Below are 57,047 nucleotides of genomic sequence, written 5' to 3'. Positions count from 1 at the left end.
CCCCGCTAACCCGGTGCAATCGATGAATTCTGAAACACGTAGGGCGGATTAGGCGGAACGCCGTAATCGGCCATGCATGCGCCGCCGGCGGAGCATGCATGGCCGATTACGCTACGCTAATCCGCCCTACGTGATTCAGATGTGTTTTAAGTTACCGGCATCAATCCGGCGCTGTAAACGACAACGGCGGACAACCTGGGTTGTCCGCCGCTGCTGAATACGACTAATTTATACCGAGAACGAGGAGCCGCAGCCGCAGGTCGACGTCGCGGTCGGGTTCTTGATGACGAATTGCGCGCCTTCCAGGTCGTCCTTGTAGTCGATCTCCGCGCCCACCAGGTACTGGTAGCTCATCGAGTCGATCAACAGCTGGACGCCGTTCTTGACCATGGTGGTGTCGTCTTCGTTGACGATTTCGTCGAACGTGAAGCCGTACTGGAAGCCGGAACAACCGCCACCTTGCACGAACACACGCAGTTTCAGGTCGGGATTACCCTCTTCCTCGATCAGTTGGGCGACCTTTTCGGCCGCGCTATCGGTGAAGATAATCGGCGACGGGATTACATCTACTAGTGATTCGGCGACAGCATTCATTTCAGACTCCTACGTGAAAACATTTAGGTCATTATAGACCGTTGGCGTTGTTTATGCTCCAGACCCCTCGAAAATGGGGGATCTTGTGCCAAATATCAACGCCTGATTGCGCCCAATGTTACGGCAGCAACGCGATCTGCGTCAGTCCGGTCGATTCTTCCAGGCCGAACATCAGGTTCATACACTGCACCGCCTGGCCGGACGCGCCCTTGACCAGGTTGTCCTGCACCACCAGCACGATGACGGTGTTGCCGTTGTCGGGACGATGCAGCGCCAGGCGCAGCACGTTGGCGCCGCGCGTCGAGCGGGTTTCCGGATGCGAACCGAACGGCATGACGTCGACGAACGGCGAGTCCTTGTATTGCTCTTCGAACAATGCCTGCAGTTCCTCGTTGCTGACGTCCTTGGTCAGGCGACCGTACAGGGTCGAATGCATGCCGCGGATCATCGGCACCAGATGCGGCGTGAACACCAGGCCGACTTTGTCGCCGGCGAACTTTTGCAGCTGAGCGACGGTTTCCGGGGTGTGGCGGTGGCCCGACACGCCGTAGGCCTTGAAGTTGTCGCTCGACTCGGAGAACAGCGTGCCGATCTCGGCTTTACGGCCGGCGCCGGAAACGCCCGACTTGCAGTCGGCGATCAGCGAACCGGCGTCGATCACGCCAGCCTTGAGCAGCGGGTAGTAACCCAGCTGCATCGTGGTCGGGTAACAACCCGGATTGGCGACCAGGCGCGCGCCCTTGATGGCGTCGCGGTTCAGTTCGGCCAGGCCATAGGCGGCTTCTTCCAGCAGATCCGGGCAGGTGTGCTCGATCTTGTACCATTTTTCAAAAACGGCCTTGTCCTTGATACGGAAATCGGCCGCCAGGTCGATGACCTTGACGCCGGCTTTCAGCAGTTCGGGCGCTTGCGCCATGGCCACGCCGTGCGGGGTCGCGAAGAACACCACGTCGCACTGCTTGAGGTCGGCCTTGTCGGGCGACGAGAAGGCGATGCCCACGCGGCCGCGCAGCGAAGGGAACATGTCGGCAACCGGCAAGCCATCTTCCTTGCGCGACGTGATGGCCGTCAGCTGCACGTCGGGGTGGACTGCCAACAGTCGCAGCAATTCCACTCCGGTGTAACCGGTGCCGCCGACGATGCCAACTTTGATCATGTTCGTTCCTTGAATAGAGTATTAAAAAAAACACGGAAACACGTAGGGCGGATTAGGCGGAACGCCGTAATCCGCCATCGATGAGCCGCCGACGGCGCATGCATGGCGGATTACGCTGCGCTAATCCGCCCTACGTGTATCCGTCGCAGCACCACCATATCTGGACGGCCATTTTATCAGGCCTGCGCTACGGGCGTATGACCGTACCCCATAGCAAAAAAGCCGCCCGGCACAAGGCCGGCGGCTTTTTCGACAGCACGCCGCAAGCGGCGCGCCATAGCGTACAAATTAACGCTTCGAGAATTGCTTTGCGCGACGTGCTTTGCGCAGACCAACTTTTTTACGTTCAACTTCGCGTGCATCGCGGGTAACGAAGCCGGCGCGTGCCAGATCGCCCTTCAGCGCTGCATCGTAGTCGATCAGGGCGCGGGTGATGCCGTGACGCACAGCACCTGCCTGGCCGGACTCGCCGCCGCCGTGCACGTTGACTTTGATGTCAAAACGCTCGACGTTGCCGGTCAGTTCCAGTGGTTGACGAATAACCATCAGGCCGGTTTCGCGGGAGAAGTACTCAGCCGCTGGCTTGCCGTTAACGATGATTTGGCCAGTGCCAACTTTGATAAACACACGAGCTACTGCACTCTTGCGACGGCCGGTGCCGTAATTGTAGTTACCGATCATGTCAGTTCCTTAGATTTCGAGTGCTTTAGGTTGCTGGGCAGCGTGCGGGTGCGAACCTTCAGCGTACACTTTCAGCTTCTTGATCATTGCGTAGCCCAGTGGGCCCTTCGGCAACATACCCTTGACTGCTTTTTCCAGAGCACGGCCTGGGAAACGCTGTTGCATTTTCAGGAAGTTGGTCTCGTAGATGCCGCCTGGGTAGCCCGAGTGACGATAGTAGGTCTTCTCGGTGGCTTTGGTGCCGGTCACGCGCAGTTTGCCTGCGTTGATGATGACGATGAAATCGCCGGTATCGACGTGAGGAGTAAATTCTGGCTTGTGTTTGCCGCGCAGTCGGAGTGCCACTTCGCTGGCAACACGTCCGAGGACTTTGTCCGTCGCGTCAATCACGAACCAATCGCGCTGGACTTCATGGCCCTTAGCGGAAAAAGTTTTCATGTTGACTTCCTAAATAGTAAAACACGCTCAAATGGTGGTTCCGCCATTGCTTCAGCGGACTCGGCCTTCTTATTTACTTTCCTGAGCGAACGGAAAGCCGACAAGTATAAGCGGGAACCACCAGCCGAGTCAAGCCGCCATTTGGTCTTCCGCCAGCTGCGGCTCACCGTAGCGGAAAACATTGACCACATTGAAAGTCGTGTCGGGCACGTACAACCGGCCCTTGGCGGCGTGGATGAAGTACGGCATCCACACCCCGCCCGCGTCCGGATACTTCTTGAACACGGAAATGCCGGTCTCGTAGGTCAGGCCGTCCTCGCCGATGCGGAACACTTTCAGCGCGCGGTTGACCAGGTCATTGACCATCAGGAGTTCACCATCGATGCAGACGCTGGCCGGCAGCATGAACTTTTCATAATCGACGTCGACGTCGTCGCAATAGCCGAGGTAGCCGTAACTCCACAAGCTCCTGCCCTCGCGGTCGAACACGCGCAGGCAGTTGTTGAACTGGTCGCAGACAAACAAGCGCTCATTGGCGTCGATGGCGATGTCGCATGGCGTGAAGTCCTCGTCCGCGTGCCAGCGGAAGTTCTTGCGGAACACCACGTAGCCGGTCGGCTGGATCTGCCACATCGAGATGCGGTTGTTGAGCGAGTCGGCGATATAGATCTCGCCCCGGCTGTTGACGGCGATGCCCTGCGGCGCCTTCAGCGTGCCGTCGCCGCCTATGCCCTCGCGGCCGAACGGCACGCCGTAGTTGATCAGGAAGCCCGACGGGCTGAACTGGTACATCGACACCGTGCACATATTGAAGTTGGTGACGAAGATGATCGGCGTGCCCGGGCAAATCTGGCCCAGCGGCGGCGTGTGCGGGTAATAGACATCCATCGCCAGGTCGCCGGGCACGAAGAAGCCGCGCATCATGTCCTGCATCTGGTGGTAGGGATCGCTGTCGGTATTAAAGGTTTTCATGCACCAGTTGCCAGAATCGATGTTCAGCGAGCCGCGCCCGATGCGTGCCAGCGGATCGATGCCCGAATGCGTGCGGAACTGGTCGTACCAATACTGGTAGACGCGCGTGGTGGCGGTGGCCCACTGGTCGAGCCAGCTACCGCCGCCGACCTCCTGCGGCGGCGCGCGGCGATCCGGATCAATGCCGAGCACGGCCGTCATGCAGTTGAACTGCGAGGTCTTGCGCAGGCGGTCCTGGTCGTCGCGCCGGTGGCCGACCGACGCGAGCAGCAACGCGTCCTCCTCGCCCTTCATGCGCGGGATGCGCACCTTGATGATGCTCGACGCGAACGGTTCGCTGACGTAATACACGTCCGGCTCGGTGGCCGCGCACACTTGATAGGGGCCGACGAAGACCACGTCCTCCAGCACTCCGTAGACCAGGTCGGACATCGAATGCGCCGGCTCCATGCGGTGGTTCCACAAGGGCTGCAGGCCGTTGACGATGGTGACCAGCTCGCCCTCGAGGTTGTAGACGGCGATGGCGTTCTCGATGTGCCCCGGCACGAACACGCGGTCGCCGATCACGCATACCGAGCGCATCACGTTGAACTTGCCGATGCCGGTCGGCTTGCCGTGCTGGTGCAGCATCACCGTCTCGTGCGGCGCCTGCACGCATTCGTCGACGACGGGCCAGTCGGTGCTGATCTTGAGCACTTCGTAGTGGCCGGTGTTGGCGAGATAAATGTTGCCTTTGGAATCGCTGGCGATGCCCTGCGGCCAGAGCAATTCGTGGCCGCCGCCATGCTCTCCTCCGGGGCAGGCGACGCGCCGGAACTGGCCGACGAACTTGCCTTCCAAGGTGAACTTGACGCAGCGGCTGGCCAGGTCGTCCTTGGTATGGAAGAACTCGTCGCAAACATAGAGGTAGTCGACGCCGTCGCGTTCGCGCACGGTGGTGATGCCGTTGGGATCGGACAGCGGCAGATAGTCGCCCTCACCCTGGCCCTCGCCGAACGCAAAGCTGAACCACACCTCGTGCTCGTCGTAGCCGAAGACGGCCACGCGGCCGTGGCCCATGTCGGTGCAATACATCAGCTTGTCCGTCGGGTGCGGACAGACATGGAACGGCATCAGCAGGCGCGGCGCCTGCGGCGTGGCCTCGCCGGGACCTTCGATCACGTGCAGCAGGGTGGACAGGTCGGGCGCGAACACCAGCAGGCGGCTGTTGCCGGTGTCGCACACCCACAGCCGGCCATAACTGTCCGCGTGCACGCCGACGGGAGAATTCAGCGTGAAGTCGTCGGCCAGTTCGCCGACGGTCGTGCTACCCGGCTTGGTCAGATCACCATATGAACAAAGGTATTCGAGGGCTTGGCTCATTAAATGCTCCTTGATTTTAGTCAAACAAAGCGCATTAAATTATCAAGCGGGTCCGGGAGATGTCCAAGCGAAAAAACTTCATGCAAGCCACTCGACACCGGACTCCTTTACAATACGGACAACGATTTTTAACGGAGAGAATGATGGAATGCAAAGTCAGCTGGAATGGCCCGTCGGGCATGAGTTTTTTGGCCCAGACCGGTTCCGGCCATCTGGTCAACATGGACGGCGCGCCTGAAGGCGGCGGTCACAACCTGGCGCCGCGTCCGATGGAAATGGTACTGCTCGGCACGGGCGGTTGCACGGCGTATGACGTGGTGCTGATTTTGAAGAAAGGCCGCGCGGATATTCGCGGCTGCGAATGCACGTTGAAGGCGGACCGCGCGGATGTCGATCCCAAGGTGTTCACCAAGATTAATTTTCACTTCGTCGTCACCGGCAAGGGCTTGAAGCCGGAGGCGGTGGAGCGGGCGATTTCGCTGTCGCACGATAAGTATTGCTCGGCCTCCATCATGCTGGGCAAGATGGCCGAGATCACGCATTCGTTCGAAATTATCGAAGTCGAATAAAGCCCCTCAAATGTAATACGCGGTGCTGGTCATGATCTTGCCCATCACCGACATCACGGCCCGCACCGGCGCCGGCGTTTGCGCGGCGCCCAGCGCTTGCGCGGCGGCGCCGTGTTCGATCTCGTCGATGCGCATCTGCTCGACGATCGCGCGCGACTTGGCGTCCTGCGGCGGCAACTTGTCCAGATGGCTGGCCAGGTGCGCCTCCACCTGGCGCTCGGTCTCGACCACAAAACCCAGGCTGCGGGCGTCGCCCAGCACCGCCGCCACCGTGCCAAGCGCGTACGCGCCGGCGTAGAACAACGGATTCAGCACGCTGGTGTGCGAGCCCAGCTCGGTCAGCCGCTGCGCGGTCCACGCCAGATGGTCTTCCTCTTCCCTGCCCGCCTGCTCGAACTGGGCGCGCATTTCCGCCGTCTTGGCGAAGCGGCCCTGCGAGTTGTACAGCGCCTGCGCGCAGACCTCGCCCACGTGGTTGACCCTCATCAGGCCGGCGCTGTGGCGCTGTTCCGCCTCGCTCAGCTGGCCGTCATCGGCATGCAGGCCCGGCGTCGGTCGCGACGCCGAGGCGACGCCGGCGATCACGCGCAGCGCCTTGTCGGCATCAGCAATAAAACGGTCCAATGGAGTGTGGTGGAAGGCGGCCATAGCGGTTCGTGGTTCGTCAAAACCACCATTATAGAGGCGCGTTTTAGTTTGCGTCCGTCTCTTCGCGCAGCTGCCGCTGCCGCTCGATGTAATCGGCCACGGGGCCGCGCACGTCGATCTTCGAGATATCCTTGGCCACGCCAAGATTCAACCCGAGCAGGAAGGGGATGTTCTCGACCGGCACATCGGTGCAATGCTCGGAAAAGGCTTTGAGGAAGCGCTTGGACTCGACCACCCGCACCACTTTCTCTCCGCTCATGTATTGCAGGATGCTGGTGATGCTGTGGCCCTTGCCGATCGTGTGGTAAATGAAACGGTTGAAATCGCGGTCCAACACCTTGAAATCCAGCGTTTCCTTGGTCATCAGGCCGGCCAGGTAATACAGCCCAAGGGCCACGCGGAAGAAACCCGTGCATTCGGTGCGGTCGACGCCGCAGTGGGTCACCGCGAGTATTTTTTCCTGCAGTTGAGCATTCATACGCGTCTCCATATCATCACTATAACAAGACATTTGCCGCCATACTTGCTTGCAAGCCAGAATTTTTACATGCTATTCTTGAAATCTTTAATAAAAGAACAGCAAAGGGCAGCGAAATGATCGAGGTAAAAGGCCTGGCCAAACGCTTCCGTTTGCCCTCGCGCACCGGCCAGGCGGTTCCCGCGCTCGATCCGCGCGATCACGACGGCTGGTTCCACGCCGTGCGCGACGTCAGCTTCAGCTGCGCGCCCGGCGAGGTACTGGGCCTGCTCGGCCCCAACGGCGCCGGCAAGACCACCACCCTGCGCCTGCTGTCGACCGCGCTCAAGCCCGACGCCGGCAGCATCCACGCCAACGGCGTCGACCTGCTGCACAATCCGCTCGTGGCGCGCCAGCACATCGGCTTCCTGTCCGGCAGCACCGGCCTGTACGGCCGCCTGACCGCGCGCGAGAACGTCGAATACTTCGGCCGTCTGCACGGCATGCGGGCCGAGCACCTGAAGCGGCGCTGCGACGAGCTGTTCGACCTGCTGCAAATGCACGAGTACGGCAACAAGCGCGCCGACCAGCTCTCCACCGGCATGAAACAGAAATGCTCGATCGCCCGCACCGTCGTGCACGAGCCGAAGATCGTCATCCTCGACGAACCGACAACCGGCCTCGACGTGATGGCCGCCAAGGTGCTGCTCGACTTTATCGCCAGCTACAAGGCGCTGCGGGTGCCGCTGATCTTTTCCACCCACCATCTGCACGAGGTGGAAAAACTGTGCGACCGGGTCTGCATCATCAATCACGGCAAGACCGCCTTCCACGGCACCGTCGACGCCTTGCGCCACCTGGGCGGCAGCGCCGATCTGTACGACGCGTTCGTCGGCGTCATCAACCGGGGAGACTGAGCCGTGTGGACCATTTATCTGAAGGAATTGCTGGAACTGGTGCGCGACCGCAAGACGTTCTTCTTCACGGTCTTCGTGCCGGTCATCGCAATGCCGCTGATTTTCACCGGCTTCGGCATGCTGTCGACCACGATGTTCAAGCAGGCCAGCCAGGCGCAAATGACCTACGCCATCTTCGGCAAGGACCACGCGCCGCAGCTGGCCGCCCGCTTCGCCGAAGAGAAAGGCTTGCGCGAGGTGGTGCTGACCGGTCCCGGCGAGATCAAGCGCGCCATCGGCGACGACCGCATCAAGTTCGCGCTGGTGATCCCGGCCGACCTGGAAAGCACCTTGGCGCGGCACCAGCAAGGCGTGATCGAACTGCATTACAACAGCGCCTCGGCGATCGACATGACGCGCAAGCGCGTGACGGCGGTGCTGGGCAGCCACAACAACGCGGTGCGCGAACTGGCGCTGCCGGCCCTCAACCTGAACAAGGATCAGCTGCGCTTCGCGCTCGACCCGATCAAGCTGGAGGACCACTCGACCGCCGACAAGCGCGAGCAGACCGGCGCCATGATCGGCGGCCTGGTGCCCTACATCCTGTTGATGGTGTGCCTGGTCTCGGCGATGTATCCGGCCATCGACACCGGCGCCGGCGAGAAGGAGCGCGGCACGTTGGAAACCCTGCTGCTGGCGCCGGTTTCGCGCACCAGCATCGTGCTGGCGAAGTTCCTGATGCTGTTCACCGTGGGCCTGACCTCGGCGCTGCTGATGATCGCCAGCCTGGGCGCACTGCTGATCTTCGGCGAGTCGCTGATGAGCGGCGACGTGGCGCAGATGGCGCGCTCGATCGGCCTGCTCGACCTGGCCATGGTGGCGCTGATGCTGGTGCCGACGGCGGCCATGTTCGCCTCGATCCTGCTGTCGATCTCGGTGTACGCGAAAAGCTACAAGGAGGCGTCCGGCCTGATCTCGCCGTTGATGATCGTCACCATCCTGCCCACCCTGGCGGCGCTGCTGCCCGGCGTGGAAATGAACTGGAAATGGGCCATGGTGCCGTTGACAAATGTTTCCTTGGCAATGAAAGAGCTGGTCAAAGGCACCATGGACTACAGCATGCTGTCGGTGATCATGCTGTCGACTACGGTCACCGCCGGCGCCCTGCTCGCGCTGTGCCGCTGGTGGTTCAACCGCGAGGCGGTGCTGTTCAGGAATTGATGCCAACAATGGTATTGAATCGGACAAGTTGTCTATTCAAGCAAGTCCGCAGGGACGGCGTTCTGGTAGGCCGTTTGAGCAGTCTGGCGCGCCGTTTCCGCCGCCCATCGCAATGGCGCCCCATGTATAGAACAATTTCAATACAATGCCATCATGTGAAAAGTGTATGGCCGTGCAGAAATGCTGGTTGTACAGCGGCAGAATCATTCAGGAGTCAGCATGGAATTACGCATCAGCAACTTGTCTAAAACCTACGGCAATGGCGTCGTGGCGTTGGACAATATTTCGCTCACCATCCCCACCGGGATGTTCGGCTTGCTCGGCCCCAACGGCGCCGGCAAGTCGACCCTGATGCGGACCTTGGCGACGTTGCAGGAATGCGATTCCGGCTCGGTGTTCCTCGACGACATCGACGTGCTCGACGAAAAAGACGAAGTGCGCCGCCTGCTCGGCTATCTGCCGCAGGACTTCGGCGTCTATCCGAAGGTGACCGCCTACGAGCTACTCGACCATTTCGCCGAGCTCAAGGGCTTGTCCAACCGCAACCGCCGGCGCGAGGTGGTCGACGGCCTGCTGCAGCAAACCAATCTGTTCGACGTGCGCCACCAGCGCCTGGGCGGCTTTTCCGGCGGCATGCGCCAGCGCTTCGGCATCGCCCAGGCGCTGCTGGGCGATCCCAAGCTGATCATCGTCGACGAGCCGACCGCCGGCCTCGACCCGCAAGAGCGGGTGCGCTTCCACAACCTGCTGTCGGACATCGGCGAGGACAAGACCGTCATCCTGTCGACCCACATCGTCAGCGACGTCGCCGACCTGTGCGCCAACATGGCGATCATCAACAAGGGCCACCTGCTGCTGTGCGGCCCGACCCAGGAACTGATCCACGAAGTCAGCGACAAGATCTGGGCCCGTTTCATCGACAAGCGCGACCTGCCATCGTTCCAGCTGCGCCACCCGGTCATCTCGTCGCGCCTGCTGTCGGGCCGCACGCTGATCCACGTCTACAGCGAGAACGACCCCGGCGACGGTTTCGAGGAGGCCATCGGCGACCTCGAGGATGTCTACTTCGCCACCATCGCCGGCCGCCACCAAGCCGCCGCCACCTGCGACTAAGGCGGCCGCATGTTCGCCATCGCCTTTTTTGAAGCGCGCCAGCGCCTCAAGCTGCTGTCGACCTGGGTCTACTTCCTCGGGTTCCTGTCGCTGTCGCTGCTGTGGATGGCCGCCGCCGGCGGCTTCTTCAAGGAAGCCCAGGTCACCTTCGGCAGCCTGGCGATCAATTCGCCGCGCTCGCTGATGTTCACCGTCAGCGCGCTCGGCTCGCTCGGCGTGGTGGTGATCGCGGCCATGATGGGCCGCTCGGTGCAGCAGGATTTCGAGTACGACATGCAGCACTTCTTCTTCAGCGCGCCGATCAAGAAGCACCAGTACATGTTCGGCCGCTTCCTCGGCGCCTATTTCACCTTGGCGGTGATCTTCACCAGCATCATCCTCGGCGCCTGGCTGGGCAGCATGCTGCCGGGCATCGACCCGGAGCGGCTGGGCTTGCCGGGTCCGCTGGGCTACCTGATCCCCTACTTCGTCGTCATCCTGCCCAACATCTTCATCTTCGGCGCCGTCTTCTTCATCCTGGCCGCGCTGACGCGGCGCATGCTGCCGGTCTACATCAGCAGCGTGGTCATGCTGATCGGCTACATCGTCGCCCCCGGCCTGGCGCGCGACCTCGACTACAAAACGCTGGCCGCGCTGATCGACCCCTTCGGCACCACCGCCGTGCTGCGCCTGACCGAATACTGGCCCATCATCGAACGCAACACGCGCATGGTGTGGCCGGAGGGCGTCTACCTGCTCAACCGCGTGCTGTGGTCGTCGTTCGCGCTGGCCGGCCTGCTGCTGGGCTACTGGCGCTTCCACTTCATCGCCACCATCGACAGCGGCGCCAGCGGCAGCGCCAACCGCGGCGAGGGCGAAGCGCCGCCGCACCTGTCGGCCGCCTCGACCAACACCCAGGAAACGCCGGACTTCAAATCGCGCAGCCTGGCCGGACTGCTCGTCAAGATGAGTTGGCTGAACCTGCGCGAAACCACCAAGAACATCTACTTCGTCGTCATCGTGCTGGCCGGCGTGCTGATGATGTTCGCCAGCGCGCTGGACATGGGCTCGATGTTCGGCACCAACACCTATCCGGCCACCTACCTGATCCTCGACTCGGTGACGGAAACGTTCGAGCTGTTCATGCTGGTGATCACCACCTTCTACGCGGGCGAGCTGGTGTGGCGCGAGCGCGAGGCGCGCATGGCGCAGATGCTCGACGCGCTGCCGATCCCGAGCTGGCTGCCGCTGATGGCCAAGCTGTTCGCGCTGATCGGCCTGCAGGCGCTGCTGATGGGTGTCGTCATGCTGTGTGGCATGACGATCCAGATCTGCAAAGGCTATTTCAATCTGGAACCGGGGCTGTATCTGCACCAGCTGTTCCTGATCCAGCTGCCTGGTTACGCGCTGGCGGCGGTGCTGGCGATTGCGCTGCAGGTGCTGATCAACCAGCGCTACCTGGCCTACTTCGCGATGATCCTGTTCTACGTCGCCACCTTGACCATGGTGTCGATGGGCGTGAGCCAGCCGCTGGTGGCCTACGGCGAAATGCCGCACTTCATTTATTCCGCTATGAACGGCTACGGCCACTTCCTGCCGCGCGAGCGCTGGTTCGAAGCCTACTGGGGCGGCGCCGCGCTGCTGCTGGTGGTCGGCTCGCTGTTGTTCTGGGCGCGCGGCACCAACGATGGCTGGCGCCAGCGCATGCAACTGGCGCGCCACGCGCTGACCAGGCCGGTGCTGACGGCGATTGCCGCCGGCGCGCTGGTCTTCGCCGGCGCCGGCGCGGTACTGCTCTACAACACGCACATCGTCAACTGCTACAAGTCGACCTATCAAAAGGATGCCGAGCGCGCGGACTACGAACGCAAGTACAAGCAATACGCCGCGTTGCCGCAGCCGCGCATCACCGACGTCAAGCTCGACGTCGCCATCACGCCGGCGCAGCGCAGCCTCAAGGTCAAGGGCCGCTACGTGCTGCAAAACAAGACCGCGCAGCCGGTCAGCGACATCATCGTCCAGCAGGACGCCGACGCCACCGGGTACCAGGCGCGCTTCAGCCAGGAAGTGCGCGCGGGCCTGCGCGACACCGACCTCGGCTTCTACACCTACAAGCTGGCCCAGCCGCTGGCGCCGGGCGCGCGGATCGCGTTCGAGTTCGAGGTCGACTACGTCCCCAAGGGCATCTTCGGCATGGGCCAGGACACGCCGGTGGTCCACAACGGCACCTTCTTCAACAACGGCGTGCTACCGCACATCGGCTACCAGCAAGAGAAGGAATTGAGCGACGCGCGCGACCGCAAGAAGCACAAGCTGGCCGCGCGCGAACGCATGTTGCCGCGCGACGACGCCCGCGGCCTGGCCAACAATTTCAGCGGCAACGACGCCGACTGGATCGGCTTCGACGCCATCGTCAGCACTAGCGCCGACCAGATCGCCATCGCGCCGGGCACGCTGGTCAAGGACTGGAGCAGCAAGGGGCGGCACTACTACCACTACAAGATGGACCAGCCCATCCTGAACTTCTACGCCTTCCAGTCGGCGCGCTACCTGGTCAAGCGCGACTGGTGGCAGGATGTCGGCATCGAGATCTACTACCACCCGGGCCACGAGTACAACCTCGAGCGCATGAACAAGGGCATCAAGGAATCGCTCGACTACTACACGCGCAACTTCGGTCCGTACCAGCACAAGCTGGTGCGCATCGTCGAATTCCCGCGCTACGCCACGTTCGCGCAATCGTTCCCGAACACCATCCCGTACGCCGAATCGCTGGGCTTCATCGCCAAGGTCGACGACGGCAATCCGAAGGACATCGACTACCCGTTCTACGTCACCGCGCACGAAATGGCGCACCAGTGGTGGGGCCACCAGCTGGTCGCCGGCAACACGCGCGGCGGCAGCGTGCTGAGCGAAACGCTGGCCGAATACTCGGCGCTGATGGTGATGAAGAAGAATTTCGGCGCCAGCAAGATGCGCCGCTTCCTGAGCTATGACCTGCACCAATACCTGCTGGGGCGCGCGCTCGAGCGCAAGAAGGAATTGCCGCTGGCCGACAACGAAAACCAGAACTACATCCAGTACCGCAAGGGCAGCCTGGCGATGTACCAGTTGCAGGACATTCTCGGCGAGGCCAGGATCAACGGCGCGCTCAAGGAGCTGCTGGCCAAACACGGGCGCAGCGGCGGCCCGTATCCGAGCGTCTCGGTGCTGGTGGACGCGCTGCGCGGCATCACGCCGCCGGAGTACGCCTACCTGATCGACGACCTCTTCAACCACATCGTGCTATATGAAAACCACGGGGTATCGGCCACGGCGCGCAAGCTCGGCGACGGCAGATACGAGGTCAGCTTCGTCGTCAGCGCGGCCAAGGTGCGCGCCAACGACCAGGGCGAGGAGCGGGACGCGGCGTTGAAGGACTACATCGACATCGGCGTCGACGACAAGGACGGCAACAGCCTGCTCCGCGAGCGCAAACTCATCGACCGCAAGGACAACAGCTACACGGTCATCGTCAGCGGCCGCCCGGCCAAGGCCGGCATCGACCCCGACAACAAGCTCATCGACCGCAAGCCCGACGACAACATGGTCAACGTCGAGCTGCAAGCGCAATAAACTCGGTTATGCAACTTTGAAGATGCTGACGATGGCCTTCAGGTCATCGGCCTGATCGTTCAGCGAGGCAGCGGCGGCGGCCGCCTGCTCCACCAGCGCGGCGTTCTGCTGCGTGACCTGGTCCATCTGGATGACCGCCTGGTTCACTTGTTCGATGCCAGCGCTCTGCTCGTGGCTGGCCGAACTGATTTCGCCCATGATGTCGGTGACGCGCTGGATGCTGTCGACCACGTCGCTCATCGTCATGCCCGCTTGCGTGACCAGGGTGCTGCCGGCGTCGACCTTCTCCAGCGAGTCGTCGATCAGCGCTTTGATTTCCTTGGCGGCCGTGGCGCTGCGCTGCGCCAGGCTGCGCACCTCGCTGGCGACGACCGCGAAACCACGGCCCTGCTCGCCCGCGCGCGCCGCTTCCACCGCCGCGTTCAAGGCCAGGATGTTGGTTTGGAAGGCGATGCCGTCGATCACGCTGATGATGTCGACGATCTTGCGCGCCGAACCGCTGATCGCTTCCATCGTGTCGACCACGTCGGCCACCACCGAGCCGCCCCGCTGCGCCACTTCCGACGCCTTGACCGCGAGCTGGTTGGCCTGGCGGGCGTTGTCCGAGTTCTGCTTGACGGTCGACGTCAACTCTTCCATCGACGCGGCCGTCTCTTCCAGGCTGGAGGCCTGTTCCTCGGTGCGGGCCGACAAGTCCATATTGCCGGCGGCGATTTCGCCCGACGCGGTCGAGATGCTCTCCGTGCCACGGCGCACGTCGTTGACGATGCCGATCAAGCCGTCGTTCATCGAGCGCAGCGCTTGCAGCAGGCGTCCGGTTTCATCGGTGGCGCCGACCTCGATGGCCGACGTCAGATCCTTGCTGGCCACGGCCACGGCGATGTCCACCGCCCGGTTCAGCGGCACCGTGATGCCGCGCGTCAAACGCCAGGCGCAGCCGACGCCCAGCGCCAGCACCACCAGGCCGAAGACGATCATGAAACGGCGGCTGTTTTGATAGATCGTCTCGATCTCGGCGGCGTTGGCGTCGATGCTTTTGCGCTGCATGTCGAGCAAGCCGCTCAGCGAGCCCAGGTAGGCCTTGCCGTCCGGCGTGAAGCGCTGGTCGAGCACCTCGTTGGCCTGCTCGAGCTGCCCTTCCTTCTTCAGCTTGACGATGGTGTCGCGCGACGCCAGGTAGCGTTTGCGGTTGGCCATCATCTGGTCGAACAGGTTTTTTTCCTGTTCGGTCTCCAGCAGCGGCTCGACCTTCTTTTGCAAGCCGTTGACTTCGGCTGTGGAGGCGGCCGTTTCCTCGGCGAAGAACGGGCCGAGCGAAGGATCGGAACTCTTCGAAATCGCCGACGTCCGGCGCACGCTGGTATGAATCAACCGGTACCAGTCGCTGATCATGCGTTCCTTGGCCAGCGGCTGTTGCATCATGTCACGGGTCGCCTCGGCCACGTCTTGCATATGCGTGATGCCGATCACCGTCATCAAAGTCATCATGGCGAGGACCAAGCCGAAGCCTGCGGCAAGGCGGGTGCCGATTTTCAAATTTTTCATGGTAAAAATCGCCCGTCAGGGCAGTATCTGGAATTAAGAAGCGGTGCGACGTTTGAGAACCGCGAATCGGGCAGAAGGATGAAATTGCCCCAAAGAATCAATAGTTTAGCACAGCAATTAATTTACTGCTGTAATAAAGAATTGTGATAACAGGTCGTTAAATATGTCAAAAAAGTAATTCCGACAGCCTTTACCCGCGACGCCGGACCCCTTACCATCGTGGGCATGACGACCTTTCACCAGCGGTGCAACACCGCCCTCTTCTCGTTGGCGCTGGCCACCGGCGCCGCAGGCGCGGCCGACGCCACCCACGGCCAGCATGGCATGGCGTTGTTCGGCGGCAAGGAGGGACTATACGCGTCCCATCTGCCGCTGTTTCATGCGCCGCACGATTATCAGGTGATCCTGCGGGTGCGCGTGGCAGATCCGGCGACCGATGCCGCGCTGCGCGCCCGGCTCGACGGCAAGACCGTGTTGTGGACCATCGCGCCCGAGAAATTTGAACTGTCGCGCCTGGCGCCCGGATCGGCCGCGCCGCTGCGCCGGTTCCAGGCCGACCTGGTCCAAGGCCATTTCGAGCGCGGCGGCTTGACGCAATACGCGGCCGCCACCATCGTGGTCGACAAGGTGATCATGTTCCGCCGGTTGTCGCCGGCGGCGAAGGCCAACGCCAGCGCCAGCTATATGCAGCTCGGCGGCGGCAGGCAGCGCTACCTGGTCAAGCAAATCGACAGCCGGCCGGACTTCGACCACATCGTGGCCTATACCGCCGCCAGCGGCGCGCCGACCGCAGCCATCGCGCTGGCCAAGCCTGCGCTTCGGCAGCCCTCCGATCGGGCCCTGGCCGACGCGCTGCACGTTCCCGCCAGTGCCATCACCGGCACGGTCTACTTTGAAACGGACGATTTGAAGTGAGAAAACCGCTATCCCCGTGCGACACCGGACGGTAGCGATACTCCAGGGCGATCAACTCCTGCCGTTCCGGCAAATCCTCCGGCAGCCTGAGGTTCCATGCCAATCCGGTGCAGCGCATCATGCTCAGCACCCACCAGCCGGGGTCCCACTCGCCCGCCTTCAGGCCAAGGCGGGCGGAACCTGGAAACGCATGATGATTGTTGTGCCAGCACTCTCCCATCGTCAACAGGGACGTGAGACGGATGTTGCGTCCCTGTACCGCCGCGCCCCGCACTTCGTAATGCATGTCGCCATGATTGTGAGCGAAGTAACCGATGAGCCAATGGCCGAACACGCCGGCCGTGACACGCGCGCAAGTACCGAAGAAAACGAACGACCAGCCGCCCCAACCAAACAACAACGCGGCGATCGGCAATTGTTGCAGCATCCACGTCCGCTCCAGAAAACGGTAGAACTTATCCTCTGAGATGCGCGGCTCGAGATGCACCCGTGGCGGATTGGCCAGAACCAGTTCGCAATGCAGCTGCCACCATGCGTCCACCCAGGCGGAGCGGCCATGACGTAGATAGTCGTGGCAGGCGGGCAGACGTTGCGCGTAATCGCGCAACTCATGTTGTCGCAGCAAACCTAGCGGTCCGGCCAAGCCAACCTGGACGCCCAGGTAGACCAATACATACTCCAGCCATTTCGGGCACTGGAAACTATCGTGTATCAGCTTGCGGTGGCTGCCCAAAGAATGACCGAACAGCAGCACGAGCGCGGTCGATGCGAGAAATAACGCAAACGCGGCAGGCGTGAAAGTCACGATGCCGCCAATGAGCGCCGCGCTGGCCATCCCCAGGAGCCATAGCGACTTCAACGGCGAGTAGACGACCCTCCCGATCACAACGCTATTCGCATCCATGGCACGGACGCGATGTTGGTCGATACTGGAAAACGCGGGCATGGACAACTCCTTTCGATGGAGGCCGATTAAGTGGTTTTCTTATTCTTACCGAGGGCGCGGGATTCCCGTTTTAACGGCGCCCCGACCGGGCAAACTTCCAGCGCGTAACCTGTCAGGGTGTTCACCAGGCTGTCCGCGTTTAACTTGTAGAGCACGAACTGCCCTTTGCGTTCGCTGGTGACGAGGCCGGCGTTTTCCAGTATCGACAAATGGCGGGAAATCGCTGGCGCGCTCATGTCGAAGCGCGCGGCCAGATCCGAGGTGGATAGCTCGGTGGCAGACAGATAGGCCAGGATTTGCCTTCGGGGCTTGGACGCCAGGGCTTCAAATACACGATCTAGTTCCACGAAATTCACCTATTAACGAATAAGTTAATAGTTTAATCCAAACCGGACCGAAGTCGATAAAAAAAAGACCGCGAAGTTACCTTCGACGGTCCTTTTTTATGCCAGCCTGCCGAAGCTTACTCGGCGGTCGCGGCGGCCTTCTTCGGCGCGGCCTTTTTAGCCGGCGCTTTCTTGGCGGCAGCCTTCTTGGCTGGCGCGGCCTTGGCGGCGGCGGCCTTCTTGGCCGGCGCTTTCTTGGCCGGCGCCGCTTCGGCGGCGGCGCCGTCGGCGCCCTCGTCCGCCACCGCTGCCGCTTTGCCCTTGGCCGGCGCCTTGGCCTTGCGTTCCTCGAACTCGAAGCTGATCTTGTTGTCCTTGCCCTTGACCAGGAAGGCCTTGAACGGACGGCGCGTGCGCTGCGAGACGAAGCCCGGCAGCAGATCGGTCTTGCCTTCGTTGATCAGCTTGGCCATCTGCTCGGGCAAGATCTCCTGCTGCAGAATGATGCGGCCGCTGCGGAAGTCGCACGTCTTCGGCTTGGCGACGCTGTTTTCGCAAACATACGCCAGACCCATCTCGTACACGCCGCCGGCGCACTTCGGACAAGGCCCCAACGGCGTCTGGCCGGTGAAGTCGACCGCTTCCGCGTCTTCCGAATCGTCGTTCTGGCCGAAGTCGAACTCCAGCTTAAAGTTCTTGATTTCCTCGTCGCGCACGATGCGCAGGATGGCCGCGAACGGACGTCCCATCTTCGAGCGGAAACCTTGCAGCGGACCGATGGTGCGTTCCTTGAGCAACTGCTCCACTTCCTCGATCTCGAACTGGCGGCTGCCCGGCGTTTTGCTCATCGAGAAATCGCACTTGGTGCAGGCGAAGCGGCGATAGTTCTCTTTGACCACGCTGGCGCAGTTCGGGCACGGCGTCGTCAGCGTGGCGTAATCGCCGGGGATCGTGTCGTTGTTGTATTCCTTGGCGCGCTTGACGATGACTTGCGTCATCTGGGCGATTTCACGCATGAATTCCTCGCGCGAGATCTTGCCCTTTTCCATCTGCGACAGCTTGTATTCCCATTCGCCGGTCAGCTCCGGCGCGGTCAGTTCGTTCACGCCCAGGCCGCGCAGCAACGTCATCAGCTGCGACGCTTTGGCGGTCGGCATCAATTCCCGCCCTTCGCGCAACAGATAGCGCTCGGTCAGCAAGCCTTCGATGGTGGCCGCGCGCGTCGCCGGCGTGCCCAGGCCCTTGCCGGCCATGGCGTCGCGCAGCTCGTCGTCCTCGACCAGCTTGCCGGCGCCTTCCATGGCGGACAGCAACGTCGCCTCGGTGTAGCGCGCCGGCGGCTTGGTGACCAGGCCGTTGGCGTTGACCTTGTCGGTGAGCACCTTCTCGCCCTTGGCGACCGGCACCAGGTTGCCGTTGGCGTTGCCTTCCTTGTCGTCGTCGGTCGACGCTTCCTTGCCGTAGATCGCCAGCCAACCCGGGTTGGTCATGACCTTGCCCTCGGTTTTGAACTGATGGCCGGACACTTCCGTATAACGGGTGGTGACCTGGAACTCGGCCGGCGGGAAGAACACCGCCATGAAGCGGCGCGTGACCAGGTCGTACAGCTTCTGTTCCGGCTCGGACAGGTTCTTCGGCGCGATCGTGGTCGGGATGATCGCGAAGTGATCCGAGATCTTGGTGTTGTCGAAGATGCGCTTGTTCGGCTTGACCCAGCCCTTGTCGAGGATCTGCTTGGCGAACTGGTGGTAGTTCGGGTTTTCCTTGACCGTTTCCAGCGCCTGCTGCACGGTCGGCATGTAGTCTTCCGGCAGGTGGCGCGAATCGGTACGCGGGTAGGTCAGCACTTTGTGTTTTTCGTACAGCGCCTGGGCCAGGCCCAGGGTGTTCTTGGCCGAGAAGCCGAAGCGCGAGTTGGCCTCGCGCTGCAGGCTGGTCAGGTCGAACAGCGCCGGCGCCATCGACGTGGTCGGCTTGGCTTCCTCGGTGACGATGCCCTGCTTGCCGCGGCAAGCCATGGCGATCGAGTCGGCGGCGGCCTTGCTCCACAGGCGCTCGGCGCGCTTCTCCGGATCGGTCTCGTCCTTCTTGAACTTGGTGTCGAGCCAGCGGCCTTCATACACGCCGGCGGCGCACACGAACTCGGCGCGCACTTCCCAGAAATCGCGGGCGACGAATTTCTTGATCTTCTCTTCGCGCTCGACCACGATCGACAAGGTCGGCGTCTGCACGCGGCCCACGGTGGTCAGGTAGAACCCGCCCTCTTTCGAGTTGAACGCGGTCATGGCGCGGGTGCCGTTGATGCCGATCAGCCAGTCCGCTTCCGAGCGGCAGCGCGCGGCGTCGGCCAGCGGCAGCATTTCCTCGTCGGAGCGCAGATGGGTGAAGCCTTCGCGGATCGCGCCGGGCGTCATCGATTGCAGCCACAGGCGCTTGACCGGTTGCTTGGCCTTGGCGTTCTGGGCGATCAAACGGAAGATCAACTCCCCTTCGCGGCCCGCGTCGCATGCGTTGATGAGGGTGGTGACGTCTTTACGCTTGATCAGCTTGTTCAGCACCTTGAGGCGCGCCTCGGTCTTGGCGATCGGATTGAGCGCGAAGTACGGCGGGATCATCGGCAGGTGCGCGAAGCTCCATTTGCCGCGTTTGACGTCGTGCTCTTCCGGCACGGCGATTTCCAGCAGGTGGCCGACGGCGGAGGACAGCACGTACTCGTCGGATTCAAAGTACTCATCGTGCTTGGTGAAGCCGCCAAGCGTCTTCGCGATGTCGTTCGCGACAGAAGGCTTCTCGGCGATGATGAGGGTTTTCGTCATATTTCGTATCTCGTTTTTTAACACTTGGGGTGGGTACAGCATGCGCATCATACATGGATCGCGCCGCAGTCTGCACTTTTGCGCCGCCGATGGCAAGGCCGGAGTGTGACAGTCTTGTCAAAGCGCAAATGATAAGCGGGTTGTCGGCAGGACTGCAAGCAAACCGCGCGGCGGATCAACGTGACATCTCGCCGACGCATGGCCAGGCAGCGGTGAATGTGTTGCTTTTTGGAACGGAGAACGGTCGCCGGCGGGCGCGCCGGCTGTTCTTATTAGTGCAGCAGGCGCGGCGCCTGGTCTTCGTCCGAGCCGAACAGGTCGTCGAACATCAGCGCGTCCGGTTCCTTGCCTTGGCTCCAGAGCAACATCAGCACGATGACCTTGAGCTTGCCGAGCGTGACCGGTGCCTCTTCGAGCGCCAGCGCCCGCTCGACAACGATTTCACGTTGCAGCGGAGACAAGACCTTGGCCGATTCCAGGAACTGGATGAAGCCGATCGCGGCGGTGCCGAGCACGTCCTGCTCCTCCTCGACGTAGAAGCGGGTGCCGGTCGAGGCGGCCGTCAGCGACTGCTCGACGCCGGCCATGGCCGTCAGGTCGTTGAGCCAGACCAATGCCTCGGAAATCTCGACATCGTCAAAACCAACAGCCGACAGCTTCTTGGCCAACGCAGCCGGTTCCGGGCAAGCATCGGGACGGTAATAAGTCTCGTAGAGATAAACAAGGATGTCGAACATGGCTCTACTCTATCAGTTAAAACAGATCGGACACAAGTACCGCACAGCTTGCCTGGCAGTTTGCCACTTCGTCAACTGTCTACCCACGCAACCGTTGAAACATTCCACCCGGCAAACGCTCCAGCAAACCGGCCAGTTCCAGCGCCAGCAACTGCCCCTGCAGCTCGGCGGCGGACTGTCCCAGCCTGACCGCCAAGGTGTCGGCGCGGGCCGGATGCTCGCCGATCGCGTCGAGCACCCGGTCGACGAAGCTGTCGTCGATCGCGGGCCGGGCGCCGGCCATGCCGTCGGTCGCCATTTGCATATCTTCCAGCACGTCGGCGGCCGTTTCGACCAGCTTGGCGCCCTCGCGTATCAAGCGGTGGCAACCCTTGGCCAGCGCCGCGTGGACCGAACCCGGCATCGCATACACGTCGCGCCCCTGGGAGATGGCCAGCCGCGCCGTGATCAGCGAGCCGGACTTGGCGGCCGCCTCCACTACCAGCACCCCGTGCGCCAACCCGCTGATGACGCGATTGCGGCGTGGAAAATTGTCGCGCAAGGGCGGTGTGCCGAGCGGGTACTCGCTGACGATACACCCCTCCTCGGCGATGCGGCGCGCGAGATTGCCGTTGCTGGCCGGATAGATGCGGTCGGCGCCGGTGCCGATCACGGCCACGGTGCCGCCGTCGCCGCACAGGCCGCCCGCGTGCGCGGCCGCGTCGATGCCCAGCGCCAGGCCGGAGACGATGGTCAGTCCCGCGTCCGCCAGCGCGTGCGCCATGCGCTCGGCGTTGAGCATGCCCTGGACGCTGGCGTTGCGCGAACCGACCACCGCCACCGATCTGCGCGTCAGCAGCTCGGCGCGGCCCTTGACGTAGAGCATCAGCGGCGCGGCGGCGATCTCGCGCAGCCGCGCCGGATAGTCGGGATGGTCCAGCGTCAGGAACAGATTGCCCGGCTGCCCGCGCCAGGCCAGCACCGCGTCGGCCTGGGCCGCCAGGGCGGCCGCTTCGGCGGGCGCTGGCGGCCGCAGCAGGGCGTCGGCCTGGTCGGGTTTGACCAGCGCCAGCAGTTGCTGCCGGCTGGCGTCGAAGATGGCTTGCGGCGAGCCCAGCCTGTCGAGCAGCCGGTGCGCGCTCAGCAGGCCGACGCCTTCGGTGCGCTCCAGGCGCAGCCAGGCGATCAGCGCGGGCGCCGTGGGAGGGGTGGGGGTTTCCGTGGCTTGCACGGCGGGGGTCACTCCGGCGACTTGGCGACGTCGCCCACTTCCACCGGCGCCGTCACCTGCATGATCAAGCCGTAGGAAATATGCTTGAACACGCGGAAGATAAACAGGCTGCCCACTTGCTCGTCCGGCAACCTGACCTGCTGTTCGCGCATCCCCAGCCAGCTCTTCGGCGCAGTGGAATCGCTCACAGTTCTTCCCGCATGGTACAGCTGCAGCACGGCGCCGACATCGAGTCCGTCAAGCTTTCCGCGATTAATACTGACCACCTGGTTCTGGCCGGCGTGCGTGACGCCGCCGTAGATGGCCATCACGCGCGACTCCACCCGTTGCTCGGGCGGATGGGGCACGTAGTTCTGCATCGGCATCGGCGGAATGGCGCGCAGTTGGTCGCCCTTGCCCATTTCCTCCTTGGCGCTGGCGACGACGAAGGTGTGCACATCGCTGCCGCTGGCCGGCTGCGCGGCGGCCTGCAATTTGAGCGTGCCTAGATAGAAGGCCTCGTGGCCGATCACCTGCTTGGTGACCGGGTCGCGCAGGGGATTGCCCGGCCGGAACACCTGGAACGAGGTATTGCCTTTGAGTTCGCCACGCACATACGCCTTGTCGTCCTTGCCGATGAACACATGGTCGTCCTGGGTGGCGACGATGCGCGGCGCGCCCGCGAGTTCGTCGTTTTCGATGATCAGCGGCTGGCTCAGGAAGGGTTCGATGACGCCGGCCGGTATCGACGGCACCGCGTCCTTGCCCAGGCCCTCGGTGCGCACGCCCGGCGAGCGGCGCTGGGTGGCCGGATCGTTGGCGTCGATCCTGTTGCCCAGCCGCAGGCGCCCCGCCGTGCGGTCGAACCAGATGATCTGGCCCGGATAGATCCAGTGCGGATTGGCGATTTCGTCGCGGTTCATGCCCCAGACGGTCGGCCAGCACCACGGCTGTTGCAGGAATTTACCGGAGATGTCCCACAGCGTATCGCCCCGGACCACCGTGTGCTGGTCGGGCGCATCGGCCCGGAACGCGCACTTGAGCGCGGCCGCCGCCGAGGCCGCCGGAGCCGCCACCACGCCGCAAAATAGAGCCGTCCATACTAAGCGGGTGCCGACTGTGCTAAAATTTTTCATTAGTAGGTCCGGTAGATGCGCTAGCAACCAGCGCCGGCACACAACAGCAAGCAGTCTCCTTATCAGAGGATAAGGTTGCTAATTTGAATCAAATTCTGCCCATAAAACCCTGAACTAGCAAGCGAAACCGCGCTACGGCAAGCAGCGCGGCTGTTGCATTTTTGGTGGGGGAAATCGCCGCGGCAACCGTCTTCCAGGGCCGCGCGTTATCAAGGCAATCACATAGTTATCAACACAGTACAGACATGGCCATCTTAAATATTCTGCGTTACCCCGACCCACGCCTGCACAAGGTCGCCAAGCCAGTCACCGTCTTCGACGAGCGCCTGGAGAAATTGGTCGCCGACATGGCCGAGACCATGTACGACGCGCCCGGCATCGGCCTGGCCGCCTCGCAGGTCGACGTGCACGAACAACTGGTCGTCATCGACATCACCGAGACCAAGGACGCGCTGGTGGCCTACATCAACCCGGAAATCATCTGGGCCAGCGACGAGAAGCAGGTCTACGACGAAGGCTGCCTGTCGGTGCCGGGCGTCTACGACGGCGTCGAACGCCACGCCAGGATCAAGGTGCGCGCGCTCGACGTCAAGGGCCAGCCGTTCGAGGTCGAAGCCGACGGCCTGCTGGCCGTCTGCATCCAGCACGAGATGGACCACCTGCTGGGCAAGGTCTTTGTCGAATACCTGTCGCCGCTCAAGCGCAACCGCATCAAGACCAAGATGATCAAGGAAGAACGCGGCCTCGAGCGCGAAGCGCAACTGCGCGCGCAGGGCCGCCGGTACTGAGCATGAAAGCCTACGCATGAAAGTCATCTTCGCCGGCACCCCGGAATTCGCCGCCGTGGCGCTGCAAGCACTGCATGAGGCCGGCTTCGAAATCCCGCTGGTCCTGACCCAGCCCGACCGCCCCGCCGGTCGCGGCATGCATCTGCAACCGTCGGCCGTCAAGCAATACGCGGTCGCGCACGGCATCGAGGTGCTGCAGCCGCTGTCGCTGCGCACCGACAGCAAGGACCCGCAACGCGCCGGGGAGGCGCTGGCCGCCCACGCGCGCCTGCTGTCGACGCCGTACGACGTCATGGTGGTGGCCGCCTACGGCCTGATCCTGCCGCGCAGCACGCTTGACATCAAACCCTGCCTCAACATCCACGGCTCGCTGCTGCCGCGCTGGCGCGGCGCCGCGCCGATCCACCGCGCCATCGAGGCCGGCGACGAGGAAACCGGCATCACCATCATGGAGATGGAGGAAGGCCTGGACACCGGCCCGATGCTGCTGACCGAGCGCGTCGCCATCGGCGAGCGCGACACCACCGGCATGGTGCACGACAAGCTGGCCGCGCTGGGCGGCAAGATGATCGTCGAGGCGCTGCGCAAGATGGAACACAACCAGCTCGAAGCGGTCACGCAGCCGGAGGAAGGCGTCACCTACGCCGCCAAGATCAGCAAGGAGGAGGCCGCGCTGGACTTCGGCATGTCCGCCGTCGAGATCGGCCGCAAGATCCGCGCCTTCAATCCCTTCCCCGGCGCGCACGCCACGGTCAACGGCGTCAACGTCAAGCTGTGGGGCGCCGAAGTGATGGCGGCCGACAGCAAAACGCCGGCCGGCCAGGTGCTGGCGGCCGACGCGCAACACGGCATCGTGGTCGCCTGCGGCACCGGCGCGCTGCGCTTGACGGAGCTGCAAAAACCGGGCGGCAAGCGCCTGCCGGCCGCCGAGTTCATCAAGGGTTTCCCGCTGGAGAACCTTACTTTCGAGTAAGATTCGGGCGGGTTTAAGCAAGCTCTTGGATTGCACGTTATGATGGTTCCCCGCTTCCAGCCTCGCCTGGAAGCACTTTAGACAGGAGCCCTACATGACCGATTTGACCGACAAGCTGCACTGGCGCTACGCCACCAAGAAATACAATCCTTCCAAGAAAGTGGATACCGACAAGCTCGAGCGCATCCTCGAAGCGGTGCGCCTGGCACCGACCTCCAGCGGCCTGCAGCCGTTCGAGGTGTTCGTCGTTGAAAACCCGGAATTGCGCGCCAAGATCCGCGAAGTCGCCTGGGGCCAGTCGCCGGTGACGGAAGCGTCGCACCTGCTGGTGTTCGCCGCCTGGGACGACATCACCGAAGAACGCATCGACATGATGTTCGACCTGACCAACGAACAGCGCGGCACCGTCAACGAGGGCTGGGAAGCCTACCGCGCCAAATTGAAAGGCATCGTCGCCGCGCGCGGCCAGTCGGGCAACTACGAATCGGCCGCCCGCCAGACCTACATCGCGCTGGGCGTGGCGCTGGTCGCGGCAGCGTTTGAGGGCGTCGACAGCACGCCGATGGAAGGCTTCGATCCGGCCGCCGTCGACAACATCCTGTCGCTCAAGGAGCGCAACCTGCGCAGCGTCGTGATACTGCCGCTCGGCTACCGCGAACCCGAAGGCGACTGGCTGGAAGGCCTGAAGAAGGTGCGCCGTTCGCGCGAGAAGCTGGTGACGGTCCTGTAACACTCCGAGCAAGGAAGGGGACATCATATGCCCATCGAATTCTGGTTCGACTTCGCCAGCAATTACAGCTACCTGAGCGTGATGCGCATCCGCCAACTCGTCCCCGATGGCGTAGTCTGGCGCCCCTTCCTGCTCGGCCCCATCTTCAAGGACGCGGGCTGGAACACCTCCCCCTTCGTCCTGCAAAAAGACAAAGGCGCCTACGTCTGGCAGGACATGCCGCGCCAATGCGCCAAGTACGGCCTGCCCTGGCGCCAACCATCCGAATTCCCGCGCAATTCGATGCTCGCCGCCCGCGTCGGCATCCTGTGCGAAGACCAGCCATGGATGACGGACTTTTGCGAGCGCGCGATGCTGGCCAATTTCGCCGACGACCGCGACATCGCCAGTGCCGACTGCATCGCCGACATCCTGTCGGCCCTCGGCCAGGACGCCGGCGCCATCCTGCGCGAGGCCCAAACCGACGACAACAAAGCCCGCCTGCGCGCGCGCACCGAACAAGCCAGGGCGCGGCACATCTTCGGCGCCCCGACCTTCATGGTCGGCGACGCGATGTTCTGGGGGAATGACCGATTGGATGACGCGATCGCCCACGCACAGCGCGACGTCCGGTCCTAATCCAACCGCACCACGCGATCGCCCTCTTCCGGCTTGCAGCCGTCGGCGATCGGCGTCCAGCCACGCCGGACGACGATGCGCCGATCGTCATGGCAAAGCTCCACGCGCTCGCTGGCCGGGAAACGCGCCCGCACAAAAGTCTCTATCGTCGACGGCAGGCTGACCCGCAGCTTCATCTCCGCCACATCCCGCTCCGGATGATCGCTCAAATGCACCAGCGGCACGAAGTACGACGCCAGCATCAGCAGCCGTGAATTGACATCGACCGGCTCCGGCGCATACCCCTGCCCGCGCAGCCAATCCTGCGCCCTCTCGCGCAGATCGCCGCCATCGGGCAGATCGCCCCAGCCGGCGGCCAGCATCTCCATCACCCACTGATTACAGTTTTGGTAGCGCGTGCTGTAAGCGTAGGCATTCGCGCTGTATCGCGCGGCCAGCATATGCTGCACGCGCGGCCGGTCCAGCAAGGCCGGGCGCAGGGCCAGCACCGATTCCGGCGGCAGCCGTACGATGCTCAGGTAGCCCACTTTGGGATCGTCGGTGCCCATGGCGAAACCGGCCAGGCCCTGATCGAAAATGCGCGGCCGGCTCTCATCGCAGGCGTAGTACAACTGGCGCGCCGACCACACGCCCTCCTCCGAGCGCCACGCCAGCGACGCATGCGAATAGCGGATGCCGAAACGCGACAAGTCCAGACCGGAGCGGCTGACCAGCGCCACACTGTCGCCGCCGCCCGCCAGTTCCTCGCGCAGCACGCCGGCGAAGCGCAGCAGGCGATCCTGCTCGGCCGCCGTCAGCGGCTGCGCGCGGTCGCAAAAGCGTGACGAGTTGGAAGCGCCGGCGTGCGCCGCGCCGGACGCGCCCAACACGGCGCACGCCAGCAGCAGCGGCGCCAGCGCGCGCAAGGTCTTCACCAACGTTTAAAGCGTGACCGGACGCGAAGCCAGTTCGCTGTACCACTCGTCGGCCAGCACCAGATAGAACGGCTGGCGCGTGTCGCCGCGACCGAACTCGATGCCGTAGACGCGGTTTTGCGCATACATCTTGTCGCCGGCCGCCAGTTGCTGCTGCTCGAAGGTCGCCTGCGGCATGTCCAGCACGATGCGTTCGTCCGGATTATCGGCCTGCAGGGTCAGGCGGGTGCGGCCCGCGCGGTCCGGCGTCTGCGCGATCTGGATGATGCGGTAGTCGCCATCGGCCACCTTGCGGTCGCCCTTGGAGCTGTCGCTGGAACCGGACAGGGAATCGGAGACGCTGCCGCTTGACGCGGAACCGGCGCTGGAGGCCGACGAGGCGAAACTTTCGGCATTGGCGCCCAGCGCCAGGGTCAACGCGCCGACGGCGGCGATGCTGCGAAATGCGAAGGAGATGGACATCAAGAATTCCTTTATTTACGAACGGGAAGTATAAATGCTTCCCTCTGTCTGCAAACACAAAAGTTCAAAAGTGAACCGATATGTACAGTATTTGGCGGCTGAAAAACATTGTCAACCGAATTTCTGTTGCTGGGACGCAGCGGTTGCCTGAAGCTTATTCAGGGATGCCGTATAATTTTAGACCGGCGACCGCTCTCGTCCGCCGCGCCCTCCGATCAAAGAAAGTAATAGATGAACAACTCCGTGTCCCATACCGTCATGTCCAAGACCGATGCCCAGCTGCGCGAAATCCTGGCGCGCCGCATCATGATCCTCGATGGCGCGATGGGCACGATCATCCAGCAGTACAAGCTCGACGAGACAGCCTACCGTGGCGGCCCCACCGGACGCTTCATCGACTTCGCCGCGCCGGCCGACAGCGGCGCGCGCGAGCTGTTCGTCAAGGGCAACAACGAGCTGCTGACGTTGACGCAGCCGCACGTGATCCAGGAAATCCACGAGCGCTACCTGGCCGCCGGCGCCGACCTGATCGAAACCAACACCTTCGGCGCCACCACGATCGCCCAGGACGACTATCACATGGCCCACCTGGCCTACGAGATGAACCTGCAGGCGGCCAGGCTGGCGCGCGCCGCGTGCGACAAGTACAGCAGCGCCGACAAACCGCGCTTCGTCGCCGGCGCCCTCGGGCCGACGCCGAAGACCGCGTCGATCTCGCCGGACGTCAACGACCCGGCCGCGCGCAACATCACCTTCGACCAACTGGTCGAGGCCTACCTCCAGCAGACCACCGCGCTGGTCGAGGGCGGCGTCGACGTGCTGCTGGTCGAAACCATCTTCGACACCCTGAACTGCAAGGCCGCGCTGTTCGCGATCGACAAATTCTATGCCGGGAACCCGGGCCTGCCGCGCCTGCCGCTGATGATCTCCGGCACCGTCACCGACGCCTCCGGGCGCATCCTGTCCGGCCAAACCGTGCCGGCGTTCTGGAACTCGGTGCGCCACGCCAAGCCGCTGACGATCGGCCTCAATTGCGCGCTCGGCGCGGCGCTGATGCGCCCCTACGCGCAGGAACTGTCGCAGATCGCCGACACCTTCGTCTGCATCTACCCGAACGCCGGCCTGCCCAACCCGATGAGCGACACCGGCTTCGACGAGCTGCCGTCCGACACCTCGGCGCTGCTGCGCGAGTTCGCCGACGCCGGCTTCGTCAACATCGCCGGCGGCTGCTGCGGCACCACGCCGGACCACATCAAGGCCATCGGCGAAATGCTCGCCACCACCGCGCCGCGCGCGGTGCCGGAGGTGCCGGTGGCGCAGCGCCTGTCGGGCCTTGAGCCGTTCACGATCGACGAGAGCTCGCTGTTCGTCAACGTCGGCGAGCGCACCAACGTCACCGGCTCGAAGGCGTTCGCGCGCATGATCTTGAACGAGCAGTACGACGAGGCGCTGTCGGTGGCGCGCCAGCAGGTGGAAAACGGCGCCCAGGTCATCGACATCAACATGGACGAGGCGATGCTGGACTCGCAGGCGGCGATGACGCGCTTCCTGAACCTGATCGCGTCGGAGCCGGACATCTCGCGCGTGCCGATCATGATCGACTCGTCGAAATGGTCGGTGATCGAGGCCGGCCTCAAATGCGTGCAGGGCAAATCGATCGTCAATTCGATCTCGATGAAGGAAGGCGAGGAGGAGTTCATCCGCCAGGCGCGCCTGTGCCTGAGCTACGGCGCCGCCGTCATCGTCATGGCCTTCGACGAGAAAGGCCAGGCCGACACCTTCGAGCGCAAGATCGAGATCTGCGAGCGCGCCTACAAGCTGCTGGTGAACACGGTCGGCTTCCCGCCGGAAGACATCATCTTCGACCCGAACATCTTCGCCATCGCCACCGGCATCGAGGAGCACAACAACTACGCGGTGGACTTCATCAACGCCACCCGCTGGATCAAGGAGAACCTGCCGCACGCGAAGATCTCGGGCGGCGTCTCCAACGTCTCGTTCTCGTTCCGCGGCAACGACCCGGCGCGCGAGGCGATCCACACCGTGTTCCTGTACCACGCGATCAAAGCCGGCATGACGATGGGGATCGTCAACGCCGGCATGGTCGGCGTCTACGACGACCTGCCGGCCGAACTGCGCGAACGCGTCGAGGACGTGGTGCTGAACCGCCGCGACGACGCCACCGAGCGCATGATCGACATCGCCGGCACGCTGAAGGCCGGCGCCGGCAAGCAGGACGCGCAGAACCTGGAATGGCGCAACGCCCCGGTTGAAAAGCGCCTGGCGCACGCGCTGGTGCACGGCATCACCCAGTTCATCACCGACGACACCGAGGAAATGCGCCAGCAGGTATTGGCCGCCAATGGCCGTCCGATCCACGTGATCGAAGGCCCGCTGATGGACGGCATGAACATCGTCGGCGACCTGTTCGGACAGGGCAAGATGTTCCTGCCGCAGGTGGTCAAATCGGCGCGCGTGATGAAGCAGGCCGTGGCCCACCTGATTCCGTACATCGAAGAGGAAAAGCTGGCCGAGGAAAAGCGCACCGGCATCGTCGCCAAACCGAAGGGCAAGATCGTCATCGCCACCGTCAAGGGCGACGTCCACGACATCGGCAAGAACATCGTCTCGGTGGTCCTGCAGTGTAATAACTTCGAGGTCGTCAACATGGGCGTGATGGTGCCCTGCTCCGAGATCCTGGCGCGCGCCAAGCTGGAAAACGCCGACATCATCGGCCTGTCCGGCCTGATCACGCCGTCGCTCGAGGAGATGGCCTACGTCGCCAAGGAGATGCAGCGCGACGAGCATTTCCGCATGTTGAAAATCCCGCTGCTGATCGGCGGCGCCACCACCAGCCGCGCCCACACCGCCGTCAAGATCGCCCACAACTACGAGGGTCCTGTGGTGTACGTGCCGGACGCCTCGCGTTCGGTGTCGGTGGCGCAGTCGCTGCTGACGCCCGAAAGCCGCCAGCAGTACATCGACGACATCGCCCAGGACTACGTGCGCATCCGCGAGCAGCACGCCAACAAGAAAGCGCTGCCGATGCTGTCGCTCAAGGACGCGCGCGCCAACAAGATGAAGCTGTCCTTCGACGGCGCGAGCGCGCCGGTCAAGCCGAAGTTCATCGGCCGCCGCGAGTTCAAGAACGTCGACCTGGCCACCATCGCGCGCTACATCGACTGGGGCCCGTTCTTCCAGACCTGGGACCTGGCCGGCCCGTTCCCCGCCATCCTGACCGACGAAGTGGTCGGCGAGGCGGCCACCAAGGTGTTCGAGGAAGGCCAGGCGCTGCTGAAGAAAGTCATCGACGGCCGCTGGCTGACCGCCAACGGCGTCATCTCGCTGCTGCCGGCAAACACCGTCAACGACGACGACATCGAGATCTACACCGACGACACCCGCAGCACGGTCGACTTCACGTATTACGGCCTGCGCCAGCAGGGCGTCAAGCCGGTGGTCGACGGCGTGCAGCGGCCGAACCAGTGCCTGTCCGACTTCATCGCCACCAAAGAATCGGGCGTGAAGGATTACATCGGCATGTTCGCCGTCACCGCCGGCCTGGGCATCGAAAAGTACGAGAAGCGCTTCGAGGATGCACACGACGACTACTCGTCGATCATGCTCAAATCGCTGGCCGACCGCCTGGCCGAGGCCTTCGCAGAATACCTGCACGAGCGCGTCCGCAAGGACCTGTGGGGCTACGCGGCGGGAGAAGATCTGAGCAACGATGACATGATCGCCGAGAAGTACGCCGGCATCCGTCCGGCGCCGGGCTACCCGGCCTGCCCGGAGCACACGGTCAAGCGCGACATGTTCAAGACCATGCAGGCCGAAGAGATCGGCATGGAACTGACCGAATCGTTCGCCATGTATCCGGGCGCGGCCGTCTCCGGCTTCTACTTCGCCCATCCGGAATCGAAGTACTTCGTGGTCGGCAAAATCGGCGAAGACCAACTGGCCGACATGGCCGCGCGCCGCAACGTCGACAAGGCCGAGCTGGAGCGCTGGCTGGCGCCGAACCTGTCTTAAACGCAACTCCGGGGTCAGGTCCACCATTTCTACACGGACTGGACATTGAGCCCGGCGCCGCGCGCTAATCGAGCGGAGGAATGGTGCCCTCGGCCAACGTTTTAAGCAGGCGCGCGCGGCGCCGCTCCAGCTCCGCGATCTGTTTTTCAATCGACGCCAGCCGCTTGCGCTGCGCTTCGGTGGTCTCGCTGCACGCCGCAGCGCCTTCTATCATCAACATACAATCGGGAAACGAACGGATCTCCGCCAGGCTGAATCCGCTCGCGATCATGCGCTGGATCTGCTTCACCTGGGTGACGGCCGCAGGTGGGAAAACCCGGTAGCCGTTGCTGGCGCGCAGCGATTTGAGCAGCCCGTGATCGTCATAGTGGCGGATCGAGCGCACGCTGGCGCCGGTGGCGCCGGCCAGCTTGCCGATGCTGAGCGGCTCGGAATGGTTTGCTTTGGTCATGCGAACAGGATAGCATTTTCCGCTTGACCCTGACACCGGCGTGAGGGTTGACACTACGCGCTCCCGATCAACTTTTGGAGCCGCGCCATGACCCTCTTCCAGTCAATACTTCCCTTGCTGCGCGCCATGCTGCTCGCCTGCGCGCTGGCCGCCGCGTCGTCCGCCCAGGCCGAAACAAAAACCTATACCGTCGCCGCGCCGGACGGCGTCACGCTGGCCGTGCGCGAATCCGGCGATCCGCAAGGCGCCCCGGTAATCTTCATCCACGGCCTGCTGGGCAGCACCCTCAACTGGGAAGCGCAAGTGGGCGATCCACGGCTGCAACGCTACCGGCTGATCAGCTACGACATGCGCGGACACGGGCTGTCCGGCAAGCCGGCCGATGCCGAAGCGTACAGCGACGGACGACGCTGGGCGGACGATCTGCAAGCCGTCATCAAGTCGTCGCGGGCGGCCAGGCCGGTGCTGGTCGGCTGGTCGCTGGGCGGCGCGGTCATCTCGAATTATCTGGCGGCGTACGGGGATGGCGCGATCGCCGGCGCGGTGTACGTCGATGGCGTGATCGAACTCAAACCGGAGCAGATCGTCGCCCACCCCGAGGTCTACCGCGACCTGAACGCGCCGGACTTGAAGACGCACCTGGATGCGGTGCGCGATTTCCTGCGGCTGTGCTTCCACACCCAGCCCGCCGCGCCCGACTTCGAGCGCCTGCTGGCCAACGCCGCCGTGGCCTCCTGGGACATGCAGCGCGCGGTCCAGTCGATGAAGGTCGACGTCGCCGGCGGCCTGGGCAAGGCCAAGGTGCCGGTGCTGCTGATCTACGGCGCCCAGGACGCGCTGGTCAAGACGCGGCCGTCGATCGCCAGGGCGGCCGAAGTGAATCCGCGTATCCGCAGCAAGCTATATGACGCCTCGGGCCACGCGCCGTTCCTCGAGGAGGCGGACCGGTTCAACCGCGATCTGTCCGGCTTCATCGACGGCCTGAAACGCTGAGCGGCACGCCGGTCCAGGTTTGGGCAACGTTGAACTTTTAAGAACGCCAACGGACTAAGAAAGTAAGCCGTCATTCGGCGGGATACTAGGGAGGAAAGTATGGCAACTACATCCAACACGTCCGCCAGGCGCTGGCAGGACCAGCTGATCCTGTTACTGGGCTTGTGGTTCTTTATCACACCCTGGGTGTTCGGCTATCCGATACCGTCGCTGCAGGCATGGACCGCATTTATTTCCGGCGCGGTGATCGCGCTGTTGGCGGCGTTCGATCTGTACAAGACTTACTTCTGGGCCGTGACGATCAACCTGCTGTTGGGGATATGGGTGGCGGTATCGCCGTGGGTGCTGGGGCTGGCCGGCGACGTCGAGTTGACGTGGAACTCGGTGATCGTCGGCGTCGCGGTGGCGGTGCTGGCGCTGTGGGAGATGCGCACCGATCCGGAGCTGGTCAAGCATTGGCCGGGGGCCGGGCACGCGACGTAGGGCGGATTAGCGCAGCGTAATCCGCCAATGCATGCTCCGTCGGCGACGCATGCATGGCGGATTACGGCGTGCCGCCTAATCCGCCCTACGTGGTTCCGAGGTGATTGAGAATTTCCCTCAAGGGCTGATAACAACCTTCACAGCGCGTACCGCACCACGTTGTCGCTCCACTCGAACGCGGCCAGCTCCAGCTCCACCAACTCGTCGGTGGACATCGCCAGATTGCGCAGCGCGGGGACGATGTGCTCGTCCATCTCTTCGATGCGCTCGATGCATTCGGCCAGCTTGAGCAGGTCGCCGTAGAAGCCGTCGCGATACAGCAGCGCTTGCGAAACGTCGTCGTTGACCGGTATCTGCGCCAGGATGTCCGCCATCGGCATGCCGAACAAGGTATCCATCAACGACATGATGCCGACGGTGAAGGCGATATCGGCGACGTGGCGCTGACTCGGCCGCAGCTTGCTGGCCAATAGTTCCAGCAGGCGGCCGCGCGTGGTCGCCAGCATCAACAACGGCGTCATGCTGTGACCGCGCTTGCTCGGTTCGGCATATAACATGATCTGCAGCCAGCGCTGCAACTGGCGCCGGCCCAGCAAGGTCACCGCCTGGCTCAGCGAATCGATGCGCTGGCGCGCGCCCACCGCCGGGGTATTCACCAGCCGCAGCAGATTGAGCGCCAGCGAGACGTCGCGCTTGATCGCGCGCTCGATATCGATATTGTCGGCGTCCGACGTCACCAGGGTCATCAACTCCATCACCGCCAGCTGCGACGGCGACAGCTTCTTGCCGCTCATGATGACCGGCCGCGAGAAGTAATAACCCTGGAAATAATCGAACTCCAGGTCCAGCGCGTTCTTGAATTCCTCGCGGGTTTCGACCTTCTCCGCCACGAGTTTCTTTTTCTGCTGGCGGAAGCGCGGCGCCAGCTTCATCAAGATCGACAGCGGCGTGCTGCGCATGTCCATTTTGACGTACTCGATCCACGGCAGCAGCGCGCCGACGGTCTCGCTCTCGCCGCTGACATCGGCGAGCGCAAAGCGGAAACCCTGGCCGGCCAATTCCTCCACACGCGCCAGCAATCGCGGCGTGACCGGCTCGGTGGCGCAAATCTCCAGCACCATTTTTTCACGCGGCAGGAAGGAAAAAATGTCGGTCATGATGACGTCGGCGTCGACATTGACGAAACCGAGCGCGTCGCCGACGGTCTTTTCCATGCCCAGCTGCGACGCGTGGGCGATCACCGCCGCCGTCGCCGACAGCTCGGTGGTGATGTGGGCCGGGCCAACCGGAGCATTACGGAAAAGCAATTCATAACCGAACAGGTTCTGGTTACGGTCGAGGATCGGCTGGCGTCCCAGATAGAATTCGCGCACGCGCAGATTGCGCGGGCCGGCGTCATGTTGGGAGAGATCGATCATTGCTTCTGCCATTCTTGTCAGGGAGCGAATATTTCGCTGTACTAAGATTTTGACAGCAATAATCCCGACTGTCTTGACAATTTAGCGTTTAATCAATCGCTTGTGGCACACCGTCGATAAAAAGCTTCAGTTCGCCGCTGGCAAATGCTGTCCATTGTTCATTGGTCGTTAGCGGTTGGGTAACGATAATCGCCACCCGGTCGTTGGGCGTGGTCACCTGGGAAAAATCGACGCTGACATCCTCGTCGGACAGCTTGGCGGTGTCGAACGGATATTTGCGCACCAGATAGAACAGGTTGGTCGAGCAATGGGCGAACAGTTCGCCGCCGGACGATAGCAGCATATTGAAGGTGCCGTGGGCGGCGATTTCGTCGACCAGCGCGCCCAACGCCGCCCGCAATTCCGCCAGCGCCGGACGCTGTTCGCCGAAACGGGCGCGCAACTGCTGCAGAATATAGCAAAACGCCCGCTCGCTATCCGTGTTGCCGACCGGGCGGAAGGCGCCGTTCAGCAACGGATGGAATTCCTTGAGGTCGCCGTTATGGGCGAAGACCCAATACTGCCCCCACAACTCGCGCACGAACGGGTGGCAGTTCTCCAGCGCGACCTGGCCCTGCGTCGCCTTGCGGATATGCGCGATGACATTGGTGGATTTGATCGGATAGCGCTTGATCAGCTCGGCGATCGGCGAGGCGATGGCCGCCTGGTGATCGACGAAGTGGCGCACGCCGGCGCCTTCGAAGAAGGCGATGCCCCAGCCGTCATGGTGGGTGTCGGTATGGCCGCCGCGCATGGCGAAGCCGGTAAAACTGAACACGATGTCGGTCGGGACATTGCAGTTCATGCCGAGTAGCTGACACATTATTTCTTATCTCTTCTAGCGATTAACTTGCGACTGACAATATAACAGGGAGGACGACATCCTCTTCGCCTATTCGATCACCGGCACTACCGGGGGCATCCGAACAAGACCAACCACAAAAGTGAACAGGGCGGATCACCGTAAGGTGACCCGCCCTGTGATTCAAACGAGCGACTAAACGACCCTAGCCGTCAGTGCAACAGCACCGGATGGCTCATGAGTTCGTCGTAACTGCCTAAAAATTCATCAATCTCGGCCATAGTCGGCTCGCCGGCGATCAGTTCGTTGACGTCGCGGCGGAAGTTCTGTGCCAGGATGCCGTTGATAAAAATCTCCCGCTTGCCGCCTTTGTCGACGATTTCATAGCCGCCAAAGCGCAATGCATCCAGACTACGATCGGCGCCGAATTCGACAACGCTGTATTGCTCGCTGTTATAGATGAGGTTCATTTTGCTTCCTTTCTCCAGGGGCGAAACACTGCTTGGTTTCACTTCACTACCCACATGGGGTTCAAAGTGGACGATTCAAGTCTAAAGAACAGGACCCGATCTGCAGGCAGGGCTTAGGCCGCGATGTCGGATTGCAAATCTAGCAAGTCGCCGTACGGGGGCTCGGACAGCCATGCACGCAGCAGTTCGAGGTGTTCAGCAGTGGCCAGACTAATGTAGAGCCGCGCCGGTGGATGACGCAGCACACGATTCAATGTTACTCGCAAAACGAGATTCCCGCTGCAATGGAGACAGCCTGGGGCAATTCGCAACACTTTTGGAACAGGAGCAACACCGAGGGGACCGTCGGCGGGGTCGAAGGCGAGCGCCGAACCGCCGTCCGACAAGCCTTCCAGAATAATAACGGTGGGCAATTCCATGCCACCGTCGGGCCCATCATCATGGGCCAAGCGCGCGGCGATGGCCGCCTCGCGCGCGCCGGCGCGGGCGCCGGTCACCAGCCACGTCGGCACCGGCGCCCGGACGGCGGCGCCGGCGGAGACGTCCACACCGCTCACGGCGTCAGACGTTTTTCTTGGCCAGCTTGCCCGGCTCCACGCCCAGCTGCTTGAGCTTGCGGTACAGGTGGGTGCGCTCGAGGCCGGTTTTCTCGGCCACGCGCGTCATGCTGCCGCCTTCACGGCCCAGATGATGTTCGAAGTACATGCGCTCGAAGGCGTCGCGCGCCTCGCGCAGCGGCAGGTCGAACGACAGGTTGAACATGTGGTTGTCGGCGCCGGCGATGGTGGCGCCGCCGCGCACCGCGATCGCGGCGGCGGGGTTGGGCGGATTGAAGCCGGCGCTGGGCGCCTCCTCCTGCTGGACCGCCGCCGGACGCGGCGCCAGCACCGGCGCGCGCACCGTTTCCTGCGCCCGCGTCAGGCCCTGCTGAACCGCCTTGAGCAGCTTTTGCAGCGCGATCGGCTTCTCCAGGAAATTGAGCGCGCCGATGCGCGTGGCCTCGACTGCCGTATCGATAGTCGCATGGCCGGACATCATGATCACGGGCATGGTCAGCAAGCCGTCGCGCTGCCATTCCTTGAGCAAGGTGACGCCATCGGTATCCGGCATCCAGATATCGAGCAGCACCAGATCCGGCGCGCCGCCGGCGCGCGCTTCGCGTGCCTGCTGGGCGTTCTCGGCCAGCTGTATTGCGTGTCCCTCGTCGCTCAAGATTTCCGAGAGCAACTCGCGGATACCCATCTCATCGTCCACTACCAGAATGTTTGCCATCTTCCCTTGCCTTCCTCATTTTCGCCATCGATGCGGCAAATGATTTTGTATTGAACTTAACTTTAAGTATTGTGCGTCGTCGGTGCTAACTTTAACAGCAAAATCAATACTGACGCGCCACTTCCATCGACATGATTCTGGATATCAATCCTGCCCCCATGCTCATCGATAATTTTCTTCACCATCGCCAACCCCAGGCCGGTGCCGCGCGCCTTCGACGTCACGTACGGCTCGAACGCCCGCGCCAGGATCTTGGGCGCGAACCCGGGGCCGTTGTCGACGATCGCCAACCGCACCGCCACGCGCGTGCTGCCGTCCGCACCCTGATAATGGATGGCTTCGCTGACGACGTCAATGCGCGGCTGCATGTCCGGCCGCCCGGCCGCCTGCTCGGCCATCGCGTCCTGCGCGTTTTGCAGCAGGTTGTGGATCACCTGGCGCAGCTGCGTGGCGTCGCCCATCACCAGCGGCAGGCCGGCGGCCAGCTGCGGATGGATGATGTCGTCGCCCTCGCCGCTCACGTACAGGTGCAGGATCTCCTCGACCAGCGCGTTCAGGTCGAGCGGCTCGAGCACCGCCGGCGGCGTGCGCGCGTAGTCGCGGAAATCGTCGACCATGCGCTTCATCGCCGCCACCTGGTTGACGATGGTGGCGGTTCCCTTGTTGAGCAGCACGACGTCGTCCGGCGCCAGCTTACCCTCAAGTTTCATTTGCAGGCGTTCGGCTGACAACTGGATCGGCGTCAGCGGATTCTTGATCTCGTGGGCCAGGCGGCGCGCCACCTCCCCCCAGGCGATCGAGCGCTGCGCCGAAATGACGTCGGAGATATCGTCGAACACCACCAGGTAGCCGCTGCCGCCCTCGATCGGCAGCCGCGAGCCGCGCGTGAGCAGGGTCAGGTCGTTGTCGTCCAGGCTGGTGGAGCGGCGCGGCACCTCGATCTGGCGCTGCCAGTGCATGCGCTGGAGGTTGCGTCCGGCGGCCGACTGCGCGCTCTGCGCGGCGAACGCGGCGACGATGGCGGCGCCGAATTCCTGCATGCCCTCGACCTCGTTGAGCTTGCGTCCTATCATCGTCACGCCGGCCTGCTGCAGGATGCGCTCGACCGAATCGTTGAAGCTAATCAGATGGAACTCGTGGTCCAGCACCATCACGCCGGCCGACATATTGGCCAGCACCGATTCCAGGTGGGCCTTGGCGTTTTGCAGCGCCGCGCGGTTGCGCTCGACGGCGCTGCGCGCGTCCGACAGCTGGCGCGTCATCGTGTTGAACGACTGCGTCAACGTGCCCAGCTCGTCGGAGGTGGCGACGATCGGCCGCGGCGACAGGTCGCCCTCGGCCACCGCGCGCGTGCCCTCGGCCAGCAGCAGCAGCGGCTGCGCCAGGTCGCTGGCGATCAGGAAGGCGCTGGCGATGGCGCCGAACACGGCCAGCAGCAGGGTCAGCGTCAAGGTGACGATGTACATCTTGCGCAGGCCGACGCGGGCGACGAAGCGCTCCTTGTAGTTGGAATAGGCGCTGCGGATGGTCTCGCCGTCGGCGGCCAGTTGCGCCGGCGCCAGCTGGATCAGCTGCAGGTAGCGCGGCGCCAGCTGGGTGCCGTTGGGGCGCACCTGGTCGGGAATGGCCATCACCACGCGCAGGCGCAGCTGGCTGACGCTGTCCTGGGCGTTGACGGGGGCGTCGACCAGGTCGCTGCGCAGTTCGTTGCCGCCCTCGGGCGCGCCGTAGGACTCGTCGCTCTTGGCCTTGGCCATCATCTCGCGGGTCGGCAGGTCGGCGCTGAGGTTGCCGCTGCGGCTGGCGCGGGCGCTGACCACCAGCCCGCCCTCGGCGTCGACGATGATGGCGTTCTGCATGCCCGGCTGCTCCTTGACCAGCTGGGCCAGGATGATGCGCTCGGTGCCGTCGCCCTCGCCGGCCAGGCGCTGCGTGGTGCGCGCGGCGGTGGCGGTCAGTTCGTTGAGGGCGCGGTCCAGGCCCTCGCGGCTCAGGTTGATGCCCGATTCGAGCGCCTCCTCGACCGGCACGTTGAACCACGATTCGATCGAATGGGAGACGAACTGCACCGACACCAGGAAGATCACCAGCCCCGGCAGCACGCCGACGGCGGCGAACAGCAGCACCAGCCGCGTCATCAGCTTGGAGCCGAACTTGCCGCTCTTGTAGCGCGCATACAGGCGGAACAGCGACACCGCCACCAGCAGCAGCAGCGCGCCGGCCACCGCCGCGTTCAGGCCCAGCAGCCAGGCGTAGTAGCGGTCGAAAAAGCCGGAATTGTCGGAGGCCGAGGCGAGCAGGAACAGCAGGATGCTGACCACGGCGCCGCCGATGACGGCAAAGTACCGGAGCGCTGTGCTCACCTACTCGGCCCTGTAGAGGAAGGTTTTCTTGTCGGACGCCAGGCGCCATTCATTGTTATTGAGGGCGTTGATCTGGATCGGCTTGGGCAGGTAGTTCGGGTCCAGCCCCATGCTCAGCTTGACGCTATAGGTCTCGCCGACCTTGAGCGCGCCGCGCGGCGCGACGATCCAGCGGTTGGGGCGGCGGATCAGGAACAGGGCGTCGTCGAGCGACGAGAAGCTTTGCCGCACGCTGCCGATGACGGCTACGTGGTACTGGCGCGTGAGCACGTTGTACGACAGGCTGATGGTCTGGCGCGCGACGATGGCTTTCTCGTCGAACCAGTACCAGCGCGGACGGGTGAATTCGATGCTGGTGGTGAAATACAGCACCACGCCGTATTGCAGGGTGTCTTCCAGACCGTGGCTGAGGTCGAAACCGTAGTTGGCCGACAGGCGGTAGCCCTCGTCGGTGGCCTCCACGTAGGCCCGCTTGATCTCGACGCCGTCGGCAGCGCTGGCCGCCTGCGGCAGCGCGCAGGCCAGTATCAGCAGCAAGGGCCCGATCAGCAGGCGAAAAAATCGTTGTATCACGTGTGGGCCGGTGCTCAATAGGTGCGTAATACGCGGGGGTGCGACAGGGGGTGCTGCAAATAAACAGGCAAAACGCTTACGCATTTTTCTGGAAAAGCGCGTAGAACAAACCGTCGTGGTCCTGGCCGTCGCCGCCGGCCGGCAGCAACTGGCCGGGCGCGTCGAGCCGCACCGCATTGTTGCGCACGGCGAAGGCGGCCGCCTGCGCTTCCGATTCCTGCGGCCACAAGGAACACGTTACGAACAGCAATTTACCATCCGTCGCAAGCATCTGCCAAAGATTGTCGAGGATTTTGGCCGAAAGTGTTGCAAGTTGGAGCGTGTCGCCCTTGCGCCGCAGCCAGCGGATATCCGGGTGGCGGCGCACGATGCCGGAGGCCGTGCACGGCACGTCGGCCAGGATGCGGTCGAACGGTTTGCCGTCCCACCAGGTCGACGTCTGCGCCTCGGCCGCCTGCAATGCGGCTTTCAGCTGCAAGCGCTGCAGGTTCTCGTCGACCCGCGCCAGGCGCTTGGGATCGGCGTCGAGCGCGGTCACTTCGGCGTCGGCCAGCTCCAGGATGTGGCAGGTCTTGCCGCCGGGCGCGGCGCAGGCGTCGAGCACGCGCATGCCGTTTCGCACGTCCAGCAGCGGCGCAGCCAGCTGGGCGCCGGCGTCCTGCACCGACACCAAGCCGTCGGCGAAGCCCGGAATCTGGCCGACGCCGACCGGCTTGGCCAGGCGCACGGCATACGGTCCGATTTGCGTGGCGTCCATGCCGGCTTGCGCCAGGGTCGCCAGATACTGTTCCACCGAGGTTTTGCGTACGTTGACGCGCAACGTCAGCGGCGGCGCGGTGTTGCCGCTCGCCAGCACGGCCTGCCAGTCCCGCGGCCAAGCCGCGCGCACCGCGTCGATCCACCATTGCGGGTAGTTCCACTTGGCCAGCGGCTGCAACAGCGCCGTCTCCAGCAACGCCTTGCGCTCGCGCAGGAAGCGCCGCAGCACGGCGTTGACCATGTTTTTGGCGCGCGCGGTGTCCGGATGGGCGTCGGCCGCCGTCACGGTCTGGTCGACGACGGTGAATTCCTCGTACGGCCGGACGGCGTCGGGCGCCGTCATCAAGGCCAGCGCGCAGGCCAGCAGCGCGCCGACCAGCGGGTCCGGCGCCTTGGGCGCCATCAGCGCGATCAGGGTCTCGCTCTGGCCCAGCTGACGCATGCAGCGGTAGGCGATGTCCTGCATGGCGCCGCGCGCCTGCGGGGTCAGGTCGTTTTTGGCCTCGCTCTTCGCCCACACCTGGGCCAGCGCCTGCGGCAGATTGGTGCCGGTGCGGACCTGGGCCACCGCGTGGGCGGCGCCGATCAGGCTGAAAGCGAGCGAATCGGGCCGCAAGCCGGTCTGGAAGCTGGTTTGCAGCGCCGGTTTCAGGTCACGCGCATGGCTGGCGCGCAGCTTGGGCGCTGCCGCCTTGGCGGGTGACTTCAGTGAGAGCGTCGGACGCTGCTTGTTCATATGCTAATTCCAGAGAGCGGCCGGCAGCCGTGATCGCGCAGTATACAGTAGTGCCACAGCAGCGCATATGACAAGTCGCTGACAAGAATGTAAAAGTCGGTTAGCCGCACGGCGCCGCAGGCACTCGGCTACCCTCACCAGCTCCGTGCAAACCAGTATAATGGGCACTGTTTGGCCGGTGCCAGAGCGCCGGCCGTTTTCGCTTTCAGATGATTTTTTTAGCGCGGCCCGGCCGCCATTTCGCTCATGCTCGCCCAACAAAAACAAGATATCACCGCCCTGTTCCAGGCCGCCCTCGCACCGATCCTGGCCGGGACGGAAGTCTCCGCAAACGTCGTGCTGGAGCGTCCGCGCGACCCGTCGCACGGTGACGTGGCCTGCAACATCGCCATGCAACTGGCCAAGCAGCTCAAAATGAACCCGCGCGAGCTGGCCACCAAGGTGGTCGAGGCGCTGCTGGCCAACCCGGCCGGCAAGGGCCTGGTCGAGTCGGCCGACATCGCCGGCCCGGGCTTCATCAACCTGCGCGTGAGCGACGCCGCCAAGCAAGCCGTGGTCAAGGCCGTGCTGGCGCAGGGCGCCGCCTACGGCAGCAGCGATACGGGCGCCGGCAAGAGCGTGATCATCGAATTCGTCTCGGCCAACCCGACCGGCCCGCTGCACGTGGGCCACGGCCGCCAGGCCGCACTGGGCGACGCGCTGTCGTCGCTGTTCGGCTCCCAGGGCTACGCGGTCACCCGCGAGTTCTATTACAACGACGCCGGCGTGCAGATCCAGACCCTGGCCAATTCGGTCCAGGCGCGCCTGCGCGGCTTCAAGCCGGGCGACGCCCAGTGGCCCGAATCGGCCTACAACGGCGACTACATCGCCGACATCGCCGAAGACTTCAAGGCCCAAAAGACCGTTTCCGCCTCCGACGGCGCGCCGGCCACCGCCTCCGGCGACATCGACGACATCGAATCGATCCGCGCCTTCGCCGTGACCTACCTGCGCAACGAGCAGGATATCGACCTGCAGGCCTTCGGCGTCAAGTTCGACAACTACTACCTCGAATCGTCGCTGTACGCCGACGGCAAGGTCGACGCCGCCGTCGACATGCTCAACAAATCCGGCAAAACGTACGAGGAGGAAGGCGCGCTGTGGCTGCGCACCGAGGACTACGGCGACGACAAGAACCGCGTGATGCGCAAGAAGGACGGCACCTACACCTACTTCGTGCCGGACGTGGCCTACCACATCGTCAAGTTCCAGCGCGGCTTCGGCCAGGCGATCAACGTCCAGGGTTCCGACCACCACGGCACCATCGCCCGCGTGCGCGCCGGCCTGCAGGCGGTCAACCTGGGCATCCCGCAGGGCTTCCCGGACTACGTGCTGCACAAGATGGTCACCGTGATGAAGGGCGGCGAGGAGGTCAAGATCTCCAAGCGCGCCGGTTCCTACGTCACCGTGCGCGACCTGATCGAATGGTCCGGCGACGGCGACATCACCAAGGGCCGCGACGCGGTGCGCTTCTTCCTCATCTCGCGCAAGGCCGACACCGAATTCGTGTTCGACGTCGACGTCGCGCTGAAAAACTCGGATGAAAATCCGGTGTATTACGTGCAGTACGCCCACGCGCGCATCTGCCGCATGCTGGAACAGTGGACCGGCGACGTCGCCGCGCTGGCCGACGTCGACCTGTCGCCGCTGACCGCGCCGACCGAGGCGACCTTGCTGGCCACCCTGGCCGCCTATCCGGAAACGCTGGCGCGCGCGCAGGCGGAACTGGGTCCGCACCAGATCGCGTTCTACCTGCGCGACCTGGCCGCCAACCTGCACAGCTTCTACTTCGCCGAACGCGTGCTGGTCGACGACGAGGCGCTCAAGGCGGCCCGCATCGCGCTGATGGTCGCCACCCGCCAGGTGCTGCAAAACGGCCTGGCGCTGATCGGCGTCTCCGCTCCCAACAAAATGTAATTGCGAAGGATATCCCGCACAATGAATTTCCGTACCAGTCTCACTCCGCGTTCGCGCCAGCAGGGCAACACCTTCATCGGCATCGTCATCGGCCTGGTCATCGGCCTGACCGTCGCCGTCGTCGTCGCGCTGGTGATCAACAAGGGGGCCTCCCCGTTCACCGACAAGGGACGCAGCAACAAGAGTACGGAAACGACCGCGGGCCAGGCGGCCGATCCGAACAAGCCCATGTACGGCAGCAAGGAAGCGGCGCGCGCGGCGGCCAAGGACTTGAGCCGCGATCCGCCGCCGGCGGCACCCGCCGCCCCGGCGCCGGCTCCGCCCGCACCGAAGGCGCCCGCCGCCGATCCGCTGCAGGCGGTGGTCGACCGCATCCAGGGCGCGGCGGCCGACAAGCCGAAAACCACGCCTTCGGCGTCGAACGTGACGCCGACGCCGGTCGCCAAGACCCCGGCCAACACGGCGGCGCCGGCGGCGGGCGCCACCACAGCGCCGGCCAACGGCGGCGACGAAAAGTACATCTATTACCTGCAGGCCGGCGCCTTCCGCGAGGTGGCCGACGCCGAAAGCGCCCGCGCCAAGCTGGCACTGCTCGGCTTCGAGGCCAACCTGTCGGACCGCACCACGGATACCGGCGTGCTGCACCGGGTTCGCATCGGCCCGTTCAACCAGGTCGAGGCGATGAACAAAGTCCGCAGTAAATTGTCTGAAAACGGCGTCGACGTCGCGGTCGTGCGCAATCAAAAGTAACGAACCAAGCCAGGAGTAATGATGCGAATTCTGAAATACGTTTTGAGCACGCTGATGCTGAGCGCCGTCGCCTTGTCGTCGATGTCGGCCTCCGCATCCCCGGCCGACCCGAAGAACGGCGTCGAATACAAAACCCTGCCGACGCCGCAGCCCGTCGACACCGGCAAAAAGGTGGAAGTGATCGAGTTCTTCGACTACGCCTGCCCGCACTGCCACGCGCTGGACCCGGCGCTGACCGCCTGGGTCAAGAAGCAAGGCGACAACATCGTCTTCAAGCGCACCCACATTTCGCGCACCGGCACCGAACTGCCGCAGCAAAAAATGTTCTTCACGCTGGAAGCCATGGGCCTGATGAACGAAACGATCAACACCAAGATCTTCACCGAAATGCACGTCAACCGCAACCGCATGAACCGCGACGAGCTGGTGTTCGACTTCATCGCCAAGCAGGGCATCGACCGCCAGAAGTTCATCGACACCTATCGCAGTTTCGGCGTACAGGCCCGCATCCGCAAGGCCACCTCGATGATGGATACCTACGGCGTCGACTCGTGGCCGATGTTCGCTATCGACGGCAAGTATGTGACGTCGCCGTCGATGTCCGACGAGGGCTCGAAGACCGCCACCAGCGAAGCCCAGCTGCATACCCAGGGCCTGCAGGTGATGGATATCCTGGTCGCGAAAGCGAAAGCGGAAAAGAAGTAAGCATGCCCTCCAAAGACGCGTTGACACCGGCTTCGGCCCTGCAGCCGGCGCCACCTGGCGCCCGGGCATGAGCGGTCGACGCGTCTTCATCACCGGCGCCTCCAGCGGCATCGGCGCCGCGCTCGCGGTGGAGTACGCGTCCCAGGGCGCCGTCCTCGGACTGCTGGGACGGCGCGGCGACGCGCTCGATAGCCTGATCGCCTCCCTTCCCGATTCAAAAAGGCACCGCGCCTATGTCGTCGACGTGCGCGACCACGCCGCCATCGCGGCCGCCGCGCGCGACTTCCTGGCGCATGCGGGCGGCGTCGACGTCGTGATCGCCAACGCCGGCATCTCGGTCGGCACCTTGACCGAATTCGCCGCGGATCTCGCGGTATTCGACAACATCATCGCCACCAACGTGGTCGCCACCGCCGCCACCTTCGGGCCGTTCATCGCGGCGATGAAGGCGCAGCGCACGCCGGCGCGGCTGGTCGGCATCGGCAGCGTGGCCGGCATACGCGGCCTGCCCGGCGCCGAGGCGTACAGCGCCTCCAAGGCGGCCGTGATCAGCTACTGCGAATCGCTGCGACTGGAGATGAAACCCTACGGCATCAAGGTCGTCACCCTGTGCCCCGGCTACATCGATACGCCGATGACGAAGGTGAACCCGTATCCGATGCCGTTCCTGATGGCGCCGGAAAAATTCGCCGCCAAGGCCGCGCGCACCATCGCCGCCGGCTCCAGCTACGCCGTCATCCCGTGGCAGATGGGCATAGTCGCCAAGGTGCTGCGCCTGCTGCCGAACGCCGTCTACGATTTCGCCTTCGCCAAGGCGCCGCACAAACCGCGCAAGGCCGCACCATGACCGCCGCATCCCCGCCTTTATCTTTATCCCTGTCGCCGGACGCCATCGCCGCCCGCTGCGCCACCAGCGCCACCCACGTGGCGATCGAAGTCGTCGCCGAAACCGGCTCCACCAACGCCGACCTGCTGGCCCGCGTCGACACGCTGGACGGCCCGCTGCTGCGCATCGCCGAAAACCAGACGGCCGGCCGTGGCCGCGCCGGGCGCAGCTGGCTGTCCAAGCCGGGCGCCGCGCTGATGTTCTCGCTGGCTTGGCGCTTCAAGGGGCCGTTGCACCGCATGACCGGCCTGCCGATGGCGGTCGGCGTGGCGCTGGCCGAGACCATCGCCTCGCTGGGCGTTCCGGTGCAAATCAAATGGCCGAACGACCTGCTGCGCGACGGTAAAAAACTGGCTGGCATCCTGGTCGAAACCCAGGCCGCCCGCAAGGACGTCGACGGCGCCGTCTGGGCCGTGATCGGCGTCGGCATCAACCTGCTGATGCCAGACGAACTGGAAGAACAGATCGGCCGCGCGGTGGCCGCCGCGCCGTGGCTGGCGAAAATGGACCGCAACGAATTGATGGCCGCGCTGCTCAGCCGCCTGGCCGCCGTGCTGGCCGAATTCGACGACACCGGCTTCGCGCCCTTTGCCGAACGCTGGAACCTGCTGCACGCGTGGCAGGGACAGGACGTCGTCATCCTCGACCACGGCCAGGTCCTGCAGCAGGGCCGCGCGGCCGGCGTCGACGCCATCGGGCGCCTGATGCTCGACACGCGGCACGGGCGGGTCGAGGTCCTGTCCGGCGACGTCTCGCTAAGGTTGTCGTCAACCATACCCTCCTCCATCGGATTATCATGATTTTACTGATCGACGCCGGCAACACCCGCGTCAAATGGGCGCTGGCCGACATTGACGCGCAGCCCGGCACGTGGCTGGCGCATGGCGCCGTGGTCCACGCCGACCTGACGCAGCTTGAATTGATCTGGGGCGAAGCCGCCGGCCAGCGCCCGATCGAACGTATTCTCATCGCCAACGTGGCCGGCAACGCGCTGCGCGTCCACCTCGAATATGTGCTGCGGCGGACCTTCCCCGCCATGCCGCTGGCGGAGTCGATAGACTGGTTCGAATCGCGGCCGTCGCTGGCGGGACTGACCAACGGCTACCGCAATCCCGCGCAACTGGGCTGCGACCGTTTTGCCGCCGCCATCGCCGGCCACACGCTGGCGCCGGGACGCGCCATCGTCGTCGCCAACTGCGGCACCGCCACCACCATCGACGCCATCACCGCCGACGGCGTGTTCCTGGGCGGGATGATCCTGCCCGGCCTGGGCCTGATGGCCAGTTCGCTGGCGCGCAACACGGCGCAGTTGCCGCAAATTGCGCAAGACGGTAAGCTGCCTGACGGTTTCGCCGACAATACCGACGACGCCATTTTGAGCGGTTGCCTGGCGGCGCAGAGCGGCGCCATCGAGCACGCGTTCGCGCGGCACCAGGCGGCGGAGTGCATCATCTCCGGCGGCGCGGCGCCCTACATCGCGCCGATGCTCAAGGTGAGGCACCGTATCGTTGAGAATATCGTGTTGATAGGCCTGCACGCCGCCGCCGGCGCCGCGCGGACCGACTGAATCGAATTGGCCCACCGAGGAAGCCTGTGCTGAAGTTCACTTTCTGGTCGCTGTTAGCCGTCAACGCCGCGCTGTTCGCGTATGGACAGGGCTATCTCGGTCATTTCAGCGGCAACGAGCGCGAACCTGCGCGCCTGGCGAATCAGCTCAACGCCAATCAATTGACCATTATTTCGGCGGAGCAGGCCGGCCATGCGCCTGCGGGCGCCTCGGCTGCCGACGCGGCCAGCGCGCCGGTTGACGGCAAGGCCGCGCCGCAGCCGCTGGCGTGCGTGGAGATCGGTAGCTTCGTCCTCGCCGACGCGCGCCGGTTCGAAGCCCGTCTGGCCACGTTGAATCTGGGCGACCGCCAATCGCGCCGCAACCTTCCCGGCACCGAGATATCGAGCTACATCGTGCATATTCCGCCGATGGGCAGCAAAGAGGCCGCCGACAAAAAAGCCGCCGAGTTGCGCGGGCTGGGGGTGACCAACTACTTCGTCATGTCCGACAACTCGCCGATGCGCTGGGCGATCTCGCTGGGCGTGTTCAAGAGCGAAACGGCGGCGCAGAACCAGCTCGCGGCGCTGGTCAAACAAGGCGTGCGCAGCGCGCGCGTCACCCCGCGCATGAGCGGGAGCAAGCTGCTGGCGTTCCAGTTCCGCGACGTCGACGCCGAATTGCAGTCGAATCTGGAAAAGATCCGCGCCGATTTCCCGAACGCCCAAACCCACGGTTGCAGATAGGCCCCATCAACAGATTATCCACCGAGGAGACACGTAGGGCGGATTAGGCGGAACGCCGTAATCCGCCATTATGAGCCGCCGGCAACGCAGGCCTCAGCGCTGCACCACGATCGGCTTCAGGCTGAGCGCCGACGGCAATCCCTGCGCCGCCTGCAACGCCTCCTGACGGCTGGCAAACGGCCCGCCGAACAAGCGATGCACCGGCCCACTCTGCACCACCTCCAGCGTCGAAAAACCACTCCCCGCCAGCTTGCCGCGCACGACTTCCGCGTTCTCCGCCCGCGTGTAAGCGCCAAGCTGCAGATAAAAGCCGCTGGTGGCCGCCGGCACGCTATCGGCCAGCATCAACGCCTCGATCTCCGGCTTCGCGCCCGACGCGGCGGCCGGCGCGGCCGCCGGTGCAACCGCCACCGCTCCACCCGGTATCGCTTTCGGCGTCAGCACCAACGGCTGCGGTGTCGTCGCCAACTGCTTGCCGCCCTCTCCCGCATACGATGACAACCGCGCCCCCGACTGCGACGACGCCTGCAAACGCGGCGCCTTGGTCTCCGACACGCCCTCCCTGGTCGCCAGCATGCGGTCGATCTCCTCGGGCAGAATGCGCTCGATCTTCAGCTCATGGCTTCCTTTGCCCAGCAAACCCAGTTTCAACGCCGCCGTATAAGACACGTCGATGGCGCGCTTGGCATGGAACGGCCCGCGGTCATTGATACGCACGATCACCGTCGCCCCGCTGACCATATTCGACACCCGCGCATACGACGGAATCGGCAGCGTGGGATGCGCCGCCGTCATCTTGTACATGTCGTAAATCTCACCGGAAGACGTGCGCTGGCCGTGGAATTTCTTCCCGTACCAGGTACCCATTCCCACCTGCGTGAACGGCTCGTTGTCCGTGATCGGCGTATAGGTCTTGCCCATGACGACGTACGGACGGTTGGAACGCGGCAGCAGCGGATCGTTGCGCACGTCGGCATCCGGCACGTCGGCCAGATTGTCCGGCGGCGAGTCGCCGGGACCGTCGTCCTGGTAGTAGCCACCGCGCCCCGAGTTGGCAGGCGGCAGCGCCGGCAGGCCGGTGGCCGGCTTGGTGGTGGACGGCGCCTTGATCACCGGTCCCGAGGTGCGTGGTTTCCTGGAGACCGTCTCGTCCGATGTGGGAACGGTGCCGCAGCCGGCCAGCACCAGCAGGGCCAGTGCCGCGCAGGCGTTCCGGATTTGGCTTCGGTTCATACGCATGGCGTCCTCCTCATTGGTTTTTCCGCACCACGGGTGCCGGTTGCGTGGTGGGCGCCGGAGCGGCCGGCGCAGGCGCAGGCGAGGGTCCGGCAGGCGCGCCAGGTGCCACCGGCTGTGCCGGCGCCGTGCCGTTCGCATCGCCGGCGGCGCCGCTCTGCAGCCGCGCGGCCGCGGCCTGCTCTTCCAGGGTCTGACCTTCCACCGGCACGATTTCTTCCGCGTCTTCTTTTTCCACTTTGGTTGTATCCTTTCCGGCCGGGCGTTTGCCCAGCAGGTAATAGTCGAGGGCCTTGCGCGCGATCGGCGCCGCTTCCAGGCCTCCCTTGCCGGCGTTTTCCACCACCAGCGCGATCGCGATGCGCGGCTTCTCGGCCGGCGCGAAGGCGGTGAACAGCGCGTTGTCGCGCAAGCGCTCCGCCAGTTTGGCGGCATTGTACTTGTCGCCCTTTTTAATGGTGATCACCTGCGCCGTACCGGTCTTGCCGCCGACACGATACTGGGCGCCGGCGAACGCGCGCACGCCGGTGCCGCCGGCCTCCGTGGTCACGCCGACCATCGCGTTCTTGATGAAATCGATGTTCTCCTGCTTGAGAGGAATCCGATAGCTCTCCTTCGACACGGTCAGCGTGCGTGCACGCGTGCCGCCGTCCTCCAGTATCTTCACCAGGTGCGGCTTCATCACCACGCCGTCGTTGGCCAGATTGGCCACCGCGTGCGCGATCTGCAGCGGCGTGTAGGCGTTGTAGCCGGAACCGTTACTGACCGAGATCGTATCACCACCCACCCAGCGTCCCGCCGCACCTTTGAAACGCTTGCGCTTCCACTCCTGCGACGGCAGCACGCCGACCTTCTCGTTGAAAAGGTCGATGCCGGTCTTCTGGCCGAAACCGAATGGTTTCATGAAGTCGTGGATCATGTCGATCCCCATGTCATGGCCCAATTCGTAGTAATAGGTGTTACACGAGACGACGATGGACTTGTGCATGGCCACCGAGCCATGGCCGCCGACCAAATCGTCGTTGAACTTGTGGCCGCCCAGGTAGTAGTATCCCGGATCGTAGGTGGCCTGGGTGGTGGTGCGCTTGCCCAGCTCCAGCGCCGCCAGCGCCATGAAAGGCTTGAAGGTGGACCCCGGCGCGTAGGTGCCCGACAGCGGCCGGTTCACCATCGGCCGGTCCAGCGAGGTGTTGAGCTCATTCCAGCTCTGCGTGTCGATGCCGTCGACGAACAGGTTGGGATCGTAACCGGGCCGCGACACGTAGGCCAGGATGTCGCCGGTGGACGGCTCGATCGCCACCAGCGCGCCGCGCCGGTCGCCGAAGGCGTCTTCCACCACCTTCTGCAGCTCGATATCGATCGACAGGATCAGATTGCTGCCGGGGATGGCGGGTTTGCGCGACAAGGTGCGCACCGCCCGGCCGCCGGCCGTCACTTCCACCTCTTCATAGCCGGTGCGGCCGTGCAGCTGCTGCTCGTAGCTTTTTTCCAGCCCCTCTTTGCCGATATGGTCGGTGCCCTTGTAGTTGGTGGCGTCCTCGCCGTCGTCGATGGCGTTGGCCTCGGCGCGGCTGATGCGGCCGATGTAGCCGATCACGTGCGACGCAGTTTCGCCCAGCGGATACTGGCGGAACAGGCGCGCCTGCACCTCCACCCCACGGAAGCGGAAGCGCTGCGCCGAAAAGCGCGCCACCTCCTCGTCGGTCAAGCGGGTGCGCAGAGGCACGCTCTCGAAGCGTTTGGATTCCTCCATCAGCTTCTTGAAGCGTTTGCGGTCCTTGACCTCGATGTTGACCAGCTTGGACAGCTCGTCGATGGTCTCGTCCAGCGTGGCCGTGAGCTTGGACGGCGTGATCTCCAATGTAAAGGCCGAGTAGTTGCGGGCCAGGACAACGCCGTTGCGGTCCAAAATCAGCCCGCGATTCGGCGTGATCGGCACGATGGCGATGCGGTTCTCCTCCGCCTTGACGACGAAGTCGTCGTGCTTGATCACCTGCAGCCAGATGAAGCGCGCCAGCAGCAGCCCGAAGCAGACGAATACCACGATGCCCAGCACCGCGATCCGTGTGCGGAACTCTTTCAGTTCGCGCTCGGTGTCCTTGATCTCCATCATGCCACCGCACCCCAGGCCGGCGCGCCGGAGCCGCTACGCACACCGTGGCTGTGCCGCTGGATGCTCATTAAAATGCCGGCGCCGAGGCCCAGGGTCAGCAGCGCCGTGCCGCCATAGCTCATGAACGGCAGCGGCACGCCGACCACCGGCACGATGCCGCTGACCATGCCCATGTTGACGAAAGCGTAGGTAAAGTAAATCATCGTAATGGCGCCCGCCAGCAGGCGCGTAAAGAAGGTGGATGCATTGAGAGCGATGGAAAGTCCGCGCCAGATCAGCAGCAGGTACAGAACCATCAGCACCACATTGCCGGTGAGGCCGAATTCCTCGGAGAAGACGGCGAAGATAAAGTCGGTGGTGCGCTCGGGGATGAACTCCAGGTGCGTTTGCGTGCCCTGGGTCCAGCCCTTGCCCGCCGCGCCACCGGAGCCGATGGCGATCATCGACTGGATGATATGGAAACCCTTGCCCAGCGGGTCGTGATAAGGGTCGATCAACGTCAGCACGCGCTCGCGCTGGTAGTCGTGCATCGCGGACCACAGCAAAGGCATGCCGACGCACGCCGCCGCGGCCAGCGCCACCAGCGCTTTCCACGACAGGCCGGCCAGGAAGATGACGCAGGCGCCGGCCGCCACCACCAGCAGAGCGGTGCCGAGATCGGGCTGGCGCGCGATCAGGCCGACGGGAACGGCCAGCAGCAGCGCGGCGACCGCATACGCCTGCCAGCGCAGCTGGCCGGCCTGGCGCTGGAAAAACCACGCCAGCATCAGCGGCATGGCGATCTTCATGAACTCGGACGGCTGCAGCTGGATGCCGATGGTGATCCAGCGGCGCGAACCGCCTTTGATCGTGCCCGCCAGCGCGACGGCGATCAATAGCGCCACGGCCAGCGCGTACACCGGCACGGCGATGCGCATCAGCGTTTGCGGCGGAACGTTCGCGGCCAGCCACATAACGAAGAAGGCGGCGGCGATATTGCGCAGCTGGTCGGACACCTTGCCCGGAATGGCGATGCCGGCCGAGTACAGCGTGACCAGTCCCACCGACAGCAAGGCAAGGATGATGAGCGCCAGCGGAATGTCGAACACCATGACATGGGGCCGGAGGCGCTGCCACGGCGAGCGCCCGTCGTTGAAATGCATGCTGCGGCCCTTACCTGGCGCCGACGGGCGTCGAAGCGGCGCGCATCACGTCTGCACCAGCTTGCGGTGGCGCTGGATGCTCATCAGGATGCCGCCGGCGATGCCCAGCGTGAGCAGCGCGGTGCCGCCGTAGCTCATATACGGCAGCGGCACGCCGACCACCGGCAGGATGCCGCTGACCATGCCCATGTTGACGAATGCGTAGGTGAAGTAAATCATCGTCATGGCGCCGGCCATCAGGCGGCTGAAGAAATTGGGCGCGTTCCCGGCGATCATCAGGCCCCGCCCGATCAGCAGCAGGAACAGCAGCATCAGCACCAGGTTGCCCACCAGGCCGAACTCCTCGGAGTAGACGGCGAAGATAAAGTCGGTGGTGCGCTCCGGGATGAACTCCAGGTGGGCCTGCGTGCCCTGGGTCCAGCCCTTGCCTGTGATGCCGCCCGAGCCGACCGCGATGGTCGACTGGATGATGTGGAAGCCCTTGCCCAGCGGGTCGGAGGTCGGGTCGATCAGCGTCATCACGCGTTCACGCTGGTAGTCGTGCAGCAGCGACCAGATCACCGGCAGGCTGGCGGCGAAGGCCGCCAGCAGCCCGGCCAGCGCCTTCCACGACAGGCCGGCAAGGAAGATGACCGAGAAACCCGCCGCCACCACCAGCAACGCGGTCCCGAGGTCGGGCTGCCTGACGATCAGCCCGACGGGCATCATCAGCAACAGCGCGCCGATGCAGTAGCTTTGCCAGCGCAGCTGCCCGGCGCGCTGCTGGAAGAACCACGCCAGCATCATCGGCGTGACGATCTTCATGAACTCGGAGGGCTGGATGTCGATCCCCACGTGCAGCCAGCGCCGCGCCCCCAGCTTGATGGTGCCGACCAGCGCCACCGCCACCAGCAGGATCATGCCGACCGTGTAGGCCGGCACCGCGATGCGCATCATCATCTGCGGCGAGATGTTGGCGACGACCCACATCACCGCGAACGACAGCAGGATGTTGCGCAAGTGGTCTTCCATCTTGCCGGGAATGCCGATGCTGGCCGAGTACAGCGTGATCGAACTGACCGTCAGCAGCATCAGGATGATGAAGACGAGCGGTCCGTCGAAAACGGTGAAGTACGGGCGAAGGCGGCGCCACAGGGAACGCCTTTCGTTGATGCGCATGCGGGTCCTTTTATTCGGTATTGCCCGGGGTTTCGGCACCCGGCTTTTTTTCGTCGGCCACGCCCTGTTCGGCCTGGAGTTCGGTCACGGAGCGCAGCACCGCGTCCTCCTTCGGCACCGGGGTCGTGTCCTTGTCGCCGGAGCGCTTGCCAAGGATGTAGTAATCGAGCGCCTTGCGCACGATGGGCGCGGCCACGGCGGCGCCGAAGCCGCCGTTTTCCACCACCACGGCGATGGCGATGCGCGGCTTGTCGGCCGGTGCGAAGGCGGTGTAGAGCGCGTTGTCGCGCAAGCGCTCGGACACCAGCGCGGCATTGTACTTCTCGTTCTTCTTGATCGCGAACAGCTGGGCGGTACCGGTCTTGCCGCCGGAGGTGTAGCCGGCGTTGGCGAACGCGCGCGCCGCCGTTCCGCCGGTGGTCACGCCGACCATTGCGTTTTTAATGAAATCGATGTTCTGCTGCTTGAGCGGGATGCGGTAACTCTCCTTGGGCACCGTCAGCCTGCGCGCGCGCGTGGCCGGGTCCTCGATGATCTTCACCAGGTGCGGTTTCATCACCACGCCGTTGTTGGCCAGGTTGGCCGTGGCGTGCGCCATTTGCAGCGGCGTGTAGTTGTTGTAGCCGTTGCCGATACTGATCGAGATCGTGTCGCCGCCGACCCATTTCTGCGCCGCGACGTTTTTCTTGAAGCGGTTGCGCTTCCACTCCTTCGACGGCAGCACGCCCTGCTTCTCGTGTTCCAGGTCGATGCCGGTCAACTGGCCGAAACCGAACGGCTTCATGAAATCGTGGATCGCATCGATGCCCATCTCGTTGCCGAGGATGTAGTAATAGGTGTCGCACGAGTCGACGATCGATTTGTACATGTCGACCGTGCCATGGCCGCCCGGCTTGTCGTCGCGGAAGCGGTGCCCGCCCAGGGTGAAGTAGCCCGCGTCCGAGATCGTCTGGTTGGGCGTGCGCTTGCCCAGCTCCAGCGCGGCCAGCGCCATGAAGGGCTTGAAGGTCGATCCCGGCGGGTAGGTGCCCGACAGCGGACGGTTGACCATCGGCCGGTCCAGCGAGGTATTGAGTTCGTTCCAGTTTTGCGCGTCGATCCCGTCGACGAACAGATTGGGGTCATAGCCCGGGCGCGAGACGTAGGCCAGGATGTCGCCCGTCTCCGGCTCGATCGCCACCAGCGCGCCGCGCCACTCGCCGAAGGCCTCCTCGATCACCTTCTGCAGCTCGATGTCGATCGACAGGATCAAATTGGCGCCCGGCGTGGCGTTGGTGCGCGACAGCGTGCGGATCGCCCGCCCGCCGGCCGACACCTCCACCTCCTCGTAGCCGGTGGTGCCGTGCAGGTGCTTCTCGTAGCTTTTCTCCAGGCCTTCCTTGCCGATCTGGCTGGTGCCGTTGTAGTTGGCCGCATCGTCGGTGTCGGCGATGGCGCGGGCCTCGGCCTGGTTGACGCGGCCGATGTAGCCGATCACGTGCGAAGCCACCTCGCCCAGCGGATACTGGCGGAACAGGCGCGCCTGGATCTCGACGCCGGGAAAACGGAAGCGCTGCGCCGAGAAACGCGCCACCTCCTCGTCGGTCAGGCGGGTGCGCAGCGGCACGCTCTCGAAGCGCTTGGAATCCTCCAGCAGCTTTTTAAACCGCTTGCGGTCCTTGACCTCAATGAGCACCAGCTTGGCCAGTTCGTCGATCGTTTCGTCGAGCGTTGTGGCCAGCTTGGACGGCGTGACCTCCAGCGTGTAGGCCGAGTAATTGCGTGCCAGGACCACGCCGTTGCGGTCCAAAATCAGGCCGCGGTTGGGCGCGATCGGCACGATGGCGATGCGGTTGTCCTCCGCCTTGACGGCGTAGTCGCTGTATTTGACCACCTGCAGCCAGATGAAGCGCGCCAGCAGCAGCCCGAAACAAATGAACACCAGCCCGCCCAGTACCGTCAGGCGCAGACGGAACTTGTGAAGTTCGCGCTGGTTGTCCTTAAGCTCAGTCATGACGCGGTGTGAATCAGATCGGGCGGGTGTGGTCGCGATCGACCGCGCGCCGCTGCGGCGCCAGCAGCAACCAGGTGGCGACCGGCCACAGGGCCACGGCGATCACGCTTTCGACGAAGTAGTACCAGCTCGGGAATTTACCGGAGACGAAGAAGCGTATCACCAGCTGGATCGACTGCGCCATGAGCAGCAGCGGGAACACGTGCATCGCCTGCGTCAGCAGCGGGAACCACAGTACGCGCCGGTGCAGCATGATGGCGAAGTACGACAGCAATGTGTAGGCCAGCGCGTTCTCGCCCAGCAGGGTCGAGTCGTGGACGTCCATCAGCAGGCCGAGGAAGAAGGCGGTGCCGATGCCGACCTTGCGCGGCTGGTGCACGCCCCAGAACACCAGCACCAGCGCGACGAAATCGGGCACGCCGACGAACTGGCCCCACGGCAGCAGGTTCAGCAAGAACGCGCAGAACAGGCTGAAGGCGATGAACAGCGGGCTGACCGGCAGCAGAATATAGTGTGGACGATTCATCGTGCCGGCTCCTTCGGTGTGGTGGCGGCGGCCGGCGCTTGGCCAGCCGGCGCGACTGCCCGGGTGGCTGCCGGTGCCGGCGCGGTGGCGGCCGGCGCGGCGC

The 57,047-nt window shown here is 63.9% G+C and carries 52 protein-coding genes (1 of these 52 running past the window's edge); 21 read left to right on the top strand and 31 right to left on the bottom strand.

What is annotated here, in order from left to right; all coding sequences use genetic code 11:
- A protein-coding gene (locus MRBLMU1_RS16890) for an anhydro-N-acetylmuramic acid kinase (RefSeq protein WP_363503401.1) crosses the window boundary here: on the top strand, positions 1–9 show its end. 1,089 nt of this gene lie to the left of the window's left edge; the window shows 9 of its 1,098 coding nt (coding positions 1,090–1,098); its start codon lies beyond the left edge, outside the window; the stop codon is at positions 7–9.
- A 219-nt stretch (positions 10–228) separates the two neighbouring features.
- Here the strand turns inward: MRBLMU1_RS16890 and erpA are convergent, their stop codons facing one another.
- From erpA to MRBLMU1_RS16865, 5 genes are all read right to left on the bottom strand, one after another.
- Entirely contained in the window at positions 229–594 is a 366-nt protein-coding gene (gene erpA, locus MRBLMU1_RS16885) for an iron-sulfur cluster insertion protein ErpA (RefSeq protein ID WP_090316908.1), read from the bottom strand.
- A 118-nt stretch (positions 595–712) separates the two neighbouring features.
- Positions 713–1,750, bottom strand: coding sequence for an N-acetyl-gamma-glutamyl-phosphate reductase (gene argC, locus MRBLMU1_RS16880; protein WP_363503399.1), 1,038 nt, complete (start codon positions 1,748–1,750; stop codon positions 713–715).
- A gap of 288 nt (positions 1,751–2,038) precedes the next feature.
- On the bottom strand, positions 2,039–2,431 hold the full coding sequence (rpsI, locus tag MRBLMU1_RS16875; RefSeq protein ID WP_008445137.1) for a 30S ribosomal protein S9: 393 nt from the start codon (positions 2,429–2,431) through the stop codon (positions 2,039–2,041).
- Between the two features lie 9 nt (positions 2,432–2,440).
- On the bottom strand, positions 2,441–2,869 hold the full coding sequence (gene rplM, locus MRBLMU1_RS16870) for a 50S ribosomal protein L13 (protein ID WP_056157909.1): 429 nt from the start codon (positions 2,867–2,869) through the stop codon (positions 2,441–2,443).
- 129 nt (positions 2,870–2,998) lie between these two features.
- Positions 2,999–5,203 carry an NHL repeat-containing protein gene (locus MRBLMU1_RS16865; protein ID WP_363503395.1) on the bottom strand — a complete coding sequence of 735 codons (2,205 nt, stop codon included), beginning with the start codon at positions 5,201–5,203 and terminating at the stop codon, positions 2,999–3,001.
- Between the two features lie 143 nt (positions 5,204–5,346).
- Between MRBLMU1_RS16865 and MRBLMU1_RS16860 the strand changes: the two genes are divergently transcribed.
- Positions 5,347–5,772, top strand: a complete 426-nt coding sequence (locus MRBLMU1_RS16860; RefSeq protein ID WP_363503474.1) for an OsmC family protein — start codon at positions 5,347–5,349, stop codon at positions 5,770–5,772.
- A 6-nt stretch (positions 5,773–5,778) separates the two neighbouring features.
- Here MRBLMU1_RS16860 and coq7 read toward each other — a convergent pair whose 3' ends face one another.
- Both coq7 and MRBLMU1_RS16850 read right to left on the bottom strand, forming a co-directional pair.
- Positions 5,779–6,420: a 2-polyprenyl-3-methyl-6-methoxy-1,4-benzoquinone monooxygenase gene (coq7, locus tag MRBLMU1_RS16855; protein WP_363503393.1), complete on the bottom strand. Its 642-nt coding sequence runs from the start codon at positions 6,418–6,420 to the stop codon at positions 5,779–5,781.
- Between the two features lie 43 nt (positions 6,421–6,463).
- Positions 6,464–6,898: a hypothetical protein gene (locus tag MRBLMU1_RS16850; protein ID WP_363503391.1), complete on the bottom strand. Its 435-nt coding sequence runs from the start codon at positions 6,896–6,898 to the stop codon at positions 6,464–6,466.
- Positions 6,899–7,014: 116 nt separating this feature from the next.
- Between MRBLMU1_RS16850 and MRBLMU1_RS16845 the strand changes: the two genes are divergently transcribed.
- From MRBLMU1_RS16845 to MRBLMU1_RS16830, 4 genes are all read left to right on the top strand, one after another.
- Positions 7,015–7,794: an ATP-binding cassette domain-containing protein gene (locus tag MRBLMU1_RS16845; RefSeq protein WP_363503389.1), complete on the top strand. Its 780-nt coding sequence runs from the start codon at positions 7,015–7,017 to the stop codon at positions 7,792–7,794.
- A 3-nt stretch (positions 7,795–7,797) separates the two neighbouring features.
- Positions 7,798–8,994 (top strand): ABC transporter permease, encoded by a 1,197-nt coding sequence (locus MRBLMU1_RS16840; RefSeq protein ID WP_363503387.1) that lies wholly within the window; start codon positions 7,798–7,800, stop codon positions 8,992–8,994.
- Positions 8,995–9,213: 219 nt separating this feature from the next.
- Positions 9,214–10,107, top strand: a complete 894-nt coding sequence (locus MRBLMU1_RS16835) for an ABC transporter ATP-binding protein (RefSeq protein WP_363503385.1) — start codon at positions 9,214–9,216, stop codon at positions 10,105–10,107.
- 9 nt (positions 10,108–10,116) lie between these two features.
- Positions 10,117–13,701: a M1 family aminopeptidase gene (locus MRBLMU1_RS16830; protein WP_363503383.1), complete on the top strand. Its 3,585-nt coding sequence runs from the start codon at positions 10,117–10,119 to the stop codon at positions 13,699–13,701.
- 6 nt (positions 13,702–13,707) lie between these two features.
- Here the strand turns inward: MRBLMU1_RS16830 and MRBLMU1_RS16825 are convergent, their stop codons facing one another.
- Positions 13,708–15,246, bottom strand: a complete 1,539-nt coding sequence (locus tag MRBLMU1_RS16825; protein ID WP_363503381.1) for a methyl-accepting chemotaxis protein — start codon at positions 15,244–15,246, stop codon at positions 13,708–13,710.
- A gap of 225 nt (positions 15,247–15,471) precedes the next feature.
- Between MRBLMU1_RS16825 and MRBLMU1_RS16820 the strand changes: the two genes are divergently transcribed.
- Positions 15,472–16,161: a hypothetical protein gene (locus MRBLMU1_RS16820; RefSeq protein WP_363503378.1), complete on the top strand. Its 690-nt coding sequence runs from the start codon at positions 15,472–15,474 to the stop codon at positions 16,159–16,161.
- Here the strand turns inward: MRBLMU1_RS16820 and MRBLMU1_RS16815 are convergent.
- The 6 genes from MRBLMU1_RS16815 to MRBLMU1_RS16790 all read right to left on the bottom strand — a co-directional run bounded on the left by MRBLMU1_RS16815 (position 16,121) and on the right by MRBLMU1_RS16790 (position 23,311).
- Positions 16,121–17,107: an acyl-CoA desaturase gene (locus tag MRBLMU1_RS16815; protein ID WP_363503375.1), complete on the bottom strand. Its 987-nt coding sequence runs from the start codon at positions 17,105–17,107 to the stop codon at positions 16,121–16,123. The two genes, MRBLMU1_RS16820 and MRBLMU1_RS16815, sit on opposite strands and share 41 nt — an antisense overlap.
- Positions 17,108–17,133: 26 nt before the next feature.
- Complete coding sequence (locus MRBLMU1_RS16810) at positions 17,134–17,454, bottom strand: metalloregulator ArsR/SmtB family transcription factor (protein ID WP_363503373.1); 321 nt, start codon at positions 17,452–17,454, stop codon at positions 17,134–17,136.
- Between the two features lie 116 nt (positions 17,455–17,570).
- A complete protein-coding gene (locus MRBLMU1_RS16805) occupies positions 17,571–20,249 on the bottom strand; it encodes a DNA topoisomerase III (RefSeq protein WP_363503371.1) in 2,679 nt (892 codons plus the stop codon).
- A gap of 272 nt (positions 20,250–20,521) precedes the next feature.
- On the bottom strand, positions 20,522–20,986 hold the full coding sequence (locus MRBLMU1_RS16800; RefSeq protein ID WP_363503369.1) for a DUF494 family protein: 465 nt from the start codon (positions 20,984–20,986) through the stop codon (positions 20,522–20,524).
- A 79-nt stretch (positions 20,987–21,065) separates the two neighbouring features.
- Positions 21,066–22,196, bottom strand: coding sequence for a DNA-processing protein DprA (dprA, locus tag MRBLMU1_RS16795; RefSeq protein WP_363503367.1), 1,131 nt, complete (start codon positions 22,194–22,196; stop codon positions 21,066–21,068).
- Between the two features lie 8 nt (positions 22,197–22,204).
- Positions 22,205–23,311, bottom strand: a complete 1,107-nt coding sequence (locus MRBLMU1_RS16790) for a LysM peptidoglycan-binding domain-containing protein (protein ID WP_363503362.1) — start codon at positions 23,309–23,311, stop codon at positions 22,205–22,207.
- 245 nt (positions 23,312–23,556) lie between these two features.
- On the opposite strand from MRBLMU1_RS16790, the gene def reads away from it, so the two are divergent.
- The 4 genes from def (at position 23,557) to MRBLMU1_RS16770 (ending at position 26,420) form a co-directional block, all read left to right on the top strand.
- Entirely contained in the window at positions 23,557–24,099 is a 543-nt protein-coding gene (gene def / locus MRBLMU1_RS16785) for a peptide deformylase (RefSeq protein WP_363503360.1), read from the top strand.
- 16 nt (positions 24,100–24,115) lie between these two features.
- Positions 24,116–25,072: a methionyl-tRNA formyltransferase gene (gene fmt, locus MRBLMU1_RS16780; RefSeq protein ID WP_363503358.1), complete on the top strand. Its 957-nt coding sequence runs from the start codon at positions 24,116–24,118 to the stop codon at positions 25,070–25,072.
- Between the two features lie 94 nt (positions 25,073–25,166).
- The gene (locus tag MRBLMU1_RS16775) at positions 25,167–25,802 is read left to right on the top strand and encodes a nitroreductase family protein (protein ID WP_363503356.1); all 636 of its coding nucleotides are present in this window, start codon (positions 25,167–25,169) and stop codon (positions 25,800–25,802) included.
- 27 nt (positions 25,803–25,829) lie between these two features.
- Positions 25,830–26,420, top strand: coding sequence for a 2-hydroxychromene-2-carboxylate isomerase (locus tag MRBLMU1_RS16770; RefSeq protein ID WP_363503354.1), 591 nt, complete (start codon positions 25,830–25,832; stop codon positions 26,418–26,420).
- Here the strand turns inward: MRBLMU1_RS16770 and MRBLMU1_RS16765 are convergent.
- Both MRBLMU1_RS16765 and MRBLMU1_RS16760 read right to left on the bottom strand, forming a co-directional pair.
- Positions 26,417–27,334: a DUF2145 domain-containing protein gene (locus MRBLMU1_RS16765; RefSeq protein WP_363503352.1), complete on the bottom strand. Its 918-nt coding sequence runs from the start codon at positions 27,332–27,334 to the stop codon at positions 26,417–26,419. The two genes, MRBLMU1_RS16770 and MRBLMU1_RS16765, sit on opposite strands and share 4 nt — an antisense overlap.
- Positions 27,335–27,340: 6 nt before the next feature.
- Positions 27,341–27,796, bottom strand: coding sequence for a hypothetical protein (locus MRBLMU1_RS16760; protein WP_363503350.1), 456 nt, complete (start codon positions 27,794–27,796; stop codon positions 27,341–27,343).
- Positions 27,797–28,054: 258 nt separating this feature from the next.
- Between MRBLMU1_RS16760 and metH the strand changes: the two genes are divergently transcribed.
- Positions 28,055–31,828 carry a methionine synthase gene (metH, locus tag MRBLMU1_RS16755; protein ID WP_414646090.1) on the top strand — a complete coding sequence of 1,258 codons (3,774 nt, stop codon included), beginning with the start codon at positions 28,055–28,057 and terminating at the stop codon, positions 31,826–31,828.
- A gap of 64 nt (positions 31,829–31,892) precedes the next feature.
- Here metH and MRBLMU1_RS16750 read toward each other — a convergent pair whose 3' ends face one another.
- A complete protein-coding gene (locus MRBLMU1_RS16750; protein WP_363503346.1) occupies positions 31,893–32,279 on the bottom strand; it encodes a MerR family transcriptional regulator in 387 nt (128 codons plus the stop codon).
- 87 nt (positions 32,280–32,366) lie between these two features.
- On the opposite strand from MRBLMU1_RS16750, the gene MRBLMU1_RS16745 reads away from it, so the two are divergent.
- Positions 32,367–33,272, top strand: coding sequence for an alpha/beta fold hydrolase (locus tag MRBLMU1_RS16745; protein WP_414646089.1), 906 nt, complete (start codon positions 32,367–32,369; stop codon positions 33,270–33,272).
- Between the two features lie 99 nt (positions 33,273–33,371).
- Positions 33,372–33,755 carry an SPW repeat protein gene (locus tag MRBLMU1_RS16740; protein WP_363503344.1) on the top strand — a complete coding sequence of 128 codons (384 nt, stop codon included), beginning with the start codon at positions 33,372–33,374 and terminating at the stop codon, positions 33,753–33,755.
- 137 nt (positions 33,756–33,892) lie between these two features.
- Here the strand turns inward: MRBLMU1_RS16740 and MRBLMU1_RS16735 are convergent, their stop codons facing one another.
- The 8 genes from MRBLMU1_RS16735 to rsmB form a co-directional block, all read right to left on the bottom strand.
- Positions 33,893–35,173: an EAL and HDOD domain-containing protein gene (locus tag MRBLMU1_RS16735; RefSeq protein WP_363503342.1), complete on the bottom strand. Its 1,281-nt coding sequence runs from the start codon at positions 35,171–35,173 to the stop codon at positions 33,893–33,895.
- An 88-nt stretch (positions 35,174–35,261) separates the two neighbouring features.
- A complete protein-coding gene (locus tag MRBLMU1_RS16730; protein ID WP_363503340.1) occupies positions 35,262–36,035 on the bottom strand; it encodes a class II glutamine amidotransferase in 774 nt (257 codons plus the stop codon).
- A 191-nt stretch (positions 36,036–36,226) separates the two neighbouring features.
- Complete coding sequence (locus MRBLMU1_RS16725) at positions 36,227–36,484, bottom strand: BTH_I0359 family protein (protein WP_090316980.1); 258 nt, start codon at positions 36,482–36,484, stop codon at positions 36,227–36,229.
- Positions 36,485–36,597: 113 nt separating this feature from the next.
- On the bottom strand, positions 36,598–37,041 hold the full coding sequence (locus MRBLMU1_RS16720; protein WP_363503338.1) for a GTPase: 444 nt from the start codon (positions 37,039–37,041) through the stop codon (positions 36,598–36,600).
- A gap of 4 nt (positions 37,042–37,045) precedes the next feature.
- Positions 37,046–37,756: a response regulator gene (locus MRBLMU1_RS16715; RefSeq protein WP_363503336.1), complete on the bottom strand. Its 711-nt coding sequence runs from the start codon at positions 37,754–37,756 to the stop codon at positions 37,046–37,048.
- 62 nt (positions 37,757–37,818) lie between these two features.
- Positions 37,819–40,119 carry a sensor histidine kinase gene (locus MRBLMU1_RS16710; protein WP_363503334.1) on the bottom strand — a complete coding sequence of 767 codons (2,301 nt, stop codon included), beginning with the start codon at positions 40,117–40,119 and terminating at the stop codon, positions 37,819–37,821.
- A complete protein-coding gene (locus MRBLMU1_RS16705; RefSeq protein ID WP_414646088.1) occupies positions 40,120–40,776 on the bottom strand; it encodes a DUF4390 domain-containing protein in 657 nt (218 codons plus the stop codon).
- A complete protein-coding gene (gene rsmB, locus MRBLMU1_RS16700; protein ID WP_363503332.1) occupies positions 40,769–42,187 on the bottom strand; it encodes a 16S rRNA (cytosine(967)-C(5))-methyltransferase RsmB in 1,419 nt (472 codons plus the stop codon). Before rsmB ends, MRBLMU1_RS16705 begins: the two co-directional genes overlap by 8 nt.
- 246 nt (positions 42,188–42,433) lie before the next feature.
- On the opposite strand from rsmB, the gene argS reads away from it, so the two are divergent.
- From argS to MRBLMU1_RS16665, 7 genes are all read left to right on the top strand, one after another.
- Complete coding sequence (argS, locus tag MRBLMU1_RS16695; protein ID WP_363503330.1) at positions 42,434–44,143, top strand: arginine--tRNA ligase; 1,710 nt, start codon at positions 42,434–42,436, stop codon at positions 44,141–44,143.
- 21 nt (positions 44,144–44,164) lie between these two features.
- Positions 44,165–44,893, top strand: coding sequence for an SPOR domain-containing protein (locus MRBLMU1_RS16690; protein WP_363503328.1), 729 nt, complete (start codon positions 44,165–44,167; stop codon positions 44,891–44,893).
- A 21-nt stretch (positions 44,894–44,914) separates the two neighbouring features.
- Entirely contained in the window at positions 44,915–45,598 is a 684-nt protein-coding gene (locus tag MRBLMU1_RS16685) for a thiol:disulfide interchange protein DsbA/DsbL (protein WP_363503470.1), read from the top strand.
- Positions 45,599–45,665: 67 nt separating this feature from the next.
- On the top strand, positions 45,666–46,445 hold the full coding sequence (locus MRBLMU1_RS16680) for an SDR family oxidoreductase (protein ID WP_363503326.1): 780 nt from the start codon (positions 45,666–45,668) through the stop codon (positions 46,443–46,445).
- A complete protein-coding gene (locus MRBLMU1_RS16675) occupies positions 46,442–47,284 on the top strand; it encodes a biotin--[acetyl-CoA-carboxylase] ligase (RefSeq protein ID WP_363503324.1) in 843 nt (280 codons plus the stop codon). The genes MRBLMU1_RS16680 and MRBLMU1_RS16675 overlap by 4 nt, the downstream gene beginning before the upstream one ends.
- Positions 47,281–48,051: a type III pantothenate kinase gene (locus MRBLMU1_RS16670; protein WP_363503322.1), complete on the top strand. Its 771-nt coding sequence runs from the start codon at positions 47,281–47,283 to the stop codon at positions 48,049–48,051. Before MRBLMU1_RS16675 ends, MRBLMU1_RS16670 begins: the two co-directional genes overlap by 4 nt.
- Before the next feature lie 26 nt (positions 48,052–48,077).
- The gene (locus tag MRBLMU1_RS16665) at positions 48,078–48,776 is read left to right on the top strand and encodes an SPOR domain-containing protein (protein WP_363503320.1); all 699 of its coding nucleotides are present in this window, start codon (positions 48,078–48,080) and stop codon (positions 48,774–48,776) included.
- Positions 48,777–48,869: 93 nt separating this feature from the next.
- Here MRBLMU1_RS16665 and MRBLMU1_RS16660 read toward each other — a convergent pair whose 3' ends face one another.
- The 6 genes from MRBLMU1_RS16660 to mreD are packed head-to-tail and all read right to left on the bottom strand — an operon-like array spanning position 48,870 to position 56,944.
- A complete protein-coding gene (locus tag MRBLMU1_RS16660) occupies positions 48,870–50,015 on the bottom strand; it encodes a septal ring lytic transglycosylase RlpA family protein (protein ID WP_363503318.1) in 1,146 nt (381 codons plus the stop codon).
- A gap of 10 nt (positions 50,016–50,025) precedes the next feature.
- Entirely contained in the window at positions 50,026–52,125 is a 2,100-nt protein-coding gene (gene mrdA, locus MRBLMU1_RS16655) for a penicillin-binding protein 2 (protein ID WP_363503316.1), read from the bottom strand.
- Complete coding sequence (rodA, locus tag MRBLMU1_RS16650) at positions 52,122–53,267, bottom strand: rod shape-determining protein RodA (protein WP_363503314.1); 1,146 nt, start codon at positions 53,265–53,267, stop codon at positions 52,122–52,124. The genes mrdA (MRBLMU1_RS16655) and rodA (MRBLMU1_RS16650) overlap by 4 nt, the downstream gene beginning before the upstream one ends.
- 45 nt (positions 53,268–53,312) lie before the next feature.
- Entirely contained in the window at positions 53,313–54,425 is a 1,113-nt protein-coding gene (gene rodA, locus MRBLMU1_RS16645) for a rod shape-determining protein RodA (RefSeq protein ID WP_363503312.1), read from the bottom strand.
- A 10-nt stretch (positions 54,426–54,435) separates the two neighbouring features.
- A complete protein-coding gene (mrdA, locus tag MRBLMU1_RS16640; protein ID WP_363503310.1) occupies positions 54,436–56,418 on the bottom strand; it encodes a penicillin-binding protein 2 in 1,983 nt (660 codons plus the stop codon).
- 13 nt (positions 56,419–56,431) lie between these two features.
- A complete protein-coding gene (gene mreD, locus MRBLMU1_RS16635; RefSeq protein ID WP_363503468.1) occupies positions 56,432–56,944 on the bottom strand; it encodes a rod shape-determining protein MreD in 513 nt (170 codons plus the stop codon).
- Positions 56,945–57,047: the final 103 nt, after the last annotated feature.

It is taken from the genome of Burkholderia sp. LMU1-1-1.1 (assembly GCF_040675865.1).
GTDB lineage: Bacteria > Pseudomonadota > Gammaproteobacteria > Burkholderiales > Burkholderiaceae_D > Rugamonas.
This window is presented reverse-complemented; position numbering and strand designations above follow the sequence as displayed.

Bases quoted from the DNA above. Each gene is read 5' to 3' on its own strand.
- MRBLMU1_RS16750 (WP_363503346.1), bottom strand. From the start codon at position 32,279: ATGACCAAAGCAAACCATTCCGAGCCGCTCAGCATCGGCAAGCTGGCC.
- mrdA (WP_363503310.1), bottom strand. From the start codon at position 56,418: ATGACTGAGCTTAAGGACAACCAGCGCGAACTTCACAAGTTCCGTCTG.
- MRBLMU1_RS16730 (WP_363503340.1), bottom strand. From the start codon at position 36,035: ATGTGTCAGCTACTCGGCATGAACTGCAATGTCCCGACCGACATCGTG.
- MRBLMU1_RS16830 (WP_363503383.1), top strand. From the start codon at position 10,117: ATGTTCGCCATCGCCTTTTTTGAAGCGCGCCAGCGCCTCAAGCTGCTG.
- def (WP_363503360.1), top strand. From the start codon at position 23,557: ATGGCCATCTTAAATATTCTGCGTTACCCCGACCCACGCCTGCACAAG.
- fmt (WP_363503358.1), top strand. From the start codon at position 24,116: ATGAAAGTCATCTTCGCCGGCACCCCGGAATTCGCCGCCGTGGCGCTG.
- MRBLMU1_RS16845 (WP_363503389.1), top strand. From the start codon at position 7,015: ATGATCGAGGTAAAAGGCCTGGCCAAACGCTTCCGTTTGCCCTCGCGC.
- rpsI (WP_008445137.1), bottom strand. From the start codon at position 2,431: ATGATCGGTAACTACAATTACGGCACCGGCCGTCGCAAGAGTGCAGTA.
- MRBLMU1_RS16680 (WP_363503326.1), top strand. From the start codon at position 45,666: ATGAGCGGTCGACGCGTCTTCATCACCGGCGCCTCCAGCGGCATCGGC.
- MRBLMU1_RS16860 (WP_363503474.1), top strand. From the start codon at position 5,347: ATGGAATGCAAAGTCAGCTGGAATGGCCCGTCGGGCATGAGTTTTTTG.
- MRBLMU1_RS16805 (WP_363503371.1), bottom strand. From the start codon at position 20,249: ATGACGAAAACCCTCATCATCGCCGAGAAGCCTTCTGTCGCGAACGAC.
- mreD (WP_363503468.1), bottom strand. From the start codon at position 56,944: ATGAATCGTCCACACTATATTCTGCTGCCGGTCAGCCCGCTGTTCATC.
- MRBLMU1_RS16660 (WP_363503318.1), bottom strand. From the start codon at position 50,015: ATGCGTATGAACCGAAGCCAAATCCGGAACGCCTGCGCGGCACTGGCC.
- coq7 (WP_363503393.1), bottom strand. From the start codon at position 6,420: ATGGCCGCCTTCCACCACACTCCATTGGACCGTTTTATTGCTGATGCC.
- MRBLMU1_RS16820 (WP_363503378.1), top strand. From the start codon at position 15,472: ATGACGACCTTTCACCAGCGGTGCAACACCGCCCTCTTCTCGTTGGCG.
- MRBLMU1_RS16705 (WP_414646088.1), bottom strand. From the start codon at position 40,776: ATGCGTAAGCGTTTTGCCTGTTTATTTGCAGCACCCCCTGTCGCACCC.
- MRBLMU1_RS16850 (WP_363503391.1), bottom strand. From the start codon at position 6,898: ATGAATGCTCAACTGCAGGAAAAAATACTCGCGGTGACCCACTGCGGC.
- MRBLMU1_RS16825 (WP_363503381.1), bottom strand. From the start codon at position 15,246: ATGAAAAATTTGAAAATCGGCACCCGCCTTGCCGCAGGCTTCGGCTTG.
- rodA (WP_363503312.1), bottom strand. From the start codon at position 54,425: ATGCGCATCAACGAAAGGCGTTCCCTGTGGCGCCGCCTTCGCCCGTAC.
- MRBLMU1_RS16690 (WP_363503328.1), top strand. From the start codon at position 44,165: ATGAATTTCCGTACCAGTCTCACTCCGCGTTCGCGCCAGCAGGGCAAC.
- MRBLMU1_RS16760 (WP_363503350.1), bottom strand. From the start codon at position 27,796: ATGTCCATCTCCTTCGCATTTCGCAGCATCGCCGCCGTCGGCGCGTTG.
- MRBLMU1_RS16800 (WP_363503369.1), bottom strand. From the start codon at position 20,986: ATGTTCGACATCCTTGTTTATCTCTACGAGACTTATTACCGTCCCGAT.
- MRBLMU1_RS16715 (WP_363503336.1), bottom strand. From the start codon at position 37,756: ATGGCAAACATTCTGGTAGTGGACGATGAGATGGGTATCCGCGAGTTG.
- metH (WP_414646090.1), top strand. From the start codon at position 28,055: ATGTCCAAGACCGATGCCCAGCTGCGCGAAATCCTGGCGCGCCGCATC.
- MRBLMU1_RS16725 (WP_090316980.1), bottom strand. From the start codon at position 36,484: ATGAACCTCATCTATAACAGCGAGCAATACAGCGTTGTCGAATTCGGC.
- MRBLMU1_RS16815 (WP_363503375.1), bottom strand. From the start codon at position 17,107: ATGCCCGCGTTTTCCAGTATCGACCAACATCGCGTCCGTGCCATGGAT.
- MRBLMU1_RS16790 (WP_363503362.1), bottom strand. From the start codon at position 23,311: ATGAAAAATTTTAGCACAGTCGGCACCCGCTTAGTATGGACGGCTCTA.
- rplM (WP_056157909.1), bottom strand. From the start codon at position 2,869: ATGAAAACTTTTTCCGCTAAGGGCCATGAAGTCCAGCGCGATTGGTTC.
- MRBLMU1_RS16775 (WP_363503356.1), top strand. From the start codon at position 25,167: ATGACCGATTTGACCGACAAGCTGCACTGGCGCTACGCCACCAAGAAA.
- rodA (WP_363503314.1), bottom strand. From the start codon at position 53,267: ATGCATTTCAACGACGGGCGCTCGCCGTGGCAGCGCCTCCGGCCCCAT.
- MRBLMU1_RS16675 (WP_363503324.1), top strand. From the start codon at position 46,442: ATGACCGCCGCATCCCCGCCTTTATCTTTATCCCTGTCGCCGGACGCC.
- MRBLMU1_RS16865 (WP_363503395.1), bottom strand. From the start codon at position 5,203: ATGAGCCAAGCCCTCGAATACCTTTGTTCATATGGTGATCTGACCAAG.
- argC (WP_363503399.1), bottom strand. From the start codon at position 1,750: ATGATCAAAGTTGGCATCGTCGGCGGCACCGGTTACACCGGAGTGGAA.
- MRBLMU1_RS16670 (WP_363503322.1), top strand. From the start codon at position 47,281: ATGATTTTACTGATCGACGCCGGCAACACCCGCGTCAAATGGGCGCTG.
- mrdA (WP_363503316.1), bottom strand. From the start codon at position 52,125: ATGATGGAGATCAAGGACACCGAGCGCGAACTGAAAGAGTTCCGCACA.
- rsmB (WP_363503332.1), bottom strand. From the start codon at position 42,187: ATGAACAAGCAGCGTCCGACGCTCTCACTGAAGTCACCCGCCAAGGCG.
- MRBLMU1_RS16735 (WP_363503342.1), bottom strand. From the start codon at position 35,173: ATGATCGATCTCTCCCAACATGACGCCGGCCCGCGCAATCTGCGCGTG.
- MRBLMU1_RS16770 (WP_363503354.1), top strand. From the start codon at position 25,830: ATGCCCATCGAATTCTGGTTCGACTTCGCCAGCAATTACAGCTACCTG.
- MRBLMU1_RS16740 (WP_363503344.1), top strand. From the start codon at position 33,372: ATGGCAACTACATCCAACACGTCCGCCAGGCGCTGGCAGGACCAGCTG.
- MRBLMU1_RS16745 (WP_414646089.1), top strand. From the start codon at position 32,367: ATGACCCTCTTCCAGTCAATACTTCCCTTGCTGCGCGCCATGCTGCTC.
- erpA (WP_090316908.1), bottom strand. From the start codon at position 594: ATGAATGCTGTCGCCGAATCACTAGTAGATGTAATCCCGTCGCCGATT.
- MRBLMU1_RS16685 (WP_363503470.1), top strand. From the start codon at position 44,915: ATGCGAATTCTGAAATACGTTTTGAGCACGCTGATGCTGAGCGCCGTC.
- argS (WP_363503330.1), top strand. From the start codon at position 42,434: ATGCTCGCCCAACAAAAACAAGATATCACCGCCCTGTTCCAGGCCGCC.
- MRBLMU1_RS16835 (WP_363503385.1), top strand. From the start codon at position 9,214: ATGGAATTACGCATCAGCAACTTGTCTAAAACCTACGGCAATGGCGTC.